At 63.7% G+C, this 41,193-nt stretch carries 37 protein-coding genes (1 of these 37 only partly in view); 19 read left to right on the plus strand and 18 right to left on the minus strand.

Annotated elements, in window-relative coordinates; translation table 11 throughout:
* The 7 genes from DIC66_RS03390 to DIC66_RS03420 form a co-directional block, all read right to left on the minus strand.
* Positions 1-489, minus strand: partial view of a DmsE family decaheme c-type cytochrome gene (locus tag DIC66_RS03390; protein WP_117173983.1) — the start only. It extends 495 nt beyond the left edge of the window; 489 of the gene's 984 nt are visible here — the first part of the coding sequence; it begins with the start codon at positions 487-489; its stop codon lies off the left edge, out of view.
* Positions 490-606: 117 nt separating this feature from the next.
* Positions 607-978: a c-type cytochrome gene (locus tag DIC66_RS03395; RefSeq protein WP_233505758.1), complete on the minus strand. Its 372-nt coding sequence runs from the start codon at positions 976-978 to the stop codon at positions 607-609.
* A 165-nt stretch (positions 979-1,143) separates the two neighbouring features.
* On the minus strand, positions 1,144-1,788 hold the full coding sequence (locus DIC66_RS03400) for a response regulator (protein WP_117173987.1): 645 nt from the start codon (positions 1,786-1,788) through the stop codon (positions 1,144-1,146).
* Positions 1,785-3,818: a histidine kinase gene (locus tag DIC66_RS03405; protein ID WP_117173989.1), complete on the minus strand. Its 2,034-nt coding sequence runs from the start codon at positions 3,816-3,818 to the stop codon at positions 1,785-1,787. The genes DIC66_RS03400 and DIC66_RS03405 overlap by 4 nt, the downstream gene beginning before the upstream one ends.
* A gap of 15 nt (positions 3,819-3,833) precedes the next feature.
* Positions 3,834-4,361: a TlpA family protein disulfide reductase gene (locus tag DIC66_RS03410; protein ID WP_117173991.1), complete on the minus strand. Its 528-nt coding sequence runs from the start codon at positions 4,359-4,361 to the stop codon at positions 3,834-3,836.
* 22 nt (positions 4,362-4,383) lie between these two features.
* Positions 4,384-5,022 carry a 3-oxoacid CoA-transferase subunit B gene (locus DIC66_RS03415; RefSeq protein WP_117173993.1) on the minus strand — a complete coding sequence of 213 codons (639 nt, stop codon included), beginning with the start codon at positions 5,020-5,022 and terminating at the stop codon, positions 4,384-4,386.
* 2 nt (positions 5,023-5,024) lie between these two features.
* On the minus strand, positions 5,025-5,732 hold the full coding sequence (locus DIC66_RS03420) for a CoA transferase subunit A (RefSeq protein WP_117173995.1): 708 nt from the start codon (positions 5,730-5,732) through the stop codon (positions 5,025-5,027).
* Positions 5,733-5,855: 123 nt separating this feature from the next.
* Here DIC66_RS03420 and DIC66_RS03425 point away from each other — a divergent pair, with 123 nt between their 5' ends.
* On the plus strand, positions 5,856-6,410 hold the full coding sequence (locus DIC66_RS03425; protein WP_117173997.1) for a PAS and helix-turn-helix domain-containing protein: 555 nt from the start codon (positions 5,856-5,858) through the stop codon (positions 6,408-6,410).
* A gap of 42 nt (positions 6,411-6,452) precedes the next feature.
* On the opposite strand, the gene DIC66_RS03430 is transcribed toward DIC66_RS03425, so the two are convergent.
* From DIC66_RS03430 to DIC66_RS03450, 5 genes are all read right to left on the minus strand, one after another.
* On the minus strand, positions 6,453-6,719 hold the full coding sequence (locus DIC66_RS03430; RefSeq protein ID WP_233505759.1) for a BrnA antitoxin family protein: 267 nt from the start codon (positions 6,717-6,719) through the stop codon (positions 6,453-6,455).
* A gap of 19 nt (positions 6,720-6,738) precedes the next feature.
* Positions 6,739-7,005: a BrnT family toxin gene (locus DIC66_RS03435; RefSeq protein WP_117174001.1), complete on the minus strand. Its 267-nt coding sequence runs from the start codon at positions 7,003-7,005 to the stop codon at positions 6,739-6,741.
* A 39-nt stretch (positions 7,006-7,044) separates the two neighbouring features.
* Positions 7,045-8,622, minus strand: a complete 1,578-nt coding sequence (locus DIC66_RS03440; protein ID WP_275405208.1) for a cryptochrome/photolyase family protein — start codon at positions 8,620-8,622, stop codon at positions 7,045-7,047.
* The gene (locus DIC66_RS03445; RefSeq protein ID WP_117174004.1) at positions 8,615-8,779 is read right to left on the minus strand and encodes a DUF2256 domain-containing protein; all 165 of its coding nucleotides are present in this window, start codon (positions 8,777-8,779) and stop codon (positions 8,615-8,617) included. The genes DIC66_RS03440 and DIC66_RS03445 overlap by 8 nt, the downstream gene beginning before the upstream one ends.
* Before the next feature lie 70 nt (positions 8,780-8,849).
* On the minus strand, positions 8,850-10,415 hold the full coding sequence (locus tag DIC66_RS03450) for an FAD-binding domain-containing protein (RefSeq protein WP_117174006.1): 1,566 nt from the start codon (positions 10,413-10,415) through the stop codon (positions 8,850-8,852).
* Between the two features lie 171 nt (positions 10,416-10,586).
* Between DIC66_RS03450 and DIC66_RS03455 the strand changes: the two genes are divergently transcribed.
* From DIC66_RS03455 to pabB, 10 genes are all read left to right on the plus strand, one after another.
* Positions 10,587-12,029, plus strand: a complete 1,443-nt coding sequence (locus DIC66_RS03455) for an efflux transporter outer membrane subunit (protein WP_117174008.1) — start codon at positions 10,587-10,589, stop codon at positions 12,027-12,029.
* A 14-nt stretch (positions 12,030-12,043) separates the two neighbouring features.
* Positions 12,044-13,174, plus strand: coding sequence for an efflux RND transporter periplasmic adaptor subunit (locus tag DIC66_RS03460; RefSeq protein WP_117174010.1), 1,131 nt, complete (start codon positions 12,044-12,046; stop codon positions 13,172-13,174).
* Complete coding sequence (locus DIC66_RS03465; protein WP_117174012.1) at positions 13,171-16,269, plus strand: efflux RND transporter permease subunit; 3,099 nt, start codon at positions 13,171-13,173, stop codon at positions 16,267-16,269. The genes DIC66_RS03460 and DIC66_RS03465 overlap by 4 nt, the downstream gene beginning before the upstream one ends.
* A 63-nt stretch (positions 16,270-16,332) precedes the next feature.
* On the plus strand, positions 16,333-19,245 hold the full coding sequence (locus tag DIC66_RS03470) for an EAL domain-containing protein (RefSeq protein WP_117174014.1): 2,913 nt from the start codon (positions 16,333-16,335) through the stop codon (positions 19,243-19,245).
* A 37-nt stretch (positions 19,246-19,282) separates the two neighbouring features.
* Positions 19,283-19,504, plus strand: a complete 222-nt coding sequence (locus tag DIC66_RS03475) for a SlyX family protein (RefSeq protein WP_117174016.1) — start codon at positions 19,283-19,285, stop codon at positions 19,502-19,504.
* A gap of 114 nt (positions 19,505-19,618) precedes the next feature.
* Entirely contained in the window at positions 19,619-20,191 is a 573-nt protein-coding gene (locus tag DIC66_RS03480; protein WP_117174018.1) for a peroxidase-related enzyme, read from the plus strand.
* Positions 20,192-20,194: 3 nt separating this feature from the next.
* Positions 20,195-22,042 (plus strand): gamma-glutamyltransferase family protein, encoded by a 1,848-nt coding sequence (locus DIC66_RS03485; RefSeq protein ID WP_117174020.1) that lies wholly within the window; start codon positions 20,195-20,197, stop codon positions 22,040-22,042.
* A gap of 35 nt (positions 22,043-22,077) precedes the next feature.
* The gene (dnaG, locus tag DIC66_RS03490) at positions 22,078-24,000 is read left to right on the plus strand and encodes a DNA primase (protein WP_117174022.1); all 1,923 of its coding nucleotides are present in this window, start codon (positions 22,078-22,080) and stop codon (positions 23,998-24,000) included.
* A gap of 214 nt (positions 24,001-24,214) precedes the next feature.
* Positions 24,215-26,512, plus strand: a complete 2,298-nt coding sequence (gene rpoD / locus DIC66_RS03495; protein WP_117174024.1) for an RNA polymerase sigma factor RpoD — start codon at positions 24,215-24,217, stop codon at positions 26,510-26,512.
* 47 nt (positions 26,513-26,559) lie between these two features.
* Positions 26,560-28,416, plus strand: a complete 1,857-nt coding sequence (gene pabB / locus DIC66_RS03500) for an aminodeoxychorismate synthase component I (protein WP_117174026.1) — start codon at positions 26,560-26,562, stop codon at positions 28,414-28,416.
* Between the two features lie 40 nt (positions 28,417-28,456).
* Here pabB and DIC66_RS03505 read toward each other — a convergent pair whose 3' ends face one another.
* Complete coding sequence (locus DIC66_RS03505; RefSeq protein ID WP_117174028.1) at positions 28,457-28,744, minus strand: late competence development ComFB family protein; 288 nt, start codon at positions 28,742-28,744, stop codon at positions 28,457-28,459.
* A 180-nt stretch (positions 28,745-28,924) separates the two neighbouring features.
* Between DIC66_RS03505 and DIC66_RS03510 the strand changes: the two genes are divergently transcribed.
* From DIC66_RS03510 to DIC66_RS03545, 8 genes are all read left to right on the plus strand, one after another.
* Positions 28,925-29,236, plus strand: coding sequence for a winged helix-turn-helix transcriptional regulator (locus tag DIC66_RS03510; protein WP_117174030.1), 312 nt, complete (start codon positions 28,925-28,927; stop codon positions 29,234-29,236).
* Between the two features lie 109 nt (positions 29,237-29,345).
* Positions 29,346-29,699, plus strand: a complete 354-nt coding sequence (locus DIC66_RS03515; protein WP_117174031.1) for an FKBP-type peptidyl-prolyl cis-trans isomerase — start codon at positions 29,346-29,348, stop codon at positions 29,697-29,699.
* A gap of 109 nt (positions 29,700-29,808) precedes the next feature.
* Positions 29,809-30,366 carry a nucleotide exchange factor GrpE gene (gene grpE / locus DIC66_RS03520; RefSeq protein WP_117174033.1) on the plus strand — a complete coding sequence of 186 codons (558 nt, stop codon included), beginning with the start codon at positions 29,809-29,811 and terminating at the stop codon, positions 30,364-30,366.
* Between the two features lie 103 nt (positions 30,367-30,469).
* Complete coding sequence (gene dnaK / locus DIC66_RS03525; RefSeq protein ID WP_117174035.1) at positions 30,470-32,416, plus strand: molecular chaperone DnaK; 1,947 nt, start codon at positions 30,470-30,472, stop codon at positions 32,414-32,416.
* A 106-nt stretch (positions 32,417-32,522) separates the two neighbouring features.
* A complete protein-coding gene (dnaJ, locus tag DIC66_RS03530) occupies positions 32,523-33,665 on the plus strand; it encodes a molecular chaperone DnaJ (RefSeq protein WP_117174037.1) in 1,143 nt (380 codons plus the stop codon).
* A gap of 87 nt (positions 33,666-33,752) precedes the next feature.
* Positions 33,753-35,117, plus strand: coding sequence for an MBL fold metallo-hydrolase RNA specificity domain-containing protein (locus DIC66_RS03535; protein WP_117174039.1), 1,365 nt, complete (start codon positions 33,753-33,755; stop codon positions 35,115-35,117).
* A 21-nt stretch (positions 35,118-35,138) separates the two neighbouring features.
* Positions 35,139-36,068: an oxygen-dependent tRNA uridine(34) hydroxylase TrhO gene (trhO, locus tag DIC66_RS03540; RefSeq protein ID WP_117174041.1), complete on the plus strand. Its 930-nt coding sequence runs from the start codon at positions 35,139-35,141 to the stop codon at positions 36,066-36,068.
* 3 nt (positions 36,069-36,071) lie between these two features.
* A complete protein-coding gene (locus DIC66_RS03545; protein WP_117174043.1) occupies positions 36,072-36,737 on the plus strand; it encodes a glutathione S-transferase in 666 nt (221 codons plus the stop codon).
* 17 nt (positions 36,738-36,754) lie between these two features.
* Here DIC66_RS03545 and DIC66_RS03550 read toward each other — a convergent pair whose 3' ends face one another.
* The 5 genes from DIC66_RS03550 to DIC66_RS03570 form a co-directional block, all read right to left on the minus strand.
* On the minus strand, positions 36,755-37,144 hold the full coding sequence (locus DIC66_RS03550) for an MAPEG family protein (protein WP_117174044.1): 390 nt from the start codon (positions 37,142-37,144) through the stop codon (positions 36,755-36,757).
* A 17-nt stretch (positions 37,145-37,161) separates the two neighbouring features.
* The gene (locus tag DIC66_RS03555) at positions 37,162-38,112 is read right to left on the minus strand and encodes an NAD(P)H-dependent flavin oxidoreductase (protein WP_117174046.1); all 951 of its coding nucleotides are present in this window, start codon (positions 38,110-38,112) and stop codon (positions 37,162-37,164) included.
* Between the two features lie 15 nt (positions 38,113-38,127).
* A complete protein-coding gene (locus DIC66_RS03560) occupies positions 38,128-39,918 on the minus strand; it encodes an acyl-CoA dehydrogenase (RefSeq protein WP_117174048.1) in 1,791 nt (596 codons plus the stop codon).
* Positions 39,919-39,986: 68 nt separating this feature from the next.
* Positions 39,987-40,919 carry an electron transfer flavoprotein subunit alpha/FixB family protein gene (locus tag DIC66_RS03565; protein WP_117174050.1) on the minus strand — a complete coding sequence of 311 codons (933 nt, stop codon included), beginning with the start codon at positions 40,917-40,919 and terminating at the stop codon, positions 39,987-39,989.
* Positions 40,920-41,193 (minus strand): electron transfer flavoprotein subunit beta/FixA family protein (locus DIC66_RS03570; protein ID WP_420820473.1); only part of this gene is annotated, 274 nt, incomplete at its 5' end.

Below are 41,193 nucleotides of genomic sequence, written 5' to 3' on the forward strand. Positions count from 1 at the left end.
GACTTCGGCCTGGGTTTGTTTGTCGCGCACCTTGTCGTGCCCGGTGTGCACTTCGTGGCAGGACGTACAGGCCACATCACGCGCCTGGTGAACACTTCCTTCCCAATGGGAACGCTTGGCGTCCTTCTGGTGGCAGGACAGGCAGGCCTCATTGCGTTCAGCCACGGGCGTCAGGCTGCGCTTGCCAAAGGAACGGTCGGGTGCGGGTGGCTTGGCGCTGCCTTTGTAGCCCATGTGGGCGGCGCTGTCGCCGTGGCAACTGGTGCAACTGGGGGTGCGGGCATCGGCTCGCACACCATGGCGCGTCTTGCCAATCTTGAGCACTTCGGGGCTGTCGCCCTCGTCGTGGCAGGCGGTGCATTTGGCGTCGCCATTGAGCACCAGGTCATCCGCAGCCATGGCTGCAGAGCCGCCCAGCAAGGCGCTGCCCAGCGCCGCGACCTGCATGGCCGTCAGCAGCCACTGCTTGATTCTTGTGAAATTTTTCATATCTACCCCTGTTCTTTCAATGGAACGACTTGTTGTTTTGTTGCTGCAGCAGCCTGAAAGGAGCAGCGGCATTTCGGAATGCCGCGAGCGCCGGGCCTGCTGCCCGCATGGGCGAACTTACTGCGCCAGAATCCAGTCGATCAGGTTCTTGATCGCCTTGGGGTCCTTGCTGTCGATGATCTTGTGCTCTTCTTCCGAGCCATCTTCCAACTTGACCTTGGGACCGGTGGTGATGTTCTTCAGGATCTTCTCTTCGCCTTCAGCCATCTTGCCCTTGTACTTGGCCGCTACTTTCTTGTAGGAAGGCCCTTTTTTGGTCTTGTCAACGGCATGGCACTTGGTGCAATCATTTTTCTTGGCCAGGGCCAGGGCGGCATCGGCATCCACTTCGGCTGCCAGCACGCCGGAAGAAATGCACAACAGGCCCATTGCCACGAGCGGTGCAAGCACTTTGAATGCCTTGGCAGGATTGGCGAAATTAGTTGTCATGACGGATTCCTTCGGTGAAAAGTACTTTTTAGCGTTTACGAATGTTTACACATGAGCATTGTTGCTTTACGTGCAAGCCGTGGCTATAGGAACCCGACGAGAATAGGCATAGGAATATTCCTATATTCGAGATGCCGGACCAGCGCATGCCGGTCGGAGGGGAAGTCAGCGGTCGGTCAGACCGTGTTCGATGGCGTAGCGGACCATGTCCACCTGTGTAGACATGTTCATTTTTGCCAGAATGTGCGTTTTGTGTGTGCTGACTGTCTTGACGCTGAGTGACAGTTCCTCGGCGATGGCCGTGAGGCCAAAGCCCCGCACGATGCGGCTGAAGACGTCAAACTCCCGGTCCGTCAGCAGGGTGTGCAAAGGCTTGTTGCTTTGCGTCTGGGGCGCGATGTCGCTGGCCAGCAGTTCGGCCACCTTGGGGCTGATGAAAATGCCGCCGGAGGCCACCTTGCGCATGGCAGGAAGCAGCCAGTCGGTATCGCCTTCCTTGGACAGGTAACCAGAGGCACCGGCGCGTATGGCCCGCACCGCGTACTGCTCCTCGTGGTGCATGCTGAAGATCAGGATGGGCAGTTTGGGCCGCTCGGCCTTGACCAGCTTGATCAGCTCCAGGCCGTTGCGCCCTGGCATGGATATGTCCAATACCAGCAGGCTCCAGTCCCGGGCCCGCACACGCTCCATCACGGCTATGCCGTTGGCAGCCTCGCCGGCCACCACCAGGTCATCGGTATCGGCCAAAATTTTGCGCAAGCCATCGCGGATGATGGCGTGGTCATCGGCAACCAACACTTCCAGCTTCATTCTGTTTCCTCTGTTTCCCGCAGGGCTGCCAGTGGCACGGACATGGAAATGGTGGTCCCCTCGCCCGCCTGGCTGACGATATCAAAGACACCGCCAACGGCCGTGCAACGCTCCCGCATACCCACCAGCCCGACTCCACCCTGGCGGGACGCGCTGTCAAACCCTACTCCGTTGTCCTGAATTTTCAGGACCACCATGCCATCGATTTCGGTCAGGGAGATGCTCACCTGCGTGCCCTGGGCATGGCGCACCACATTGGTCAGCGCCTCCTGGACAATACGGAACAACGCCGTGGCCAATTCATTGTCCTTGATCAGGGCGCCCGCCTGCAGGTCCAGCGTCACCTCCAGGCCGCTGTGGCGGGTAAATTCGCGCGTTTGCCAGGTCAGTGCCTCGGCAAAGTCCCGGTCATCCAACACACGGGGACGCAGCTCGGCTGCAATGCGGCGCACCGAGGCAATCGCCCCGTCCAGCTGGTAGCGCATGTCATCTACATTTTGGGCTGCCGTCTCACGCCCGTCCTTGATGCGGTTGCCCAGCCAGGACAGGCTGAGCTTCAGGCCGGTGAGCTGCTGACCGAGGTCATCATGCAGCTCGCGGGAGATGCGGGTGCGCTCCTGTTCGCGCACCTGGGTGAGCGAATTGGAGAGCTCCCGCAGTTGGCGGTTGGCCTCGCGCAGGCCCTGCTCGGCCTTGTGCTTCTCGGTGGCGTCACGCAAAACGGCCGTCAGTTGCAGGTGGCCGTCCACCACCGATTTGGAGAATGTCGATTCAATCGGAAACACGGTGCCGTCAGCCCGCAAACCCACGATGTTGCGGGTGGGCACCACCGTACGGGGCAGGTCATGGTCGGGGCCCGTAAACTGCTGCATATGACCTTCGTGCACGCGGCGCAGGTTGGCCGGGATCAAGATGTCCAGCGGACGGCCCAGGGTGTCCTTGGCCAGGCGCCCGAACATCAGCTCGGCTGCAGGATTGAACAGCAGAATGACCATGCGCTCGTCCACCGCAACGATGGCGTCCATCACCGAGTCCACCGTGTGCTGGTAGCGGTCATTGGCGGAATTGAGCGCCTCCGTCAGGGCCTCCTTGCGCTGCAGCTTGCTGATCAGGTAAACGGATACCATGGCTGTAAACACGCTCACCAGCAGAACGCCCACGGCCACGGGAATGGCAGTTTCCCGCCAGGGCTGCAGGCTCTGCTCCTCCACATCCGTGACAGCCAACAGCAGTGGAAAGTTCGCCAGCCTGCCCACAACCAGCTTCTCGTTGCCACCGGACGCATTGCGCTGACTCAGGATGCTTATTTCGTTGGGCTTGCCAGGCACTGTATTGCCCTGAAACTCCGGAGCCACACGGCCCATGGCGTCTTCCCGGTGCGGCAGACTGGCCACCAGGGTACCGTCAGACATATAGACGCTGACAGGCCGCGCGTAGTCCAGTTGCACACCGTTAAAGCTTTTTTCCAAATCGGCAATGCTGATGGCAGCAACCGCCACCCCCATGAAGCTGCCGTCTTTGGCGGACAACCGGCGCGCGAGGTACAGCGTCCAGCTGTTGTCGATGCGGTTGCGAACCGGCTTGTCTAAATAGGCGATATCGGGCCGGCCCTCGGCAAACACCTTGAAATACGCACGATCCGCCAGCGACAGGTCGGCAATGACTTGCTCGCGCGAGGAATTGACCAGCATCCCGTTCTCATCCACCAAAAAAATGGAACTCAGGTTTTTCAGCCCCGACACGCGGGCATTGAGCAGCAGCCGAACCAGCCTGCTGTCCAGTGGAAGCTGCCGCCCGAAGGGCGATGCCAGGCGCTCCTGCACGCCCTGCAACACCAGGTCCGCACTGGTGAAGTTCTTCTCCGTCTGCTCCATGAGCATCTGGGCCAGGCTTTGTGTCTCCTGCTGTGAATGCTGCAACTCACGCGCACGCAAGCTCAGCAGCAAGGAGGCGGCCGACAGCACGATCGCGGTGATCGTGATGGTGGCCAGAATGGCTACCGACCTGACGGGTCTTACCTGAAGGGACATGGTTGGCTGGCCTGCTTATTTTTTGGCTGGCAGGCGGCTGCCAATCCAGCGGGCCGCTTCGGCATCATCCCATTCGCGGGCACCAGAATATTTCGCCAGCACCCGCCCATTGGCGTCCACCAGGATGGTCAGCGGCAGGCGCTCGGCGCCCAGCATGTTCTCCAACTCCAGCGCACGGTCGATGTAATGGTTCAAGGTGGCATTGGCCTGCTGCAAATAGCGCTTGGCTGCGGGCTCGCTGTCGTCGGTGGAAATACCGATCACCGTGAAGCGCTTGCCCTCCTCGCGCCAGGCCAGGCGCTCCAGCGAACCCATCTCCTGGCGGCAGGGGCCGCACCAACTGGCCCACACATTGATCAACAGCGGCTTGCCACGGTACTGCGACAGCAGGCGGTCCGGGCCATTGAGCCCGCGCATTTTGGCCTCGCGCAGGGTGGCGCCGGGCTCAACCTCACCTGGCGTTTTGGCCCACGCCCCTTGCACTTGCAGAAGTACAAGCACCCAGAGCGTGGCAAGCAGCAGCCCAATACGTTTTCTTTGCATAGGGCTTGAACATAGCAGATGCTCAGATCAGCGGCACACCGGTCTTGCTTTGCAGCAGTTCCAGCGTCACGTCGGGCGCCAGTTCCACCACCTTCAGGCCTTGGGGCGTCACGTCCATCACGGCCAGGTCGGTGATGATGCGGTCCACCACGCCCACGCCGGTGAGCGGCAGGGTGCAGTGGGGAAGAATCTTCAGATCCTCGGTGCCGTCTTTTTTCTTGGCCACGTGTTCCATCAGCACGATCACGCGCTTCACACCGGCCACCAGGTCCATGGCGCCGCCCATGCCCTTGACCATCTTGCCCGGGATCATCCAGTTGGCCAGGTCGCCCTGGGCGCTGACCTGCATGGCACCCAGAATGCTCAGGTTGATCTTGCCGCCGCGGATCATGGCAAAGCTCTCGTGGCTGCCAAAGATGCTGGAGCCCGGCAGCGTGGTCACCGTCTGCTTGCCGGCGTTGATCAGGTCGGCATCCACTTTGTCATCGGTCGGAAAGGGGCCAATGCCCAGCATGCCGTTTTCGGACTGCAGCCAGACTTCCTTGGTGGTGGGCACATGGTTGGCCACCAGGGTGGGAATGCCGATGCCGAGGTTCACATAGAAACCGTCTTCCAGCTCTTGCGCCGCACGTGCGGCCATTTGGTCTTGATTCCAGCCCATGGTCAAACTCCTGCTTTTTCGGTGATGGTTCTCTTCTCGATGCGCTTTTCCGGGTTGGCGTTGAGCACAATGCGGTGCACATAAATGCCGGGCAGGTGCACCGAGTCGGGCTCCATGCTGCCGGTCTCCACAATCTCTTCGACTTCCACCACGGTGATCTTGCCGGCCATGGCCACGGCCGGATTGAAGTTGCGCGCGGTAAAGCGGAACTGCAGATTGCCCGACTTGTCGGCGCGGTGCGCCTTGACCAGGGACACCTCAGGCAGCAGTGCACGTTCCATGACATAGGTCTCGCCATCAAACTCGCGCAGTTCCTTGCCCTCGGCCACCAAAGTGCCCACACCGGTCTTGGTAAAGAAGGCGGGGATGCCAGCGCCACCGGCACGCAGCTTCTCGGCCAGCGTGCCCTGGGGCGTGAACTCCAGCGCCAGCTCACCGGCCAGGTACTGGCGCTCGAACTCTTTGTTTTCGCCCACGTAGCTGGAGATCATCTTCTTGATCTGGCGGGTCTCCAACAGCTTGCCCAGGCCGAATCCGTCGACACCGGCGTTGTTGGAAATCACGGTCAGGTCTTTGACGCCGGTGTCCTTGAGCGCATCGATCAGCGCCTCGGGAATGCCGCACAAACCAAAACCGCCAACGGCCATGAGCTGGCCGTCCTGCACGATGCCTTCAAGCGCGGCTGCCGCGCTGGGGTAAATCTTGTTCACTGCACTGTCCTCCTGTATGGGCGAAGCCCTTACGATACTACGTAACCGCATACGTAGTTTTTCGTAGAGTCCAACCCTTGCCTGCCTTCAAACCTTGCCCTAAACCTTGCCCGCCCGCACACCATGGACACTGATTACCGCCTTGCCTTTGATCTGGCCCCGGTGGGCCTGGCCCTGTCGAGCAACCGCAGCATCACCGACTGCAACCAGCACCTGTGCGACATGTTTGGCGTGGAGCGCACGCAACTACTGGGCCAGTCGTTCCAGGTGCTCTACCCCAGTGCGGCCGAGTACGAGCGCACCGGCGCGCGCATTGCGCCCATCCTGAACCGCAAGGGCACGTATGCCGACAACCGCATCATGAAGCGCCTGGGCGGGCGCACCGCAGGCGAGCCCTTCTGGTGCCATGTGACCGGGCGCGCCCTCAACCAGTTGGCGCCGCACGAGGCCGGCATCTGGTGCTTTGAAGATTTAAGCGCCAGCCGCCCGGTGCGCGCCGAACTCACCGCGCGTGAACGCGAGGTGGCGGCTTATTTGCTGCAGGGCCTGACCAGCAAGCTCATAGGCAAGACGCTGGCCATCAGCCACCGCACGGTGGAAATCTACCGCGCGCGGCTGATGCGCAAATACGGCGCCAGCACCACGGCGGATCTGGTGCACAAGCTCACGGCCGGGTGATGCAAGCCTGCGCAAATTCAAAGCGCGTGCAGCACCCATCACTCATGCCTGGCGCGAGTGGCGGGCAACATACTGTTGCAGCACACCATCCATGCGCGCCTGCCAGCCCTCACCGGTAGACCGAAAGTAGGCCAGCACCTCAGGGCTGTAGCGCACAGAGACCAGCATTTTTTTGTTCTCGGACTTTGGCCGACCGCGCAGGGACTTTAGCGGGACCATCGCCTTTAATTGCAGTGGCGTCAGCGGCTGCGCATCCGGGTCGGCCTTTGCTGCGGCCGTGATGGCTTTGTCTTCCGCAACGCTGGGCATGGTCACTGAAGGACGTTTGCTAACTTTGGACATAGTGCTTCACCTCTCGTCGGTTGGCCCGGCGCAAACTGATGATTCTTCGCACGGGCTCACGGTCTACAAAAACCACACAATACAAAATTCCAGTGAGGGGCGCTAACGCGATCATGCGTAACTCCCCATATTCAAAACGCGCATCAACCCAGACCAACGCCGATTCCCAATCAAGCTCCAAAGCCAAGGCAAGCGACACACCGTGTTTCTCCAGATTGGATGCATCCTTGACCGGGTCAAACGTCATTTGCATCGAATTATTGTAGCTGCAGTAATTAACGATGCCGATCCATCATTTCAAGGTCTGCCCCTGCCGGTGTGCCTCTGCCTGCCCACGGATGGCCGCACGCGCCGCCTCGTCCAGACGGCTGAGGTTCTTGAGCTGCATGGCCATGCGCGGGTTCTTCTTCAGCAGGGTTTCGTGGCGCATCAAGAAGTCCCAGTACAGCGTGGTGTAGGGGCAGGCCGCCTCGCCCGTGGAGAGTGCCGGGTCATAGCGGCAGCCCTTGCAGTGGTTGCCCATGCGCTGGATGTATTTGCCGCTGGCCACATAGGGTTTGCTGGCCATCAGGCCGCCGTCACCAAACTGGCCCATGCCCAGGGTGTTGGGCAGTTCCACCCATTCCACCGCGTCCACGTACACGCTCAGGTACCAGCTGTGTACGGCTTGCGGGCGCACGCCCAGCAGCAGTGCGTACAGGCCCGTGACCATCAGGCGCTGGATGTGGTGGGCGTAGCCGTGCTCCAGGGTCTGGCCAATGGCATCCTTCAGGCAGGCCATGTCGGTGTTGCCCGTCCAGTACCAGGCCGGCAGATCGGCCTGCGCGTCCAGCGCGTTGCGTTCCAGGTAGTCCGGCATCTGCGTCCAGTAGATGCCGCGCACGTATTCGCGCCAGCCCAGAATCTGCCGGATAAAGCCCTCCACCGAGGCGATGGGCGCCAGGCCCACGCGGTGGGCGTCTTCAGCCGCCTGCACTACTTCCCGCGCCTGCAGCAGCTTGAGGTTGAGCGCGCAGCTCAGGTGCGAGTGGTACAGCCAGGCCTCGCCCTGCCACATGGCGTCTTCATATTTTCCAAACAGCGGCAGGCGCTCTGTGATGAAGGCGTTCAGGGCCCGCAGCGCCTGCTCCCGCGTGACAGGCCAGCCAAAGCTGTGCAGCGTGCCGGGGTGGCCGGCAAAGCGGCGGTTCACCAGGGCCAGCACATCTGTGGTGATGGCGTCCGGCGCAAAGCGCGTGGGTGCGGGCACGTTCTGCGGGCCGGCCTTGCCGAAGGACTCGCGGTTGTCCACATCGAAATTCCACTGCCCACCCACCGGCTCGCCACCCTCCATCAGGATGCCGTGCTGCTGGCGCAGCGCGCGGTACCAATATTCCAGGCGCAGCTGTTTGCGGCCCTGGGCGTGCGCGGCAAACTCGCGCACGGTGCTGAAGAAATGGGTGTCATCGCGCAACTCCAGGGGCAGCTGGTGCTCGGCCGCCGCTGCGCGCAAGGCCTGCAGCACGCGCCAGTCTCCGGGGGCCGTCATCACCAGTGCTGCGGGCTGCAACTGCTTGATGGCCCGGCCCAGTTCCAGCTGCAGCGTGCCCAGGTTGTCGGCATCGTCGAGTCGCGTGTAGACCAGTGGCAGGCCCTGTGCCTGCAGGTGCTGGGCGAAGTGGCGCATGGCGCTCAGGAACACCGCAATGCGCTGCTTGGCTGACCACACATGGGTGGACTCCTCGGCCACCTCGGCCATCCACACCACGTCCTGCTGCGCATCAAAGCCCTGCAGTGCCGAGGATTGTTCATCCAGCTGGTCGCCCAGCACGATGACCAGATGGCGCACGGTGGCGGGCAAGGGGGATGGCGGCATCAGGGACTTATCCATGTTTTACCTGCGCCTTGCGGGCGCGGCAGGCGTCAGAGCAGTACAGCACCGACTCCCAGTTTTTGGCCCAGGCCTTGCGCCAGCTCATGGTGCGGCCGCACACCGCGCAGGGCTTGCTGGGTAGCGATTGCTTGTTGCCTTTGAAATCGTTTTTCATGGTGTCTTCTTCAATGGGGGGCTTCTGCGGGAGGGTGCTTCCAAGGGGGGGGGTGGATGGGCTGGCCGCCTCAGGCAAACAGGTCGCCCTGTGCGGATGGTTCTGCAACCGCAGGAACTGCCCGCAATCTGCGCGGCACGACCGCCTTGGCCCCCTTGCCGGAGGGAGGCAGCCCGCTCTTGCGCGAACCATGGCGGGCCTGCACAGCACCGGCCTCTTCGCGCGCCTGCACGCTCTGGCGCAGGCCATACAGGCGGTCTTTGGCAGCCTTCATGGCCAGCTTGTCATCCACCACCGGCGCGGGATAGTCCACGCCGATGCGGCAGGCCGCCATGTGCTGCACGCTGTCATCCATCTTCCACGGTGTGGCCAGGTAGGGCAGCGGCACGCGAGAGAGCTCGGGCACCCAGCGGCGTATGAACAGGCCCTCGGGGTCCTGGTCCTGTGCCTGCTTGGTGGGCGAGTACATGCGCAGTGTGTTGATGCCGGTGGTGCCGCTTTGCATCTGCATCTGGCTCCAGTGGATGCCGGGCTCAAAGTCCAGAAACTGGCGCGCCAGAAACAGCCCCGTGGGCCGCCAGTGCAGCCACAGGTGGTAGCTGGCAAAGCTCACCAGCATGGCGCGCATGCGGAAGTTGAGCCAGCCAGTGGCCACCAGCGAGCGCATGCAGGCATCCACCATGGGAAATCCTGTGCGGCCCTCGCACCAGGCGGCAAAGTGGGCTTCGTTGAAATCGTCTTCGCGCAGGCCGTCGCAGACGCGGGCGAAATTGTGGAACTCAATGCCGGGCTCGTCTTCTAGCTTCTGCATGAAATGGCAGTGCCAGCGCAGGCGCCCGGCAAAGCCGCGCAGGCCGTAAGCCAGGCCGCGCTCAGGTGTGCTGGCAATGGCCACCTCGGTGGCCTGGTGCACGGTGCGCAAGGACAGGGTGCCAAAGGCCAGGTGCGGGCTCAGGCGGCTGCAACCGTCTTCGGCGCTCAAGGGGCTGGAGAGCGCCTTGCGGTAACCAAAGCCACGCTCCTGCAAAAAGCTCTTCAGGGTGCGCCGCGCCGCCTTCTCACCGGCCGCCTGCAGCGTCTTGCCGTGCGGTGCCAGGCCCAAGGTCGCCAGCGTGGGCAGGTCCGCCTGCTCCAGCGGCACAGCGGCGCAAAAGCCGTGCTCCAGAATGGCCAGCGGCGCCTCCATGCGCGCCTGCCAGCGCTTGGCCCAGCCGCTGCGGCTACCCAGGCGACGCACCACGCCGGTCTGGGTGAACTCCTGCCAGCGTGTGCCGCTGGACTGGCACCAGGCGGCCACCTGCAGGTCGCGTGCATACGACCAGCCCGAACCGGTTTCCTCGTGGCTGAGCAGGTGCGTGAAGCCCAGCTCGGTGTGCAACTGCGCCAGCACAGAAACGGCCGTGCCCACCCGCACCACAAGCGGCAAGCCACGCCGTGCCAGCGCCGCACGCAGTTCGGTCAGGCAGCCCAGGGCAAAGTCCACGTGGCTGGCATCGCACTCGGGGCTTTGCAGCCATTCGGGCTCAATCACAAACAGGCCCAGCGCATCGGTATGGGCCAGGGCGGCCACCAGCGGCGCGTGGTCATGCACCCGCAAATCGCGTTTGAACCAGACCAGGGCGCGGGTAGCAGACATGGCGCGCACTCTAACAAGGGCAGCCCATGGCCGCTGGCCCGGCTGGCAAAGACCCCGGCCCTGATCGGCAAAAAGAGGGTGCAATGCCGCCTGGCTGCAGTTGGATAAAGCGAAGCAGGTAAGCTCGGGCTCCTCTTCACCTTGACAGCCAGGAATACTCTCTTGAAACCCATGCAACGTCTTGCATATATATGTGCTGCTGCAGCAGCTCTGGGCTTGCTGGCTACGGGCTGTGCGGCACCTTTGCCAGCGCAGTCCGGCAACACTGGGGCCGACCGCACTGTGCCACCTGCCTGGAACGCACCCCTGCCCCATGGCGGCAGCAGTGCCCAGTTGGCACAGTGGTGGCAAGGTCTGGGCGACCGGGTGCTGGTGGACCTGATAGAGGCCGCACAGCGCGTCAGCCCCACACTGGCCAGTGCCACCTCGCGCCTGACCCAGTCGCGCGCAGCCTTGGCCACGGCAACTGCTGCCAACCGGCCCAGCCTGAATGCGTCGCTGAGCGCACAGCGCGGTGTCACCAGCGCCAGCCCTATGGTGGGCACGGCCCTGTCATCCAGCCTGGATGCCTCTTGGGAAATCGATCTGTTCGGTGCCAACGCGGCAGCATCCGATGCCGCCCAGGCCAGGCTGCAGGGCACGGGCGCCCAGTGGCATGAGGCGCGCGTGTCGGTGGCGGCAGAAACCGCCACCCAGTATTACGCTTGGCGCAATTGCCGACAGGTGTTGGCCGTGCTGCAGTCCGACACCCGCTCGCGCGGGGAAAGTGCGCGCCTGAGTGCCCTCAGCGCCCAGGCCGGCTTCACCGCGCCTGCCGTGTCCGCCCTGGCAGATGCCAGCGCCGCCGAAGGCCGCTCCCGCAGCACCCAGCAGGCCAGCCAGTGCGACAGCACGCTCAAGGCCCTGGTGGCGCTCACCGCAGTCCCAGAGCCCACCCTGCGCCAGCGCCTGCAAGACAGCGTGGCGGACAGCAACGCGCCGAACCAGAACCCGGCAGCCATGCCCGCCGTGGCCAGCGTGCCGGCCGAGGTGCTGTCCCAGCGCCCCGACCTGTACGCTGCCCAGCGCGAAGTGGCCGCCGCCAGCGCCGACCTGGGCTCGGCCCAGGCCCAGCGCTACCCGCGCCTGACGCTAAACGGCCAGATCGGTACGCTCAACTACAGCAGCCAGGGCAGCACCACCGACCTGAGCACCTGGTCCATTGGCCCGGTGGTCTTGAGCCTGCCAATTTTTGACGGAGGGCGGCGCGTGGCCAATGTGCAGGCCGCACAGGCCCGCTACACCGAGGCCGAAGCCCTGTACCGCGCCCGCGTGCGCCAGGCCGTGCGTGAGGTGGAAGACGCCTTGCTCAGCCTATCCAGCACCGCAGCGCAAAGAGAAGATGCGGCTACGGCCGCTGCGGGTTACACCACCTCTTTCAACGCCACCCAGGCGCGTGTGCAGGCGGGTGCTGCCAACCTGCCGGAGCTGGAAGACGCGCGGCGTATCGCGCTGGCGTCCCAAACCACCTTGCTGCAACTCGACCTGCAGCGCACCCAGGCCTGGATTGCGCTGTACCGCGCACTCGGCGGCGGCTGGACGCCTGATGCAGCCCTGCCCCAAGACAGCCATTGAACCGAATCACGACCATGAAAAAACTGCAGCTCACCCCCCTCACCCTGGCCACGGCCCTGTGCCTGGCGCTGGGCGGTCTCGGCCTTTTCCTGGGCTTTGGCCCAGCCAGCCATGCCCAAGACGCCAATGCGCCCCAGAGCGGCGCCGCGCCCAAGCCCTCGATGACGGTCACCACCGCCAAACCCAGCCAGGCCAGCCTGCCGCTGGCGCTGGCGGCCAACGGCAATATTGCAGCCTGGCAGGAAGCCAGCGTGGCCTCGGAATCGGGCGGCCTGAAGCTGCAGGAAGTGCGCGCCAATGTGGGCGATGCCGTCAAAGCGGGCCAGGTGCTGGCCGTGTTTGCGTCCGACACAGTGCAGGCCGACGTGGCCCTGGCCAAAGCCAATCTGGCCGAGGCGCAGGCGCAGGCTGCAGATGCGGCGGCCAATGCCGAGCGCGCCCGCAGCCTGCAAGCCAGCGGCGCCCTGAGCGCCCAGCAGATCAACCAGTACAGCACCACCGACCTGAGCGCGAAGGCGCGCGTGCAGAGCGCCGAAGCCGCGCTGCTGCAACAGAACTTGCGCCTCAAGCACGCCCTGGTGCTGGCCCCGGACAGCGGCATCATCTCCGCCCGCGGCGCCACCGTGGGTGCGGTGCCGGGTGCCGGCACTGAGCTCTTTCGCCTGATCCGCCAGGGCCGCCTGGAGTGGCGTGCCGAAGTCACCGCCACCGAGCTGGGCCGCGTCAAGGTGGGCACGCCGGTGCAGGTGGTCAGCGCCAGTGGCAGCAAGGTCGCAGGCCGGGTGCGCATGGTGGCGCCCACGGTGGATGTGCAAAGCCGCGCCGCGTTGGTGTATGTGGACCTGAAAACCACGTCAGCTGATTCCGGTGTCAAGGCGGGTATGTTTGCGCGCGGGGAATTTGCGCTGGGCAACAGCAATGCGCTCACGGTGCCGCAAGAGGCCGTGGTGGTGCGCGATGGCTTCAGCTATGTCTTTGCGATCGGTGCCGCCAACAAAGTGGCCCAGCATAAAGTGGAGGTTGGCCGACGCGTGGGCACGCAGGTGGAAATTCTCAAGGGCCTGGCGGCTGACGCCACGGTTGCCGTCACCGGCGCCGGGTTCCTGAACGATGGCGATACCGTTCGCCTGGGCAGCGCGAAATGAACGTTTCAGCCTGGTCCATCAAAAACCCGATTGCCGGGGTGATGCTGTTTGTCATGCTCACCTTTGCCGGGCTGCTGTCGTTTAACAGCATGAAGGTGCAGAACTTCCCCGACCTGGACCTGCCCACGGTGGTGGTGTCGGCATCGCTTCCCGGTGCCGCACCGGCGCAGCTGGAAACCGAGGTGGCGCGCAAGATGGAAAACGCCATCGCCAGCCTGCAGGGCTTAAAACACATCTACACCAAGGTGCAGGACGGCGGCGTCAGCATCACCGCCGAATTTCGCCTGGAAAAACCAGGCCAGGAAGCGGTGGACGATGTGCGCTCGGCCATCGCCCAGATACGCGCCGACCTGCCCGGCGACCTGCGCGACCCGGCGGTGAGCAAGATCAACCTGGCGGGCTCGCCGGTGCTGGCGTACACGGTGGGCTCCAGCCAGATGGATGACGAGGCCCTGAGCTGGTTTGTCGACAACACCATCACCCGCAAGCTGCTCTCGGTGCGCGGCGTGGGAGCCATCAACCGCGTGGGCGGCGCCGACCGCCAGGTGGAAGTGGCGCTGGACCCGGCACGCCTGCAGGCCCTGGGCACAACCGCCGCCGACATCTCGCGCCAGCTCAAGCTCACGCAACAGGAGTCGGCCGGTGGCCGCGCCGATGTGGGCGGCAGCGAGCAGCCCGTGCGCACCCTGGCCACCGTGGCCTCGGCGCGCGAGCTCGAAGCCATGGAACTGTCCCTGCCGGACGGGCGCCACATCCGCCTGGACCAGGTGGCCACCATCCGCGACACCGTGGCAGAGCCTCGCTCTGCCGCCCTGCTCAATGGCAAACCAGTGGTGGGCTTCGAGGTGGCGCGCAGCAAAGGCGCCAGCGAGCTCGAAGTAGGCGCCGGCGTGCGCCGGGCACTGGAAGAGCTGCGCGTGTTGCACCCGGACATGCAGATTACCGAGGCCTTTGACTTTGTCACCCCGGTGCAGGAGGAATACGACGGCTCCATGCACCTGCTCTACGAGGGCGCGGCCCTGGCCGTGCTGGTGGTGTGGCTGTTTCTGCGTGACTGGCGCGCCACCTTTGTGTCGGCCGTGGCGCTGCCGCTATCGGCCATACCGGCCTTCATCGGCATGCATCAGCTGGGCTTCACCATCAATGTGGTGACCCTCCTGGCCATGTCACTGGTCATCGGCATTCTGGTGGACGATGCGATTGTGGAGGTGGAAAACATCGTGCGCCACCTGCGCATGGGCAAGTCGCCCTACCAGGCAGCCATGGAAGCCGCAGATGAAATCGGCCTGGCCGTGATTGCCACCACCTTCACGCTGATTGCAGTGTTCCTGCCCACCGCCTTCATGGCGGGCATTCCCGGCAAGTTCTTCAAGCAGTTTGGCTGGACAGCCTCACTCGCCGTGGCAGCCTCGCTGCTGGTAGCGCGGGTGCTCACCCCCATGATGGCGGCCTACATCCTCAAGCCCATCGTCACGGCGCACACCGAGCCGGGCTGGATGCGCATCTACATGCGCTGGGCCAGCTGGTGCGTCAAGCACCGGTTGGTGACGGCGCTGGGGGCCATGGCCTTCTTCGTTGGCTCGCTGATGCTGATTCCACTGCTGCCCAAGGGCTTTATTCCGCCGGATGACAACTCGCAGACCCAGGCCTACCTGGAGCTGCCTCCCGGCTCCACCCTGGCGCAAACGCAGCGGACGGCCGAAGACGCCCGCCAACGCCTCATGAAGGTCGCGCATGTCAAAAGCATTTACACCACCATTGGCGGCGGTGCCGCCGGCAGCGACCCCTTCGCGCCTCAGGGTGCGGCCGAGGCGCGCAAGGCCACGCTGACCATCCTGCTCGACGAGCGCCATGCGCGCCCACGCAAGCAGGGCATCGAACAGCAGATCCGCGAGGCGCTGGAGCCCATTGCCGGCATCCGCAGCAAGGTGGGCCTGGGCGGCTCGGGCGAGAAATATGTGCTGGTGCTCAGCGGCGAAGACCCCGCAGCCCTGAACCTGGCCGCGCAGGCTGTGGAAAAGGATTTGCGCACCATTCCCGGCCTGGGCAATGTGGCATCGAGTGCCAGCCTGGTGCGCCCCGAGATTGCCGTGCGCCCGGACTTTGCCCGTGCCGCCGACCTGGGTGTGACCAGTGCAGCCATTGGCGACACCTTGCGCATTGCCACCCTGGGCGACTATGACGCAGCCCTGCCCAAGCTGAACCTCAGCCAGCGCCAGGTGCCGATTGTGGTCAAGCTCGACAGCGCCGCCCGGTCTGATCTGGACCTGCTGGGGCGCCTCTCGGTGCCAGGCACACGCGGACCCGTCATGCTCAGCCAGGTGGCCACGCTGGAGGTGGCCGGAGGCCCGGCGGTGATTGACCGCTACGACCGCTCACGCAACATCAACTTCGACATCGAGCTCTCCGGCCTGCCGCTGGGCGAGGTGGCTGCAGCCGTGCAGGAGCTCCCCTCTATCAAACAGTTGCCGCCCGGCGTGGCGGTGCGCGAGGTGGGCGACGCCGAGGTCATGGGCGAGCTGTTTGCCAGCTTCGGCCTGGCCATGCTGACCGGCGTGCTGTGCATCTACATTGTGCTGGTGCTGCTGTTCAAGAGCCTGCTGCACCCGGTAACCATCCTGTTTGCCCTGCCGCTCTCGCTGGGCGGCGCCTTTGTGGGCCTGCTGCTGGCCGACAAGAGCTTTTCCATGCCCTCGCTGATCGGGCTGATCATGCTCATGGGCGTGGCCACCAAGAACTCCATCCTGCTGGTGGAGTACGCCATCCTGGCCCGGCGCGAGCATGGCATGACGCGCCTGCAGGCGCTGTTGGACGCCTGCAACAAGCGCGCCCGCCCCATCATCATGACCACCCTGGCCATGGGCGCGGGCATGATGCCCATTGCGATAGGCCTGGGCGCGGCCGACACCAGCTTTCGCGCGCCCATGGCGATTGCGGTGATTGGCGGGCTGATCACCTCCACCTTCCTGAGCCTGTTGGTCATTCCGGCGGTGTTTACCTACATTGATGACCTGGGGCAATGGACTGCGCGAAAATTCAGGCCCCGGGCAGGCGCAGAGGCGGCAGCAAACCCAAGTAACATGACAGGCAAATGATTTATTGGGGAGGAAACGTTATGCCAGTGAAGGCCGAATACCCCGCTACGCCGACCACCTGACATGCACAGCCCCAAGCCGCCCGCTCATAAGCTGAGCGAATTCCAACCCCAATCACCAGCAGTATCCGAGGAAGAAAACCCCTGGAAGCTGGCGCTGGAGGGCTCCGGGCTGGGTGTTTGGGACTGGAACCTGGCCACTGGCGCCCAAACCCACTCCGCGCGCTGGGAAGAAATCCTGGGCTTTGCCCCGGGCGAATTGCAGCAGGGCTACCAAGAGTTTTCCAGCCGGGTGCACCCGGACGATCTGCCGATCCAGGTGCAAGCTGTCAAAGACTATCTGGACGGCGCCGTGCCCAGCTACTCGGTGGACCTGCGCATGCGGCACAAAGACGGCAGTTGGTGCTGGGTGATCTCTCGCGGCATGGCCGTGGAACACGATGCCCAAGGCCGTGTGCTGCGCATGATTGGCACCCACACCGACCTCAACCAGCGCAAGGCTGTGGAGGCGGAGCTGCAGGAGCGCTCCAACGTCCTGCGCGACACGCTGGGCAGCATCAGCCAAGGGCTGTTTGTGCTGGATGCGGCACACAGAATCATTACCTTCAACGCCCGCGCCTGCGAGTTGCTCGATCTGCATGCTGACTTCCTGGGCACCCAGCCCACACTCAAGCAGGTCAACCAGTTGCAGTTCAGCCGCGGTGATTTCGGCATCAACGGTGAACTGGTGGAAAGCCACGCCCGCGAATATGTGTTCAGTGAAGGCGAGGCCCCGGTACCCACCCGCTACCTGCGCGTCACGCCCCAGGGCCGCACGCTGGAAGTCACCTCGCAAATGCTGCCCGAAGGCGGCATGGTGCGCACCTTCTCGGATGTCTCCGACTATGTGCAGGTAGAAAAAGACCGGGAGCGGCTGGACCGGCTGCTGACGTCCATGCAAGCGCTGGCACAGGTGGGCGGCTGGGAAGTGGACATCGTGGCCGACCAGGTGTTCTGGACCGAAGGCACCTACAGCATCTTCGAGACCTCACCCGAGGACTATGCGCCGGGCACGGCCATGGGAACGGCCGAACGCTTCTTTACGCCGCAGTCCATGGAGTTCCTGCGGGCCTCGTATTTCGATACTACGCACCAGCCCAGCACCCACGACTTTGAGCTCGAAGCCATCACCGCCAAGGGCCAGCGCATCTGGCTGCACGCCGTGGGCACCTCGCGCTGGGAGCATGGGCAACTGCTGTCGCGCACCTCGGTGATCCAGAACATCACCGAACGCAAGCTGGCACGGGCCGCACTGCTGGACGCCGAGAACCGCTGGAAGCTGGCCCTGGAGAGCACGGGCGACGGTGTGTGGGACTGGCATATCCCCACGGGTGTGGAGTTCTACTCCAAGCGCCTGATCGAGATGTACGGTTTTACCGAAGGTGAGCTGGCCAACCAGGCCATGGAGCTCGACCAGCGCACCCATCCAGACGACCGGGCCCAGATGGAAATGGACCGCGACTGGCACTTCCAGGGCCTCACCCCCACCTACCACAACGAGCACCGGGTGCGGTGCAAGGATGGCGACTGGAAGTGGGTGCTGAGCCGTGGCATGGTGATCAGCCGGGACGCTGACGGCAAGCCATTGCGCATGATTGGCACGCACACCGACATCACCGAGCGCAAGGACGCCGAAGCGCTGATCCGCCAGCAGGCTTTTTTTGATGCGCTCACCGGCCTGCCCAACCGGCGCATGCTGCGCGACAGGCTGGAGCAGGAGATCAAGCGCTGCAAGCGCGACGGCCAGCAACTGGCCATCCTGTTCATGGACCTGGACCACTTCAAGGAAGTCAACGACACCCTGGGCCATGACAGCGGCGACCAGCTGCTGGTGGAGGCGGCCAAGCGCATCAAGCAGTGCGTGCGCGACTCCGATACCGTGGCGCGCATGGGTGGTGACGAATTCACCGTCATCCTGACCGACATCTCCAACACCAACCAGCTCGAGCCCCTGCTGCAAAAGATATTGCGCTGCATGGACGCACTGTTCCAGATTGGCGACGAGCAGGTGTTTGTGTCAGCCAGCATGGGTATCACCCTGTACCCCATGGACGGCACCGAGATTGAAGACCTTTACAAGAACGCCGACCAGGCCCTGTACGTGGCCAAGGGCGAGGGGCGCAACCGCTTCAGCTTCTTCACACCGGCCCTGCAGGAGGCCGCACTCACCCGCGTGCGCCTGGCCAATGACTTGCGTACGGCGCTGGTGGACAACCAGTTCCGCGTGCTCTACCAGCCCATCATCGAGCTGGCCACCGGCTCCATTCACAAGGCCGAGGCCCTGATCCGCTGGCAGCACCCCAAACGCGGCCTGGTCAGCCCGGCGGCCTTTATTCCGATTGCCGAGTCCAGCGGCATGATTGTGGACATCGGTGAATGGGTGTTCCAGCAGGCCGCAGCCCAGGTGCAGAAGTGGCGCCAGACCCTGCACCCGGAGTTCCAGATCAGCGTGAACCGCTCACCGGTGCAGTTCCGCCACGACGACAGCGGCCAGGCCTCCTGGGGCATGCAGATGCACGCGCTGGGCCTGCCCGGCGAGGCGCTGGTGGTGGAAATTACCGAAGGCCTGCTGCTCGACACCAACGCCATCGTGGGCGAGCAACTGCTGGCCTTGGGGGATGCGGGCATCAAGGTGTCGCTGGACGACTTTGGCACGGGCTACTCGTCGCTGGCCTATTTGCAAAAGTTTGACATCGACTACATCAAGATCGACCAGTCCTTCGTGCGCCACCTCATCCCGGAATCCACCGACCTGGCGCTGTGCAAGGCCATCATCGTCATGGCCCATGCGCTGGGCATGCAGGTGATTGCCGAAGGGGTGGAGACCGAGCAGCAGCGCAGCCTGCTGGCCGCGGCCGGTTGCGACTACGGCCAGGGCTATCTGTTTGCCCGTCCGATCAGCGCGTCCGAGTTTGAGACCCTGGTCAAAATGTCCTGAATGGCACAGACCCGCGCGGTCTGTTCCAATCGATGCCATGACCGCAATGCACACGATAGAAGAACGCCTGGAAGCGCTGGAAATCAAAGCCAGCTTTACCGAGGACCTGGTGGACAAGCTCGACCAGATCATCATCCGCCAGCAGCAGACCCTGGACACCCTGGTGGCCGAGCTGCTGCGCCTGCGCGATCAGGCTGCCAGCAGCAGCAACCAGCCGGGCCTGCGCAATCCGCGCGACGAACTCCCGCCACATTATTGAATTTATGCCCCCACGTTCGCCCACTGCGTGTGGCTCTCTGCCCCCCGAGGGGGCGCGTTACGCCTTGGGGCGGCCCGGCGGCGTAACATCCTTTTCCCGACACTGGAGCTGAAGATGCGATTCCCCCTGCCCGACCTCACCACCCTGCCCGCCGACATCCAGGCCAAGATTCTGGAAGTGCAGGAAAAATCCGGCTTCATCCCCAATGTGTTCCTGGCCCTGGCGCGCCGCCCGGCCGAGTGGCGGGCCTTCTTCGCCTACCACGACGCCCTGATGCTGCGCGAGGAATCCGGCCTGTCCAAGGGTGACCGCGAGATGATCGTCACCGCCACCAGCGCCGCCAACGCATGCCTGTACTGCGTGGTGGCGCATGGCGCGCTGTTGCGCATTTACGAGAAGAAGCCGCTGGTGGCCGACCAGGTGGCGGTGAACTACCGCAAGGCCGACATCACGCCGCGCCAGCGCGCCATGCTGGACTTCGCCATGAAGGTCTGCACCAACAGCCAGGCCGTGGACGAGGCCGACTTTGCCGCACTGCAGGCCCACGGCTTTGGCGACGAGGACATCTGGGACATCACCGCCATCACCGCTTTCTTTGGCCTGTCCAACCGCATGGCCAGCGTCACCGGCATGCTGCCCAACCCCGAGTTTTACCTGCTGGGCCGCCTGCCCCGGCCGCAGAAGTAAACCATGCACCCCCTTACGTCCCCACGTACCCGCTGGCTGGCACGCCTGGCCGGCCTGAACAGGGCCAGCCTGTGCGGCCTGCTGGCCGTGGCATCCCTTGCCGGCCAGGCCCACGCCCAGACACTGGCCCAGCCCGAGTTGCCCAGCGCCGTGGTGGACAAGCCAGGCTGGGCCACCCACACCTATGCGGTGGCGGCTGCCAACCCGCTGGCCGCCCAGGCCGGGCAGGAAATCCTGCAAGCCGGTGGCAGCGCACTTGACGCCGCGGTGGCCGTGCAGATGGTGCTCAATCTGGTGGAGCCGCAAAGCAGCGGCATCGGTGGCGGCGCCTTCATGATGCACTTTGATGGCCGCTATACCCAGGCCTATGACGGGCGCGAGACGGCACCGGCCGGAGCCACACCCGGGCTGTTTCTGGACGCTTCGGGCAAGCCCCTGGAGTTCATGCAGGCCGCAGTGGGCGGGCGCTCGGTGGGCGTGCCCGGTGCCCTGCGCATGCTCTACCTGGCCCATCTGGACCACGGCCGCCTGCCCTGGAAGGACTTGTTTGCACCGGCCATCCGGCTGGCCCGCAAGGGCTTTGCCATCAGCCCGCGCCTGGCCACCCTGCTCGCTGCTGATGAGGCCCTGAAGACCGACCCGGTAGCCCGCGCCTATTTTTATGACGGCCGCGGCCAGCCCTGGCCAGAGGGCCATGTGCTGCGCAACCCCGAGCTGGCCGCCGTGCTGCAATCCATTGCGGAGATCGGACCCGACGCCCTGATGCAGGGCAAGGTGGCACAGGCGATGGTGAAGAAGGTGCAGGCGCACGCCAACCCAGGCTCGCTGGCCCTGAGCGACCTGGCCGCCTACCAGCCGCTGCGTCGCGAGCCCCTGTGCTTTGACTACCAGCTCCGACCCCAGGCCCGAACCCTGCGCATCTGCGGCATGCCGCCGCCCAGCTCCGGCACCCTGGCCATAGGCCAGATTCTGGGCCTGCTGTCCAACACCCCGGGCGCCGACCAGCCACTGGCCGACGGCGTACCTGCTGCCCAGTGGCTGCACCTGTACACCGAAGCCGCGCGCCTGGCCTTTGCCGACCGCGCCCAGTACGTGGCCGACCCGGCCTTCACCCAAGCCCCGGCAGGCAACTGGTCCAGCCTGCTGGCGCCCGACTACCTGGCCGCACGCGCCAGACTGATCCAGCCCGACGGCCCGCGCATAGAGGCCGTGCAGCCCGGAACGCCCGGCCAGAGCCGCGTGGGCTACGCACCCATGCCTGCGCAACCCGAATACGGCACCTCGCACATCTCCATCGTGGATGCCAATGGCAACGCCCTGGCCATGACCACCACCATCGAGGCCGCCTGGGGTTCGCACCTGATGGTCAACCGCGGCCTGGGTCTGGCCGGTGGCTTTCTGCTCAACAACCAGCTCACCGACTTCAGCTTCACGCCCCAGGGCGCGGACGGCGCGCCGGTTGCCAACCGGGTGGAAGCGGGCAAGCGGCCGCGCTCTTCCATGTCACCGGTGCTGGTGTTCGACAAACAGAGCAAGCAGTTGCTGCTGAGTGCTGGCAGCCCTGGCGGCGCCATGATCATCCACTTCACGGCCAAGACCCTGCTGGGCATGATTGCCTGGGGCCTGGGCCCGCAGCAGGCCATCAACCTGCCCAATTTCGGCACCTTGGGTGGACCGCTGTTTTTGGAGCAGGGTCGCTTCAACCCGGCCGTAGTGAGCGCCCTGCAGGCGCGCGGCCACACGGTGTCAGAAACCCCCATGCCCAGCGGCCTGCAGGCCATCCAGCGCACACCAGGCGGCTGGCTGGGCGGTGCCGACCCGCGCCGTGAAGGCCTTGTGCTGGGCGACTGAAAAGCGACCAGAACCTTGTCCGCATAATTGCCCCCATGGCCATTCCCCAAACCTTCATCCAGGAACTCGTCGCCCGCGCTGACGTGGTGGAGATCGTCGGGCGCTATGTGCCACTGAAGAAGGCTGGCGCCAATTTCATGGGCCTGTGCCCTTTCCATGGCGAGAAGTCGCCCTCGTTCTCGGTCAGCCCCACCAAGCAGTTCTACCACTGCTTTGGCTGCGGCAAGAACGGCAACGCCATCAGCTTCCTGATGGACCATGCCGGCATGACCTTCATCGAGGCGGTGAAAGACCTGGCCCAGCAATACGGCATGCAGGTGCCCGAGGAAGAAGGCACGCCACAAGACCGCCAGCGCGCCCAGGAGCAGCGCGAGAAGCAGCACACCCTCACCAGCGTGCTCGAGCAGGCCGGCGACGCCTACCGCAAAGCCCTGCGGGAGTCCGAACGCGCCATTGCCTACTTCAAGGGCCGCGGCCTGTCGGGTGAGGTGGCCAAGCAGTTCGGCCTGGGCTATGCGCCCGAGGGCTGGCGCAGCCTGGCCAGCGTGTTCCCGCATTACGACGACCCCTTGTTGGTGGAGAGTGGCCTGGTGATCAGCACGGCGGAGGAAGACGGTGCCGATGAAAAACGCTATGACCGCTTCCGCGACCGTGTCATGTTCCCCATCCGCAACATCAAGGGCGAGTGCATAGGCTTTGGCGGACGCGTGCTGGGCGATGACAAACCCAAATACCTCAATTCTCCCGAGACCCCGGTGTTCAGCAAGGGCCGCGAGCTGTATGGCCTGTTTGAGGCCAGAGCCGCCCTGCGCGAGCAGGGCTATGTGCTGGTCACCGAAGGCTATATGGACGTGGTGGCGCTGGCGCAACTGGGCTTTCCCAATGCCGTGGCCACACTGGGCACGGCCTGCACCACCGAACACGTGCAAAAGCTGTTTCGCTTCACCGATTCGGTGGTCTTCAGCTTTGATGGCGATGGCGCCGGACGGCGCGCCGCGCGCAAGGCGCTGGATGGCGCCCTGCCCTTTGCATCGGACGTGCGCAGCATCAAATTCCTGTTTCTGCCGGCCGAACACGACCCGGACAGCTTTATCCGCGCCAATGGCCGCGAGGCATTTGCCCGCTACGTGTCCGAGGCCACGCCGCTGAGCCGCTTTCTGATCGAGTCGGCGCGCGAGGGCCTGGACCTCAACACCGCCGAGGGCCGCGCCCACCTCTCCAGCAACGCCAAGCCACTGTGGACGGTGATGCCCGAAGGGGCGCTGAAGATGCAACTGCTGGGCGAAATTGCCGACCTGGTGCAGCTCACCGGGCGCGAGCTCTCCGAGCTGTGGAACCCGCAGGCCCCCAGTGCCAAGCCCGCACGCGAAGGCGGCTGGAAAAAAGGCCAAGGCAAGTTCGGTCAAGACGGCTATGGCAAGGGTGGCTACGCGCAAGGCAAGGGATATGGCAACAGCTACGCACAGAGCCGCAGCACCAGCCGCCCCGGTGGCCGCTCGCAACCGGCCAGCCGCGCCGACCATGCCACCCGCATTCTCTTGGGCCAGTCGGCCCTGTGGGACACACTGAGCAATGAAGACCACAGCCTGCTGTGCCATCTGCCCGAGCCGCATGGTCCGCTGCTGGCCTGGCTGGAAGGACAAATGCATGAGCACGGCGCCATGCCCTGGGAGTCCCTGCGCGAGCAACTGCGCGAGCACCCAGGTGAGGAACTGGTGCTGCGCCTGATGTCCGGACCGGCCATTCCGGTGCAGCCCATGGACGAGTCCGCCCCGGAACTGCGCGACCTGCTCAACCGCATGCTGGTGGATGACATCAAGGCCCAGGAGACCGAGGCCATCGAGGCCGCCAAGTCCGACCCATCCGCGTTGCAGCGCTACAAAACCCTGCGCGAACGCAGGGTAGAACTCATGGCCGTGCTGGAAAAAGCACAAACCGAAGGTATAATCCAAGGTTGATTCGGCAAGAGCGACAGCAACACCTCCGGTACAGGCCACATGCAGACACCGTTCTCAGCAGGCCACCACACCGCAAGGATTGCATTCCAAATGTTCGCCCTCACATCTTGCCTTGGGAAGACTTCCCACCCTGCCACCTGAGGCCGTAAAGCGCGACCCGGTTGGCGTTCGATCTGTTCGCCCGATATTTTTTTTGATGACCCGAGGTTTTCGCATGCCCGTTCAAAAATCAGCCAAGCCAGTTCCGACCGCCGCCAAGTCCGCCGCCAAAACGGCCGCCAAGACCGACAAGAAAGCGAAACCTGTGCCTGTGTCCAAAACTGCTACCAAAGCCGCTGCTGCTGCCGCTACCGAAGAAATCGTAGTCAAAAAGAAACCCGGTCGCCCGCCCAAAGCGGCGGCCACTGAGGGCACTGCTCCGGCCACCGGCGCCAAGCGCGGCCGCAAGCCCAAGGCTGCAGCGGCCCCCGCAGGTGGCGGCGATGACATGGACATGTCCGACATTGAAGCCGACCTGGTAGGCGAGCCCGAAGTTGCCACCACGGCCACGGGCGAGAAAGTCAAGCCCCTGCGCATGAAGATCAGCAAGGCCAAAGAACGCGCCTTGATGAAGGAATTCGGTCTGGACGAGACCGTGCTGTCCGAAGAAGACATGGCCAAGCGCCGCGCGCGCCTCAAGGCCCTGATCACCCTGGGCAAGACCCGCGGCTACCTGACACACGGCGAAATCTCCGACCACCTGCCCGACAAGCTGATCGACGCTGAAACACTCGAAGTGGTGATCTCCATGTTGAACGACATGGGTGTGGCCGTGTACGAGCAGACGCCGGATGCGGAAACCCTGTTGCTCAACAACAATGTGTCCACCGCCGCCACCGTGGAAGAAGCCGAAGAAGAAGCCGAAGCGGCCCTGTCCACCGTGGACAGCGAGTTCGGCCGTACCACCGACCCCGTGCGCATGTACATGCGCGAAATGGGCACGGTCGAGCTGCTCACCCGCGAAGGCGAAATCGAGATCGCCAAGCGCATCGAAGGCGGCCTGATGGCCATGATGGAGGCCATCAGCGCGTCTCCTGCCACGATTGCCGAAATCCTGCGCCTGGGCGAAGAAATCCGCGAAGGCAAGGTCGTCATCACCACCGTGGTGGACGGCTTCTCCAACCCCAACGAGGCCGATGACTATGTGGCCGAAGAAGACTTCGACGAATTCGACGAAGGCGACGACGACGACGGCAAGGGCGGCTCCAAGGCGCTGACCAAGAAGCTCGAAGAACTCAAGAAGCAGGCGCTGGAGCGCTTTGACAAGCTGCGCGAGTTGTTCGAGAAAATCCACAAAATCTATGACAAGGAAGGCTACGGTACGCCCGCCTACGTCAAGACGCAAAAGGCCCTGAGCGAAGAGCTCATGACCATCCGCTTCACCGCCAAGGCCATCGAGAAGCTGTGCGACATGGTGCGCGGCCAGGTGGATGACGTGCGCAAGAAAGAACGCGAACTGCGCCGCATCATCGTGGACAAATGCGGCTACCCGCAGGAACAGTTCATTGCCGAATTCAGCGGCCGTGACAAGCACAACCAGCCCGCACCCAGCAACCTCCTGAACCTGAAGTGGATCGAGAAGCAGGCCGCATCCGGCAAGCCCTGGGCCGCCGTGATGGGCCGCAACATTCCGCCAGTGCAGGACATCCAGCAAAAGCTCACCGACCTGCAGTCGCAGGTGGTGGTGCCCCTGGCCCAGCTCAAGGACATCAACAAGCGCATGAATTCGGGCGAGTCCTCCAGCCGCGCGGCCAAGAAGGAAATGATCGAGGCCAATCTGCGTCTGGTGATCTCGATTGCCAAGAAGTACACCAACCGTGGTCTGCAGTTCCTCGATCTGATCCAGGAAGGCAACATCGGCCTGATGAAGGCGGTGGACAAGTTTGAATACCGCCGCGGCTACAAGTTCTCCACCTATGCCACCTGGTGGATTCGCCAGGCCATCACGCGCTCGATTGCCGACCAGGCCCGCACCATCCGTATTCCGGTGCACATGATCGAAACCATCAACAAGATGAACCGCATCAGCCGCCAGCACCTGCAGGAGTTTGGCTTCGAGCCTGATGCCTCGGTGCTTGCCGAGAAGATGGAGATCCCGGAAGACAAGATCCGCAAGATCATGAAGATCGCCAAGGAGCCCATCTCCATGGAAACGCCGATTGGTGACGATGACGACAGCCACCTGGGTGACTTCATCGAAGACGGTGCCAACACCGCCCCCATGGAAGCCGCCATGCAGGCCGGTCTGCGCGATGTGGTCAAAGACATCCTGGACAGCCTGACGCCCCGCGAAGCCAAGGTGCTGCGCATGCGTTTCGGTATCGAGATGACCTCCGACCACACCCTGGAAGAAGTGGGCAAGCAGTTTGACGTGACGCGTGAGCGCATCCGCCAGATCGAAGCCAAGGCTTTGCGCAAACTGAAACATCCAAGTCGCTCCGACAAACTGCGCAGCTTCACTGACACGCTGTAATAGGGAACGTGGGCTTTTCGCCCACGGCCTCTGTATCGGGAGTTGATTTGGACACTGTCTTTGTCCTGCTGGACGACTGCCACGCCACCGCGGCAGCACCCACCAGCAGGCTGTACAGCGCATTCGTGCGCGAGCACCGCTGCACCAACCCGCTGAATCTGGACGCCGTCTGGCAGGCCGTTGCCGCCGACCAGGCGCGTGGCCTGCATGCCGCCGTCTTTGCCGACTACGAATGGGGCGCCAAGCTGCTGCAGGCCGGGCACAGGCATCTGCCAAAGAGTGATGGCAGCAGCCTTCGGGTGCTGATGTTCCAGACCCTGCAACACCTGTCCACTGAGGCTGTTGCCGAATGGCTGGCGGCAAGAGATGGGAGTGATGCGCCAACCCCTGCGGGTATCTGCGACCTGCAGCCCAACGTGGACGCCGCACGCTTCAACGCCGACATCGCGCGCATACGCAGCCTGATCAGCCAGGGCGAGACCTACCAGGTCAACTACACCTTCAACAAGCACGGCTCGCACTACGGCACGCCCGTGGGCCTGTACCGCCGCCTGCGCGCCATGCAGCCGGTGGCCTTTGGCGTGCTGGCCGCCTTGCCACAAGACCACTGGGTGCTGTCAAGCTCGCCCGAGCTGTTTGTGCGCAACGAGAAAGGCCACCTCACCACCCGGCCCATGAAGGGCACGGCCTCGCGCCTGGCCGACAGCGCACAGGACGCAGCGCGGGCCCACTGGCTGGCACATGACGCCAAGAACCGTTCCGAGAACGTGATGATCGTGGACCTGCTACGCAATGACCTGGGCCGCATCTCCGAGATCGGTTCGGTGCACGTACCCAAGCTGTTTGCGGTGGAAACCTACCGCACCGTGCACCAGATGACCTCCACCGTAGAGTCCACCCTCTTACCCGGCCTGGACTTCCCTGCGGTGCTGCGCGCCCTTTTCCCTTGCGGGTCCATCACAGGCGCTCCCAAGGTGCACACCATGGACTTGATTGCCCAGCTGGAGTCCGAGCCGCGCGGCCTGTACTGCGGCGCCATCGGCTGGGTAGATGCACCGCAAGCCGGAGAAGCCGTGGGTGGCTTCTGCCTGTCGGTGGCCATACGCACGCTCCTGCTGGGGCCAGAGGCCCAGGGACTTCGCCCAGCCACCCTGGGTGTGGGCGGCGGCATTGTGCTGGACTCTGAAGCCCAGGACGAGTTTGCCGAAACCCAAGCCAAGGCCCGCTTTCTCACCCGCATGGACCCGGGCTTTACGCTGTTCGAAACCCTGCGCGTCAGCCGCGGGCAGGTACGCCATCTGGTGCAGCACCTGCAGCGCCTGCAGACCAGCGCGCGGACTTTGGGCTTTCAGATGGACGAGGCCACCGTGCGGGCGGCCCTGGCGCAGCAAGTGCAGGCGCTGGATGCGTCACAGACCTGGCGCCTGCGGCTGGACCTGCAGCACGACGGCGGCCTGCGCTGGCAGCATGCTGCAGTGGCTCCCTTGCCTGCGGGAGCGGCCCGGCTGGTACTGAGCAATAACGCAGTGCCGCCGCAGGAAGCCCCATTGCTGAACCACAAAACCTCCTTGCGCACGGCCTACGACGCAGCCATCCAGAAGGCCATGGCCCACGGTGCGTTTGATGCGCTGTTTTTGAACGCGCAGGGCGAAGTCACCGAAGGTGCGCGCAGCACCCTGTTCGCCAAGCTGAACGGGCACTGGTACACGCCCCCTTTGGCCAGCGGCGTGCTCTCAGGTGTGCTGCGTGGGCGCTTGCTCGCGCGCTGCCCGGGCATTGTGGAAAAGCGCCTCAGCCTGCAAGACGTGCAAAACGCCCAGGAACTGCGCATCGGCAGTGCGCTGCGCGGACTTCAGCGCGCCGCGTGGCTCCGGGACGCACAGGGCAAGGTGGTTCTGGTCTGACGGCCACGTGCCGTTTGCAGCAAGGCCCCGGAAGGAAGTATCAGCGGGTTGCGCGTGCCGTGCGTTCGCGCACCAGGGCGAATGAAAACTGCATCACTTCATCCAGCGCCTGCTGCATGGCCTGGCGCTCAGGTTCCGTGAGGTAGAACATCATGTCCACATCGTGGCGCACGTAGCGTGCGGGCAAGCGGTTCAGTGAGAGACAGGCCACGTCAGCCAGCATGTCGGCTGTGTAGTCCTCGTATTCAGGGGCATGGGCGCGGCGAGCCACCTCTTCAAATACCAGACGTTCATAGTAGTTGTGAACCTGGTCAAAGTTGTATTCCATGTATTTTCTCCATAGCCGGTTGCGCTCATGATATGCGGCAACCTTAGCACCGAGCCCAGCGGCTGACAAGGGTGACAGGCCTGCCTTTTTACATCCTTGGCCCGGCTAGCTATGATTCTTGTAGCAGGCCCCGAATTCCGCTAAGCTGGTGCAAACAGTGCAAGAACAAAGGTTGAATGAATGAGTGCAAAGGATTCGGCTGCCATGGGCCAATTGCTCAGCCTTTTGGAGTCACGCTATGCCATGCGGGTACTCTGGGCACTGCGCGATGGCCATGCACAGACCTTTCGCCTTTTGCAGGACAGCGTGGGCGGCATCACGCCCAACACCCTGAACACGCGCATCAAGGAATTGCGCGAAGCCGGCCTGGTCCACCACGAAGGCGTCGGCTATGTCCTGACACCTGCGGGCGCAGACCTTGCCAAACGCCTGGGTGAACTGCCCGCCTTTGCCAGCAAATGGGCTGCAGGCGTTTCCCGGCCGGTCAAATAGCCTGCAGGGCACGAAGCCCCGGCAGAGGCTTGCGGCATAATTTAGGGCTTTTCCGCTCGCGCCGCAGTCAGGCGCCGCAGCAGCGGCCAGATAAACCAAAGGATCATTCATGCAAACCACAGCAAGCGGACTTCAGTATTTGGACACCACCGTGGGCGAGGGCGCCGAGGCCGTTGCCGGCCAGCAGGTCAAGGTGCACTACACCGGCTGGCTCTACAACGACGATACCCAGGGCAGCAAGTTCGACTCCAGCAAAGACCGCGGTGACCCCTTTGTGTTCGGCCTGGGTGCCGGCATGGTCATCAAGGGCTGGGACGAAGGTGTGGCCGGCATGAAGGTGGGCGGCGCGCGCACCCTGATCATCCCCGCAGCACTGGGCTATGGCGCACGTGGCGCCGGTGGCGTGATTCCGCCCAATGCCACCCTCAAGTTCGACGTGGAACTGCTGGGCGTAGCCGGCTAAACAGCGGCCCGTGCCACCTGTGCTGCTGCCGGCAGCGCAGGGCTCTTGAAAGCGCTTTGATTGCCCCCACCTGCGGGGCAACGTTTTATCTGCAGGACGATTTACAAGCATGTCTGAACAAGCCTCCAACCCCACCCCTCCCCAGTCCAACCAGCCCAGCCCCGAAGAACTGGTTGCGGCCCTGAACGCCAATGAGGCCGATGCCATGGCCACCCTGCAGGCCGAACTGGCCACCTTGCAGGCCAAGAGCTCGGAGCTGGCCGACCAGTACCTGCGCGCCAAGGCCGATGCCGAAAACGCCCGCCGCCGCGCCGAAGAAGAAATCAGCAAGGCCCGCAAGTTTGCCGTGGAAGGCTTTGCTGAAAGCCTGCTGCCCGTGGCCGACAGCCTGGAAGCCGGCCTGATCATCAAGGACGCCACCGCTGAGCAAATCCGCGAAGGTGCCCAAGCCACGCTGCGCCAACTCATTGCCGCACTGGAGCGCAACAAGGTGATCGCCATCAACCCGGCCCCCGGCGCCAAGTTTGACCCGCACCAACACCAGGCCATCAGCGTGGTGCCCTCCGAGCACGAAGCCAACACCGTGGTCAGCGTGCTGCAAAAGGGCTACTCGATCGTGGAGCGCGTGCTGCGCCCGGCCCTGGTGACGGTGTCCGCCCCCAAATAAATACCAGCCAGGCAGCGCGCCGCTGGCGCGCAGGGCTTGAAAGCCGAATATCCGTCCACACTTTATGGACATCTGAATTTTTTTGAATAGCTAGGAGTACATCATGGGAAGAATCATTGGCATTGACCTCGGCACCACCAACAGCTGCGTGGCCATCATGGAGGGCAACACCCCCAAGGTGATCGAGAACGCCGAAGGCGCGCGCACCACCCCGTCCATCATTGCGTACCAGGAAGACGGCGAAGTGCTGGTGGGCGCGTCCGCCAAGCGCCAGTCGGTGACCAACCCCAAGAACACGCTGTACGCCGTCAAGCGCCTGATCGGCCGCAAGTTCACGGAAAAAGAAGTGCAAAAGGACATCGACCTGATGCCCTACAAGATTGCCGCTGCCGACAACGGTGACGCCTGGGTCGAAGTGCGCGGCAACCGCATGGCTCCCCAGCAGGTGTCGGCTGACATCCTGCGCAAGATGAAGAAGACCGCCGAAGACTACCTCGGCGAAGAAGTCACCGACGCCGTCATCACCGTGCCGGCCTACTTCAACGACGCACAGCGCCAAGCCACCAAGGACGCTGGCCGCATTGCCGGTCTGGACGTCAAGCGCATCATCAACGAACCCACGGCTGCGGCCCTGGCCTTCGGCCTGGACAAAAACGAAAAGGGCGACCGCAAGATTGCTGTGTATGACTTGGGCGGCGGCACCTTTGACGTGTCCATTATTGAGATCGCCGATGTCGATGGCGAAAAGCAATTCGAAGTGCTGTCCACCAACGGCGACACCTTCCTGGGTGGTGAAGACTTTGACCAGCGCATCATCGACTTCATCATTGCCGAGTTCAAGAAGGACCAGGGCGTTGATTTGGCCAAGGACGTGCTGGCCCTGCAGCGCCTGAAGGAAGCCGCCGAAAAGGCCAAGATCGAGCTCTCCAGCAGCAGCCAGACCGACATCAACCTGCCCTACATCACGGCTGACGCCTCCGGCCCCAAGCACCTGAGCATCAAGCTCACCCGCGCCAAGCTGGAAAGCCTGGTTGAAGAGCTGATCGAGCGCACCATTGCGCCTTGCCGCACCGCCATCAAGGACGCTGGCGTGAACGTGGCCGACATCCATGACGTGATCCTGGTCGGCGGTATGACCCGCATGCCCAAGGTGCAAGAGAAGGTCAAGGAGCTGTTCGGCCGTGAACCCCGCAAGGACGTGAATCCCGATGAAGCCGTGGCCGTGGGCGCTGCCATCCAGGGCCAGGTCTTGAGCGGTGACCGCAAGGACGTGCTGCTGTTGGACGTGACACCTTTGTCCCTGGGTATCGAAACCCTGGGCGGTGTCATGACCAAGATGATCACCAAGAACACCACCATCCCGACCAAGTTTGCCCAGACCTTCTCCACTGCCGACGACAACCAGCCGGCCGTGACCATCAAGGTGTTCCAGGGTGAGCGCGAGATTGCAGCGGTGAACAAGCTGCTCGGCGAGTTCAACCTCGAAGGCATCCCGCCGGCCGCGCGCGGCACGCCGCAGATCGAAGTGTCGTTTGACATTGACGCCAACGGCATCCTGCACGTGGGCGCCAAGGACAAGGGCACCGGCAAGGAAAACAAGATCACCATCAAGGCCAACTCCGGCCTGTCGGAAGAAGAAATCCAGAAGATGGTCAAGGACGCCGAGATCAACGCCGCCGACGACAAGAAAAAGCTGGAACTGGTGCAGGCCAAGAACGAGGCCGAAGCCAATGCCCACAGCGTCAAGAAGAGCCTGACCGAGTACGGCGACAAACTGGACGCCGGTGAGAAGGAAAAGATCGAAGCCGCCATCAAGGAAGTCGAAGACGCCCTGAAGTCGGAAGACAAGGACGCCATCAAAGCCAAGAGCGAAGCGCTGATGACCGTGAGCCAGAAGCTGGGCGAGAAGATGTACGCCGACATGCAGGCCAAGCAGGCTGCTGAAGCCGGTGGTGCTGAAGCTGCGCCCGAGCAGGCAGGCCAGGCATCAGCCAAGCCCGCAGACGACAACGTTGTGGACGCTGAAGTCAAGGAAGTCAAGAAGGGCTAAACCCCTTTGGCGTGTATTCGCCACATGCGCGCCGCGTTGGCCACCTTGGGTGACCCAACGCGGCTTTTGTGTTGTATTTTTTGTCGCGGATTGACCCCGATTTAACATGGCCAAAAGAGACTATTACGAAACGCTGGGCGTGCCCAAGAACGCCAGCGAAGAGGACATCAAGAAGGCCTATCGCAAGCTGGCGATGAAGCACCACCCGGACCGCAACCAGGGTGATACGACCAAAGCCGCCGAAGAGAAATTCAAGGAAGCCAAAGAAGCCTACGAGATGCTGTCGGACGCGCAAAAGCGCGCCGCCTACGACCAGTATGGCCATGCGGGCGTGGACCCCAACCGCGGTGGCGGCGGCGGTGGTGAGGGCTACGGCGGCTTTGCCGAAGCCTTTGGCGATATCTTTGGCGACATGTTCGGCCAGCAGCGCGGTGGCCGTCCTGGCGCCGGCGGTGGCCGCCAGGTGTTCCGTGGCAGCGACCTCAGCTACGCCATGGAAATCACCCTGGAAGAAGCTGCCCATGGCAAGGACGCGCAAATCCGCATCCCCAGCTGGGACAGCTGCGACACCTGCAAGGGCAGCGGCGCCAAGCCTGGCACCCAGGTCAAGACCTGCAGCACCTGCAGCGGCGCAGGCACGGTGCAGATGCGCCAGGGCTTCTTCAGCGTGCAGCAAACCTGCCCCACTTGCCGCGGCAATGGCAAGGTCATCCCCGAACCGTGTGCAGCCTGCCACGGCCAGGGCAAGATCAAGCGCCAGAAGACGCTGGAAGTCAAAATCCCTGCCGGTATTGACGGCGGCATGCGCATCCGCAGCGCAGGTAACGGCGAGCCCGGCACCAATGGCGGCCCGGCCGGTGACCTGTACATCGAGATCCGCCTGAAGAAGCACGACATCTTCGAGCGCGATGGCGATGACATCCACTGCTCGGTGCCCATCAGCATGGTGACAGCCGCACTCGGTGGCGAGATCGACGTGCCCACGCTGGCCGGCAAGGCAGCCATCGACATTCCCGAGGGCACGCAGACCGGCAAGCAGTTCCGCCTGCGCGGCAAGGGAATCAAGGGCGTGCGTGCCAGCTACCCTGGCGACCTGTACTGCCACATCGCGGTAGAGACGCCGGTCAAGCTGAGCGAGCACCAGCGCAAGCTGCTGCGCGAGCTTGATGAATCCTTCAAGAAGGGTGGCAGCAAGCATTCGCCCTCAGGCGATAGTTGGTCGGACCGTTTGAAGAGTTTCTTCAGCTAATCCAGCCAGGATTGCGCCAGTCGCTATCCAAGCCATGCCGCCAGGTCTATAAAAGGGCCTGGCGGCATTTTTCTTTGGAGGTGCACCATGGGCGTGAACATCAGCTTTCTGGGCGGGGCCGACACGGTTACCGGCTCCAAGTACCTGGTCCGGCATGGCAACGAGAGCCTGCTGGTGGACTGTGGCCTGTTCCAGGGCTACAAGCAGCTACGCCTGCGCAACTGGACGCCGCTGCCGGTGCTGCCGAATGCAGTGGGGGCGGTGCTGCTGACCCATGCCCATCTGGACCACAGCGGCTACCTGCCCCTGCTGGTCAAAGAGGGCTTTGCCGGCCCGGTGCTTGCGTCCGCCGGTACGCGCGACCTGTGCACCATCCTCTTGCCCGACAGCGGTCACCTGCAGGAAGAAGACGCCGGCTTTGCCAACCGCCACGGCTTCTCCAAACACACACCGGCCCTGCCCCTGTACACCCGCCAGGATGCGCTGGACTGCCTGCCGCACATCCGGGCTGTGCCTCTGCACCAGGCCTTCTCGCCCTTGCCCGGCTGGCGCGCCACGTTCAGCTCGGCCGGGCACATCCTGGGCGCCTGCAGCATCCTGCTGGAAGTGGCGGGCCGTCGCATCCTGTTCTCTGGCGATCTGGGCCGCCCCGATGACAGCCTGATGCTCCCACCCGACCGGCCGCCCATGGCCGATACCGTCCTCATCGAATCCACCTACGGCGACCGCAGCCACCCTGCAGACACCTTGCTGGCCGAGTTGGGCCCGGCCCTCAAGCGCCTGGCCGCACGCGGCGGTGTGGCCGTGGTACCGGTGTTTGCCGTGGGCCGCGCCCAGGCCTTGCTGCATGCCATCCACCAGCTCAAGTCCAGCGGCGAGGTTCCACACGCCCTGCCCGTCTTCCTGGACAGCCCCATGGCCGTGCACACCACCCACCTGTTTGAACACCACCCCGGCGAACACCGCCTGAACGCCAGCGAGGTGCGGGCCCTCACCCACAGCGCCACCATGGTCAGCAGCGTGGATGAGTCCAAGGCCCTGGCCGCGCGCCACGGCCCCATGGTGATTCTGTCGGCCAGCGGCATGGCCACCGGCGGGCGCGTGCTGCACCACCTGGAGCAGCATGCGGGTAAAGAGCGCAACATGGTCATCCTCACCGGTTACCAGGCCCCCGGCACGCGCGGTGCCACCCTGGCCAGCGGCGCCAGCAGTGTGCGCATCCACGGGCGCGATGTGGCGGTCCAGGCCGAGGTGGTGACACTGCAATCCGCCTCGGCACATGCCGATGGTGGGCAACTAATGGACTGGCTGAAGTCCATGCCCGCAGCCCCCGCGCAGGTGTACGTGGTGCACGGCGAGCGCGCCGCGTCCGACACCTTGCGCGCGCGCATCGAGCACACGCTGGGTTGGCGCGCCCTGGTACCTGAACACGGGTCCACCTGGCCTGCCTGATGGACGTTGCAAAATAGGGGCATGTCCGCCCCGTACCTGACCGCAGCCTTTTACAAATTTGTCGCCCTGCCCGACTTCGAATCCCGCAAGCCGCCGCTGCTGGCCTTGTGCCAGCAGCGCCAGGTCAAAGGCCTGATCCTGCTGGCCAGCGAGGGCATCAACAGCACCATCGCAGGTGCGGCGGACGATGTGCGTGCCGTGCTGGACTATCTGCGCGCAGACCCGCTGTTGGCCGACTTGCAGCACAAGGAGTCGTGGTCGCACAAGGCACCCTTTCACCGCATGAAGGTGCGGCTCAAGAAAGAAATTGTCACCATGCAGGTGCCCGGCATCAGCCCCACCCACATGGCCGGTACCTATGTCAAACCGGCTGACTGGAACGCACTGATTGCTGACCCGGAGGTGGTGGTGGTGGACACGCGCAACGACTACGAGGTGGAGATTGGCAGCTTTGCCCACGCCATCAACCCGCAGCTCAAAACCTTTGCCGAGCTGCCCGCCTGGCTGGATGCGCAGCCGCAACTCGCGGCGGCGGCATCCGGCAAGAAACCCAAAGTGGCCATGTTCTGCACCGGCGGCATACGCTGCGAAAAGTCCACCGCCTACCTGCGCGCGCAGGGCTTTGAAGAGGTCTTCCATCTCGAAGGCGGCATCCTCAAATACCTGGAGACTGTGGAGCCCGCAGACAGCCTGTGGACGGGCGAGTGCTTCGTGTTTGACGAACGCGTATCCGTGGGCCACGGCCTTAAGCCCGGGCCGCACGCCCTGTGCCGCGCCTGCCGCCAGCCGCTGGAGCCAGGCGCAACAGACTCCCCTTTGTATGAAGCCGGTGTAAGTTGCCCGCGCTGCCACGCCAGCACCTCGGACGCGCAGAAGAACGGCGCCCGCGAACGCCAGCGCCAGTGGGAGCTGGCGAAGGCGCGCCAGCAGACGCATATTGGTGATACCTGAGCCATGCGCGCGCCGGTCCTGTACTCCTTTCGCCGCTGCCCCTATGCCATGCGCGCACGCCTGGCGCTGCAGGCCAGTGGCCTGGAAGTGGAACTGCGCGAGATCCTGTTGAAAGACAAGCCCCCTGCCCTGCTGCAGGCGTCACCCAAGGGCACGGTGCCGGTGCTGGTGCTGCCCGATGGACCGGTGCTGGAGCAGAGCCTGGAGATCATGCACTGGGCCTTGCAGCAACATGACCCCTTGAAATGGCTGCCCACGGACGACGTTGCCATCGACGATACCCTGGCCTGCATAGCCACCAATGACGGCCCCTTCAAGCAAGCCCTGGACCGCTATAAATACCCGACCCGCTTTGGGCTTGTCGACGGACAGGCGCCGCGTGCTGAAGGTTGCAAGGTCCTGCAGGCTTGGGAGCTGCGCCTGCAACGGCAGGCGTTTTTGGGCGGCTCACAGTGGGGCTTGGTGGATGCGGCGATTGCACCCTTTGTGCGCCAGTTTGCGCATACCGACTTGCCATGGTTTGCCGCACAAGACTGGCCGCGTCTGCGCCAGTGGCTGCAGGCCTTTGAAGATTCAGCGGCCTTTGCCGCCGTGATGCAAAAAGAGGCGGTGTGGACGGCCGGCGATGCGCCACGCCTCACGCGCTTTGCTCCACCGGCTGCGCCCTGACACAGCCCTGTGCCAGCTTAGTAGGCGCTGCCCTTGAGCACAAGGCCCACCAACACCGCAAGCAGCATGGCCAGTATCGGGAAGATGCTCAAAGCGAAACCCAGGGTACGGCTGGCCGGGTCTTTGCTGTAGGCGCGCCAGTACACCAGCCGACCCACCAGGTACACCGCACCACCAAGGGCCACCAGGCTGGGCGACCAGTAACGGGCTGCCAGGTACATGGCAGGCAGAAGCGGCACCAACAACTCCAGCGTGTTCATATGCACCCGGTACATGCGCTCGAACTGCGGATGCCCGCTTGTGGCGGGCGCATGCACGCCGTATTTGCCGCGGGCACCGCCCACCATCACACCGAAGGCAATAAATTGCAGCACGGCCAGCACGGCCACCAGGTCAATCCACATCATGGGGTTTGTCTCTCTTGTTAAAGTATTCGGGCGCGTGCCGCAGCATACTCGCGCTTGAGCTGCGCAATGTAGCTGGACGCCGACTGCACCTGGGTCACGGCGCCAATGCCCTGGCCGCAACCCCAGATTTCTTTCCAGGCCTTGGCCTTGTCGCCGGCAAAGTTCATCGCGCTGGGGTCGCTTACCGGCAACTTGTCGGGGTCCATGCCCGCAGCGCGAATGCTGGGCGCCAGGTAGTTACCGTGCACGCCGGTAAACAGGTTGCTATAGACAATGTCATCCGAGTCGCTGGCCACGATGCACTGCTTGTACTCCTGCACAGCGCGCGCCTCTTCGGTGGCAATGAAGGCCGAGCCAATATAGGCAAAGTCCGCACCCATGGCCTGCGCCGCCAGCACGGCATCGCCGGTGGCAATGGCGCCACTGAGCGCCAGCGGGCCGTCAAACCACTGGCGGATTTCCTGCACCAGGGCAAACGGGCTTTTTACGCCCGCATGGCCCCCGGCCCCAGCGGCTACGGCGATCAGGCCGTCGGCGCCTTTTTCAATCGCCTTGTGCGCATGCTTGTTGTTGATGATGTCGTGCAGCACCACACCGCCATAGGAATGCGCGGCCGCGTTCACGTCTTCGCGCGCACCCAGCGAGGTGATGATGATGGGCACCTTGTACTTCACGCACAGGGCCATGTCGTGCTCCAGCCGCGCATTGCTCTTGTGCACGATCTGGTTGATGGCAAAGGGCGCGGCCGGGCTCTCGGGATGCGCCCTGTCGTGCGCTGCCAGCGCCTCGGTGATCTCGATCAGCCACTCTTCCAACTGCTCGGCAGGCCGGGCGTTGAGTGCGGGCATGGAGCCCACCACGCCATTGATGCACTGGGCAATCACCAGTTTGGGGTTGCTGATGATGAAGAGGGGCGAGCCGATCACCGGAAAAGGCAAACGGTCCAGAGGCGGTGGCAGTTTTGACATGGTGGTCCCCAGGTTTTAGAACGCGTCCAGCGCCATGGCGGTGACGCTTTCCGAGCCGTCCACAATGGCGTCGCGCACACCGGGCGCCTGGCTCAGGATGTGGTCGGCATAAAAGCGCGCAGTGGTGACCTTGGCCTGCATGAAGGCCATATCGTTGCCGGCAGCCACGGCCTTCTCGGCCACCAGCAGGGCACGCGCCATTTGCCAGCCCGACATCAGATTGCCGGCGAGCATCAGATACGGCACGCTGCCAGCAAACACGGCATTCGGGCTCGCCTTGGTGTTGCCGGCCACAAAGTCCACCACGTCCAGGAAGGCCAGACGTGCGGCCTTCAGGCGCTTGGCCACGGCCAGTGCGTGGGCTGTGCCGCTTGCGAGCAGTTCGGCTTCAGTCGTCTCGATCTGGCCGGCAATGCCCTTGGCTGTCTGGCCGCCGTCGCGCGCCGTTTTGCGGCCCACCAGGTCGTTGGACTGGATGGCGGTGGTGCCTTCGTAAATCGTCAGGATCTTGGCATCGCGGTAGTACTGGGCCACACCGGTTTCTTCAATGTAGCCCATGCCGCCATGCACTTGCACGGCCAGCGAGGTCACGGTGAGGCTCATCTCGGTGCTATAGCCCTTGACCAGCGGCACCATGAATTCATAGAAGGCCTGGTTGGCTTTGCGCGTATCAGCATCAGGATGGTGGTGGGCGGCGTCATAGGCGCTGGCGGCTGTGGTGGCCATGGCGCGGCAGCCTTCGGTGTAAGCACGCATGGTCATGAGCATGCGGCGCACATCGGGGTGGTTGATGATGGGGCCTGCAGCAGGCAGCGATCCATCCACCGGGCGGCTCTGGATGCGGTCGCGCGAGAAGGTTACGGCCTGCTGGTAGGCGCGCTCGGCAATCGCAATGCCCTGCACGCCCACGGCGTAGCGGGCCGCATTCATCATGATGAACATGTACTCCAGGCCCCGGTTTTCCTGGCCCACCAGATAGCCGATGGCGCCGCCGTGGTCACCGTACTGCAGAACAGCGGTGGGGCTGGCCTTGATGCCCATCTTGTGCTCGATGCTCACGCAGTGCACATCGTTGCGTGCGCCCAGGCTTCCGTCACCGTTCACCAGAAATTTGGGCACTACAAAGAGAGAAATACCCTTCACACCTTCGGGTGCGCCCTGCACACGGGCCAGCACCAAGTGCACGATGTTGTCGGCCATGTCGTGCTCACCCCAGGTGATGAAGATCTTGGTGCCAAACACCTTGTAGCTGCCGTCGGGCAGCGGCTCGGCGCGGGTGCGCACTGCAGCCAGGTCAGAGCCGGCTTGCGGCTCGGTCAGGTTCATGGTGCCGGTCCAGGTGCCGCTGATGAGCTTTTCCAGGTAAACGGCGTTGAGCTCGTCCGAGCCGGCGGTCAGCAGCGCTTCAATGGCGCCGTCGCTCAGCAGCGGGCACAGGGCAAAGCTCATGTTGGCGCTGTTGCACATCTCGATGCAGGCCGCACCGATGGTCTTGGGCAGGCCCTGGCCGCCAAAGTCTGCGGGGTGCTGCAGGCCTTGCCAACCGGCCTCGGCGTATTGCTTGAAGGCTTCCTTGAAGCCGGGGGTTGCGGTGACCACACCGTCTTTGAAGCTGGTGGGGTGCTGGTCGCCGGTCCAGTTGAGCGGGGCGAGCACGCCCTCGTTGAACTTGGCAGCTTCTTCCAGCACGGCCTGGGCGGTATCCAGACCGGCATCGGCAAAGGCCGGGATCTGCGCGATCTGCTCAATGTTGGCCAGGTGTTCGATGTTGAACAGCATGTCCTTGACGGGGGCGGTGTAACTCATGATGACTCCACAGATAAAAATTCGAAAAAAAAGGGCACCTCAATGGATGCCCTTGTACGCTGTGCAAATTACAGCGCCTTGACCAGTTCAGGCACGGCCTCAAAGAGGTCAGCCACCAGGCCATAGTCGGCCACGCTGAAGATGGGTGCTTCGGCATCCTTGTTGATGGCCACAATCACCTTGCTGTCCTTCATGCCGGCCAGATGCTGGATGGCGCCGCTGATGCCGCAAGCCACATAGAGCTGGGGAGCGACGATCTTGCCGGTCTGGCCCACTTGCCAGTCGTTGGGCGCGTAGCCCGCATCCACCGCGGCACGGCTGGCACCCATGGCCGCACCGAGCTTGTCAGCGAGCGGCGTGATGATCTCGGTGAACTTCTCGCTGGAGCCCAAGGCCCGGCCACCGCTGACGATGATTTTGGCGCTGGTCAGTTCGGGGCGGTCGTTGCGGGCAATCTCGGAGCCCAGGAAGCTCACGCTGGCAGCGGCGGCAACGGCAGCGATGCTGTCCACGGCGGCACTGCCACCGGTAGCTGCTGCCGGGTCGAAGCCGGTGGTGCGCACTGTCAGGACCTTGGTGGCGTCCGTCGCCTGCACGGTGGCCATGGCATTGCCGGCGTAGATGGGACGCTCAAAGGTGTCGGGACTGATCACCTTGGTGATGTCGCTCACCTGGCCGACATCGAGCTTGGCGGCCACGCGCGGGGCGATGTTCTTGCCCGAAGCTGTGGCGGCAAAGACGATGTGGCTGTAGGCGGAGGCAATGGAGAGAACTTGCGCCGTGACGTTCTCGGCCAGGCCATGGGCCAGACCGGCTTCATCGGCATGGATGACTTTGGCCACACCAGCGATTTGCGCGGCCGCAGTAGCCGCAGCGCCTGCGTTGTGGCCAGCAACGAGTACATGCACATCGCCACCGCATTGCAGGGCTGCTGTGATGGTGTTGAGCGTGGCAGCTTTGATGGATGTGTTGTCGTGTTCGGCAATTACAAGAGAAGTCATTTAGATCACCTTCGCTTCGTTTTTCAATTTGTCGACCAATGCAGCCACATCGGCCACCTTGATACCGGCGCTGCGCACCGGCGGCTCCACCACTTTGAGGGTCTTGATGCGGGGGGCAACATCCACACCCAAGTCTTCGGGCTTCACGGTTTCCAGCGGCTTCTTCTTGGCCTTCATGATGTTGGGCAGCGTGACGTAGCGCGGCTCGTTCAGGCGCAGGTCGGTGGTGATGATGGCGGGCAGGGTCAGGCTCAGGACTTCCGAGCCGCCGTCC

The sequence above is a fragment of the Rhodoferax lacus genome (assembly GCF_003415675.1).
GTDB lineage: Bacteria > Pseudomonadota > Gammaproteobacteria > Burkholderiales > Burkholderiaceae_C > Allorhodoferax > Allorhodoferax lacus.

Bases quoted from the DNA above. Each gene is read 5' to 3' on its own strand.
- dnaJ (WP_117174037.1), top strand. From the start codon at position 32,523: ATGGCCAAAAGAGACTATTACGAAACGCTGGGCGTGCCCAAGAACGCC.
- trhO (WP_117174041.1), top strand. From the start codon at position 35,139: ATGTCCGCCCCGTACCTGACCGCAGCCTTTTACAAATTTGTCGCCCTG.
- DIC66_RS03550 (WP_117174044.1), bottom strand. From the start codon at position 37,144: ATGATGTGGATTGACCTGGTGGCCGTGCTGGCCGTGCTGCAATTTATT.
- DIC66_RS03505 (WP_117174028.1), bottom strand. From the start codon at position 28,744: ATGGAATACAACTTTGACCAGGTTCACAACTACTATGAACGTCTGGTA.
- DIC66_RS03400 (WP_117173987.1), bottom strand. From the start codon at position 1,788: ATGAAGCTGGAAGTGTTGGTTGCCGATGACCACGCCATCATCCGCGAT.
- DIC66_RS03455 (WP_117174008.1), top strand. From the start codon at position 10,587: ATGCAACGTCTTGCATATATATGTGCTGCTGCAGCAGCTCTGGGCTTG.
- rpoD (WP_117174024.1), top strand. From the start codon at position 24,215: ATGCCCGTTCAAAAATCAGCCAAGCCAGTTCCGACCGCCGCCAAGTCC.
- DIC66_RS03450 (WP_117174006.1), bottom strand. From the start codon at position 10,415: ATGTCTGCTACCCGCGCCCTGGTCTGGTTCAAACGCGATTTGCGGGTG.
- DIC66_RS03560 (WP_117174048.1), bottom strand. From the start codon at position 39,918: ATGAGTTACACCGCCCCCGTCAAGGACATGCTGTTCAACATCGAACAC.
- DIC66_RS03535 (WP_117174039.1), top strand. From the start codon at position 33,753: ATGGGCGTGAACATCAGCTTTCTGGGCGGGGCCGACACGGTTACCGGC.
- DIC66_RS03485 (WP_117174020.1), top strand. From the start codon at position 20,195: ATGCACCCCCTTACGTCCCCACGTACCCGCTGGCTGGCACGCCTGGCC.
- DIC66_RS03515 (WP_117174031.1), top strand. From the start codon at position 29,346: ATGCAAACCACAGCAAGCGGACTTCAGTATTTGGACACCACCGTGGGC.
- DIC66_RS03565 (WP_117174050.1), bottom strand. From the start codon at position 40,919: ATGACTTCTCTTGTAATTGCCGAACACGACAACACATCCATCAAAGCT.
- DIC66_RS03465 (WP_117174012.1), top strand. From the start codon at position 13,171: ATGAACGTTTCAGCCTGGTCCATCAAAAACCCGATTGCCGGGGTGATG.
- DIC66_RS03445 (WP_117174004.1), bottom strand. From the start codon at position 8,779: ATGAAAAACGATTTCAAAGGCAACAAGCAATCGCTACCCAGCAAGCCC.
- DIC66_RS03510 (WP_117174030.1), top strand. From the start codon at position 28,925: ATGAGTGCAAAGGATTCGGCTGCCATGGGCCAATTGCTCAGCCTTTTG.
- DIC66_RS03480 (WP_117174018.1), top strand. From the start codon at position 19,619: ATGCGATTCCCCCTGCCCGACCTCACCACCCTGCCCGCCGACATCCAG.
- DIC66_RS03425 (WP_117173997.1), top strand. From the start codon at position 5,856: ATGGACACTGATTACCGCCTTGCCTTTGATCTGGCCCCGGTGGGCCTG.
- DIC66_RS03430 (WP_233505759.1), bottom strand. From the start codon at position 6,719: ATGCCCAGCGTTGCGGAAGACAAAGCCATCACGGCCGCAGCAAAGGCC.
- DIC66_RS03460 (WP_117174010.1), top strand. From the start codon at position 12,044: ATGAAAAAACTGCAGCTCACCCCCCTCACCCTGGCCACGGCCCTGTGC.
- dnaG (WP_117174022.1), top strand. From the start codon at position 22,078: ATGGCCATTCCCCAAACCTTCATCCAGGAACTCGTCGCCCGCGCTGAC.
- DIC66_RS03555 (WP_117174046.1), bottom strand. From the start codon at position 38,112: ATGTCAAAACTGCCACCGCCTCTGGACCGTTTGCCTTTTCCGGTGATC.
- dnaK (WP_117174035.1), top strand. From the start codon at position 30,470: ATGGGAAGAATCATTGGCATTGACCTCGGCACCACCAACAGCTGCGTG.
- DIC66_RS03415 (WP_117173993.1), bottom strand. From the start codon at position 5,022: ATGGGCTGGAATCAAGACCAAATGGCCGCACGTGCGGCGCAAGAGCTG.
- DIC66_RS03475 (WP_117174016.1), top strand. From the start codon at position 19,283: ATGACCGCAATGCACACGATAGAAGAACGCCTGGAAGCGCTGGAAATC.
- grpE (WP_117174033.1), top strand. From the start codon at position 29,809: ATGTCTGAACAAGCCTCCAACCCCACCCCTCCCCAGTCCAACCAGCCC.
- DIC66_RS03405 (WP_117173989.1), bottom strand. From the start codon at position 3,818: ATGTCCCTTCAGGTAAGACCCGTCAGGTCGGTAGCCATTCTGGCCACC.
- DIC66_RS03395 (WP_233505758.1), bottom strand. From the start codon at position 978: ATGACAACTAATTTCGCCAATCCTGCCAAGGCATTCAAAGTGCTTGCA.
- DIC66_RS03435 (WP_117174001.1), bottom strand. From the start codon at position 7,005: ATGCAAATGACGTTTGACCCGGTCAAGGATGCATCCAATCTGGAGAAA.
- DIC66_RS03545 (WP_117174043.1), top strand. From the start codon at position 36,072: ATGCGCGCGCCGGTCCTGTACTCCTTTCGCCGCTGCCCCTATGCCATG.
- DIC66_RS03470 (WP_117174014.1), top strand. From the start codon at position 16,333: ATGCACAGCCCCAAGCCGCCCGCTCATAAGCTGAGCGAATTCCAACCC.
- DIC66_RS03410 (WP_117173991.1), bottom strand. From the start codon at position 4,361: ATGCAAAGAAAACGTATTGGGCTGCTGCTTGCCACGCTCTGGGTGCTT.
- DIC66_RS03440 (WP_275405208.1), bottom strand. From the start codon at position 8,622: ATGGATAAGTCCCTGATGCCGCCATCCCCCTTGCCCGCCACCGTGCGC.